The organism is Flavobacterium sp., assembly GCF_044341185.1.
Classification (GTDB): Bacteria; Bacteroidota; Bacteroidia; order Flavobacteriales; family Flavobacteriaceae; genus Flavobacterium.
Map to the genome: position 1 here is coordinate 1 of NZ_JBIISE010000002.1, position 57,671 is coordinate 57,671.

52 protein-coding genes and 2 tRNA genes (1 of these 54 running past the window's edge) are annotated in these 57,671 nt (G+C 31.7%); 24 read left to right on the forward strand and 30 right to left on the reverse strand.

The annotated features are described in order from the left end of the window. Nucleotides 1–171 precede the first annotated feature (171 nt). From lptC to ACIQZ1_RS00555, 3 genes are read right to left on the reverse strand one after another with little or no spacing between them, the layout of a single operon-like run. Nucleotides 172–714, reverse strand: coding sequence for an LPS export ABC transporter periplasmic protein LptC (gene lptC / locus ACIQZ1_RS00545; RefSeq protein ID WP_396158042.1), 543 nt, complete (start codon nucleotides 712–714; stop codon nucleotides 172–174). A 4-nt stretch (nucleotides 715–718) separates the two neighbouring features. Further along, a complete protein-coding gene (locus ACIQZ1_RS00550) occupies nucleotides 719–1,972 on the reverse strand; it encodes a hypothetical protein (protein ID WP_396158044.1) in 1,254 nt (417 codons plus the stop codon). After that, nucleotides 1,965–2,699, reverse strand: a complete 735-nt coding sequence (locus ACIQZ1_RS00555; RefSeq protein WP_396158046.1) for a type III pantothenate kinase — start codon at nucleotides 2,697–2,699, stop codon at nucleotides 1,965–1,967. The genes ACIQZ1_RS00550 and ACIQZ1_RS00555 overlap by 8 nt, the downstream gene beginning before the upstream one ends. A 121-nt stretch (nucleotides 2,700–2,820) precedes the next feature. On the opposite strand from ACIQZ1_RS00555, the gene ACIQZ1_RS00560 reads away from it, so the two are divergent. Together ACIQZ1_RS00560 and ACIQZ1_RS00565 are read left to right on the forward strand one after the other, a co-directional pair. Next, nucleotides 2,821–2,893: transfer RNA gene (locus tag ACIQZ1_RS00560), tRNA-Phe, on the forward strand. A 135-nt stretch (nucleotides 2,894–3,028) separates the two neighbouring features. Further along, entirely contained in the window at nucleotides 3,029–4,456 is a 1,428-nt protein-coding gene (locus tag ACIQZ1_RS00565; RefSeq protein ID WP_396158048.1) for a CotH kinase family protein, read from the forward strand. Between the two features lie 25 nt (nucleotides 4,457–4,481). On the opposite strand, the gene ACIQZ1_RS00570 is transcribed toward ACIQZ1_RS00565, so the two are convergent. The 7 genes from ACIQZ1_RS00570 to ACIQZ1_RS00600 form a co-directional block, all read right to left on the reverse strand. Then, nucleotides 4,482–6,428 (reverse strand): OmpA family protein, encoded by a 1,947-nt coding sequence (locus ACIQZ1_RS00570; protein WP_396158050.1) that lies wholly within the window; start codon nucleotides 6,426–6,428, stop codon nucleotides 4,482–4,484. 13 nt (nucleotides 6,429–6,441) lie between these two features. Next, on the reverse strand, nucleotides 6,442–7,395 hold the full coding sequence (locus tag ACIQZ1_RS00575; protein WP_396158052.1) for a type IX secretion system membrane protein PorP/SprF: 954 nt from the start codon (nucleotides 7,393–7,395) through the stop codon (nucleotides 6,442–6,444). Nucleotides 7,396–7,480: 85 nt separating this feature from the next. Then, a complete protein-coding gene (locus tag ACIQZ1_RS00580; RefSeq protein ID WP_396158054.1) occupies nucleotides 7,481–7,888 on the reverse strand; it encodes a T9SS type A sorting domain-containing protein in 408 nt (135 codons plus the stop codon). 264 nt (nucleotides 7,889–8,152) lie between these two features. After that, nucleotides 8,153–8,710: a hypothetical protein gene (locus tag ACIQZ1_RS00585; RefSeq protein ID WP_396158056.1), complete on the reverse strand. Its 558-nt coding sequence runs from the start codon at nucleotides 8,708–8,710 to the stop codon at nucleotides 8,153–8,155. Between the two features lie 11 nt (nucleotides 8,711–8,721). Next, nucleotides 8,722–10,524, reverse strand: coding sequence for a T9SS type A sorting domain-containing protein (locus tag ACIQZ1_RS00590; RefSeq protein WP_396158058.1), 1,803 nt, complete (start codon nucleotides 10,522–10,524; stop codon nucleotides 8,722–8,724). 115 nt (nucleotides 10,525–10,639) lie between these two features. Next, nucleotides 10,640–11,308, reverse strand: coding sequence for a PH domain-containing protein (locus ACIQZ1_RS00595; RefSeq protein ID WP_396158060.1), 669 nt, complete (start codon nucleotides 11,306–11,308; stop codon nucleotides 10,640–10,642). Between the two features lie 59 nt (nucleotides 11,309–11,367). Next, entirely contained in the window at nucleotides 11,368–11,739 is a 372-nt protein-coding gene (locus tag ACIQZ1_RS00600; protein WP_396158062.1) for an MmcQ/YjbR family DNA-binding protein, read from the reverse strand. A 95-nt stretch (nucleotides 11,740–11,834) separates the two neighbouring features. On the opposite strand from ACIQZ1_RS00600, the gene ACIQZ1_RS00605 reads away from it, so the two are divergent. Beyond that, complete coding sequence (locus ACIQZ1_RS00605; protein ID WP_396158064.1) at nucleotides 11,835–13,457, forward strand: NADP-dependent glyceraldehyde-3-phosphate dehydrogenase; 1,623 nt, start codon at nucleotides 11,835–11,837, stop codon at nucleotides 13,455–13,457. Between the two features lie 31 nt (nucleotides 13,458–13,488). Here the strand turns inward: ACIQZ1_RS00605 and ACIQZ1_RS00610 are convergent, their stop codons facing one another. From ACIQZ1_RS00610 to ruvC, 3 genes are all read right to left on the reverse strand, one after another. Continuing rightward, nucleotides 13,489–14,241 (reverse strand): cyclase family protein, encoded by a 753-nt coding sequence (locus ACIQZ1_RS00610; RefSeq protein WP_396158066.1) that lies wholly within the window; start codon nucleotides 14,239–14,241, stop codon nucleotides 13,489–13,491. A gap of 71 nt (nucleotides 14,242–14,312) precedes the next feature. Next, on the reverse strand, nucleotides 14,313–15,446 hold the full coding sequence (gene hemW, locus ACIQZ1_RS00615) for a radical SAM family heme chaperone HemW (RefSeq protein ID WP_396158068.1): 1,134 nt from the start codon (nucleotides 15,444–15,446) through the stop codon (nucleotides 14,313–14,315). A gap of 13 nt (nucleotides 15,447–15,459) precedes the next feature. Continuing rightward, nucleotides 15,460–16,014: a crossover junction endodeoxyribonuclease RuvC gene (ruvC, locus tag ACIQZ1_RS00620; protein WP_396158070.1), complete on the reverse strand. Its 555-nt coding sequence runs from the start codon at nucleotides 16,012–16,014 to the stop codon at nucleotides 15,460–15,462. Nucleotides 16,015–16,067: 53 nt separating this feature from the next. Here ruvC and ACIQZ1_RS00625 point away from each other — a divergent pair, with 53 nt between their 5' ends. Beyond that, a complete protein-coding gene (locus tag ACIQZ1_RS00625) occupies nucleotides 16,068–16,985 on the forward strand; it encodes a hypothetical protein (protein WP_396158072.1) in 918 nt (305 codons plus the stop codon). 2 nt (nucleotides 16,986–16,987) lie between these two features. On the opposite strand, the gene ACIQZ1_RS00630 is transcribed toward ACIQZ1_RS00625, so the two are convergent. The 11 genes from ACIQZ1_RS00630 to mvaD all read right to left on the reverse strand — a co-directional run bounded on the left by ACIQZ1_RS00630 (nucleotide 16,988) and on the right by mvaD (nucleotide 31,815). Beyond that, the gene (locus ACIQZ1_RS00630; RefSeq protein WP_396158074.1) at nucleotides 16,988–17,464 is read right to left on the reverse strand and encodes a hypothetical protein; all 477 of its coding nucleotides are present in this window, start codon (nucleotides 17,462–17,464) and stop codon (nucleotides 16,988–16,990) included. Nucleotides 17,465–17,613: 149 nt separating this feature from the next. After that, nucleotides 17,614–20,322, reverse strand: coding sequence for a T9SS type A sorting domain-containing protein (locus ACIQZ1_RS00635; RefSeq protein ID WP_396158076.1), 2,709 nt, complete (start codon nucleotides 20,320–20,322; stop codon nucleotides 17,614–17,616). Between the two features lie 326 nt (nucleotides 20,323–20,648). Beyond that, nucleotides 20,649–20,722, reverse strand: a tRNA-Asp gene (locus tag ACIQZ1_RS00640). 86 nt (nucleotides 20,723–20,808) lie between these two features. Then, nucleotides 20,809–21,735: a DUF58 domain-containing protein gene (locus ACIQZ1_RS00645; RefSeq protein ID WP_396158078.1), complete on the reverse strand. Its 927-nt coding sequence runs from the start codon at nucleotides 21,733–21,735 to the stop codon at nucleotides 20,809–20,811. Between the two features lie 102 nt (nucleotides 21,736–21,837). Then, nucleotides 21,838–22,155 carry a thioredoxin gene (gene trxA / locus ACIQZ1_RS00650; protein WP_166125498.1) on the reverse strand — a complete coding sequence of 106 codons (318 nt, stop codon included), beginning with the start codon at nucleotides 22,153–22,155 and terminating at the stop codon, nucleotides 21,838–21,840. A 144-nt stretch (nucleotides 22,156–22,299) separates the two neighbouring features. After that, nucleotides 22,300–26,823 carry a DNA polymerase III subunit alpha gene (gene dnaE, locus ACIQZ1_RS00655; protein WP_396158081.1) on the reverse strand — a complete coding sequence of 1,508 codons (4,524 nt, stop codon included), beginning with the start codon at nucleotides 26,821–26,823 and terminating at the stop codon, nucleotides 22,300–22,302. Nucleotides 26,824–26,996: 173 nt separating this feature from the next. Beyond that, a complete protein-coding gene (locus ACIQZ1_RS00660; protein ID WP_396158083.1) occupies nucleotides 26,997–27,689 on the reverse strand; it encodes a DUF6252 family protein in 693 nt (230 codons plus the stop codon). Between the two features lie 96 nt (nucleotides 27,690–27,785). Beyond that, entirely contained in the window at nucleotides 27,786–28,661 is an 876-nt protein-coding gene (locus ACIQZ1_RS00665; protein WP_396158085.1) for a pseudouridine synthase, read from the reverse strand. 69 nt (nucleotides 28,662–28,730) lie between these two features. Further along, the gene (locus tag ACIQZ1_RS00670) at nucleotides 28,731–29,651 is read right to left on the reverse strand and encodes a geranylgeranylglycerol-phosphate geranylgeranyltransferase (RefSeq protein WP_396158087.1); all 921 of its coding nucleotides are present in this window, start codon (nucleotides 29,649–29,651) and stop codon (nucleotides 28,731–28,733) included. Between the two features lie 81 nt (nucleotides 29,652–29,732). After that, a complete protein-coding gene (locus ACIQZ1_RS00675; protein WP_396158089.1) occupies nucleotides 29,733–30,671 on the reverse strand; it encodes a mevalonate kinase in 939 nt (312 codons plus the stop codon). A gap of 58 nt (nucleotides 30,672–30,729) precedes the next feature. Then, entirely contained in the window at nucleotides 30,730–31,815 is a 1,086-nt protein-coding gene (mvaD, locus tag ACIQZ1_RS00680; RefSeq protein ID WP_396158091.1) for a diphosphomevalonate decarboxylase, read from the reverse strand. A 91-nt stretch (nucleotides 31,816–31,906) separates the two neighbouring features. Between mvaD and ACIQZ1_RS00685 the strand changes: the two genes are divergently transcribed. After that, nucleotides 31,907–32,380: a TspO/MBR family protein gene (locus ACIQZ1_RS00685; RefSeq protein ID WP_396158093.1), complete on the forward strand. Its 474-nt coding sequence runs from the start codon at nucleotides 31,907–31,909 to the stop codon at nucleotides 32,378–32,380. Here the strand turns inward: ACIQZ1_RS00685 and ACIQZ1_RS00690 are convergent. Both ACIQZ1_RS00690 and ACIQZ1_RS00695 read right to left on the reverse strand, forming a co-directional pair. Continuing rightward, on the reverse strand, nucleotides 32,377–33,585 hold the full coding sequence (locus tag ACIQZ1_RS00690; protein WP_396158095.1) for an NAD(P)/FAD-dependent oxidoreductase: 1,209 nt from the start codon (nucleotides 33,583–33,585) through the stop codon (nucleotides 32,377–32,379). The two genes, ACIQZ1_RS00685 and ACIQZ1_RS00690, sit on opposite strands and share 4 nt — an antisense overlap. 104 nt (nucleotides 33,586–33,689) lie before the next feature. Next, entirely contained in the window at nucleotides 33,690–35,603 is a 1,914-nt protein-coding gene (locus tag ACIQZ1_RS00695) for a S9 family peptidase (protein ID WP_396158097.1), read from the reverse strand. Nucleotides 35,604–35,687: 84 nt separating this feature from the next. Between ACIQZ1_RS00695 and ACIQZ1_RS00700 the strand changes: the two genes are divergently transcribed. From ACIQZ1_RS00700 to ACIQZ1_RS00720, 5 genes are all read left to right on the forward strand, one after another. Continuing rightward, on the forward strand, nucleotides 35,688–36,935 hold the full coding sequence (locus tag ACIQZ1_RS00700) for a dicarboxylate/amino acid:cation symporter (protein ID WP_396158099.1): 1,248 nt from the start codon (nucleotides 35,688–35,690) through the stop codon (nucleotides 36,933–36,935). A gap of 34 nt (nucleotides 36,936–36,969) precedes the next feature. After that, nucleotides 36,970–37,737: a DedA family protein gene (locus ACIQZ1_RS00705; RefSeq protein WP_396158101.1), complete on the forward strand. Its 768-nt coding sequence runs from the start codon at nucleotides 36,970–36,972 to the stop codon at nucleotides 37,735–37,737. Nucleotides 37,738–38,353: 616 nt separating this feature from the next. Beyond that, complete coding sequence (locus ACIQZ1_RS00710; RefSeq protein WP_396158103.1) at nucleotides 38,354–39,466, forward strand: NAD(P)/FAD-dependent oxidoreductase; 1,113 nt, start codon at nucleotides 38,354–38,356, stop codon at nucleotides 39,464–39,466. Nucleotide 39,467: 1 nt separating this feature from the next. Next, nucleotides 39,468–40,193, forward strand: coding sequence for a monofunctional biosynthetic peptidoglycan transglycosylase (gene mtgA / locus ACIQZ1_RS00715; RefSeq protein ID WP_396158105.1), 726 nt, complete (start codon nucleotides 39,468–39,470; stop codon nucleotides 40,191–40,193). Between the two features lie 12 nt (nucleotides 40,194–40,205). After that, a complete protein-coding gene (locus ACIQZ1_RS00720; protein ID WP_396158107.1) occupies nucleotides 40,206–41,024 on the forward strand; it encodes an SDR family NAD(P)-dependent oxidoreductase in 819 nt (272 codons plus the stop codon). A 47-nt stretch (nucleotides 41,025–41,071) separates the two neighbouring features. Here the strand turns inward: ACIQZ1_RS00720 and ACIQZ1_RS00725 are convergent, their stop codons facing one another. The 4 genes from ACIQZ1_RS00725 to ACIQZ1_RS00740 form a co-directional block, all read right to left on the reverse strand. Continuing rightward, nucleotides 41,072–43,282: a TonB-dependent receptor domain-containing protein gene (locus ACIQZ1_RS00725; protein ID WP_396158109.1), complete on the reverse strand. Its 2,211-nt coding sequence runs from the start codon at nucleotides 43,280–43,282 to the stop codon at nucleotides 41,072–41,074. Nucleotides 43,283–43,471: 189 nt separating this feature from the next. Next, nucleotides 43,472–43,804, reverse strand: a complete 333-nt coding sequence (locus ACIQZ1_RS00730) for a hypothetical protein (protein WP_396158111.1) — start codon at nucleotides 43,802–43,804, stop codon at nucleotides 43,472–43,474. Then, nucleotides 43,804–44,793 (reverse strand): aspartate-semialdehyde dehydrogenase, encoded by a 990-nt coding sequence (locus ACIQZ1_RS00735; RefSeq protein ID WP_396158113.1) that lies wholly within the window; start codon nucleotides 44,791–44,793, stop codon nucleotides 43,804–43,806. Before ACIQZ1_RS00735 ends, ACIQZ1_RS00730 begins: the two co-directional genes overlap by 1 nt. 134 nt (nucleotides 44,794–44,927) lie before the next feature. After that, the gene (locus ACIQZ1_RS00740; RefSeq protein WP_396158115.1) at nucleotides 44,928–45,923 is read right to left on the reverse strand and encodes a TlpA family protein disulfide reductase; all 996 of its coding nucleotides are present in this window, start codon (nucleotides 45,921–45,923) and stop codon (nucleotides 44,928–44,930) included. 134 nt (nucleotides 45,924–46,057) lie between these two features. Between ACIQZ1_RS00740 and aspS the strand changes: the two genes are divergently transcribed. From aspS to nuoL, 14 genes are all read left to right on the forward strand, one after another. After that, on the forward strand, nucleotides 46,058–47,812 hold the full coding sequence (gene aspS / locus ACIQZ1_RS00745) for an aspartate--tRNA ligase (RefSeq protein WP_396158117.1): 1,755 nt from the start codon (nucleotides 46,058–46,060) through the stop codon (nucleotides 47,810–47,812). Between the two features lie 72 nt (nucleotides 47,813–47,884). Further along, nucleotides 47,885–48,085 carry a cold-shock protein gene (locus ACIQZ1_RS00750; protein WP_091310371.1) on the forward strand — a complete coding sequence of 67 codons (201 nt, stop codon included), beginning with the start codon at nucleotides 47,885–47,887 and terminating at the stop codon, nucleotides 48,083–48,085. Between the two features lie 177 nt (nucleotides 48,086–48,262). Continuing rightward, nucleotides 48,263–48,628: an NADH-quinone oxidoreductase subunit A gene (locus tag ACIQZ1_RS00755; RefSeq protein WP_396158119.1), complete on the forward strand. Its 366-nt coding sequence runs from the start codon at nucleotides 48,263–48,265 to the stop codon at nucleotides 48,626–48,628. Between the two features lie 13 nt (nucleotides 48,629–48,641). Next, the gene (locus ACIQZ1_RS00760; RefSeq protein WP_353077809.1) at nucleotides 48,642–49,190 is read left to right on the forward strand and encodes an NADH-quinone oxidoreductase subunit B; all 549 of its coding nucleotides are present in this window, start codon (nucleotides 48,642–48,644) and stop codon (nucleotides 49,188–49,190) included. A 2-nt stretch (nucleotides 49,191–49,192) separates the two neighbouring features. Then, on the forward strand, nucleotides 49,193–49,720 hold the full coding sequence (locus ACIQZ1_RS00765) for an NADH-quinone oxidoreductase subunit C (protein WP_396158121.1): 528 nt from the start codon (nucleotides 49,193–49,195) through the stop codon (nucleotides 49,718–49,720). 1 nt (nucleotide 49,721) lies between these two features. After that, the gene (locus ACIQZ1_RS00770; RefSeq protein ID WP_396158123.1) at nucleotides 49,722–50,960 is read left to right on the forward strand and encodes an NADH-quinone oxidoreductase subunit D; all 1,239 of its coding nucleotides are present in this window, start codon (nucleotides 49,722–49,724) and stop codon (nucleotides 50,958–50,960) included. An 81-nt stretch (nucleotides 50,961–51,041) separates the two neighbouring features. After that, the gene (gene nuoE, locus ACIQZ1_RS00775) at nucleotides 51,042–51,572 is read left to right on the forward strand and encodes an NADH-quinone oxidoreductase subunit NuoE (protein ID WP_396158125.1); all 531 of its coding nucleotides are present in this window, start codon (nucleotides 51,042–51,044) and stop codon (nucleotides 51,570–51,572) included. Between the two features lie 4 nt (nucleotides 51,573–51,576). Beyond that, nucleotides 51,577–52,941: an NADH-quinone oxidoreductase subunit NuoF gene (gene nuoF / locus ACIQZ1_RS00780; RefSeq protein ID WP_396158127.1), complete on the forward strand. Its 1,365-nt coding sequence runs from the start codon at nucleotides 51,577–51,579 to the stop codon at nucleotides 52,939–52,941. 45 nt (nucleotides 52,942–52,986) lie between these two features. Then, on the forward strand, nucleotides 52,987–54,006 hold the full coding sequence (locus ACIQZ1_RS00785; RefSeq protein WP_396158129.1) for a 2Fe-2S iron-sulfur cluster-binding protein: 1,020 nt from the start codon (nucleotides 52,987–52,989) through the stop codon (nucleotides 54,004–54,006). Continuing rightward, on the forward strand, nucleotides 54,006–55,037 hold the full coding sequence (gene nuoH / locus ACIQZ1_RS00790) for an NADH-quinone oxidoreductase subunit NuoH (protein WP_396158131.1): 1,032 nt from the start codon (nucleotides 54,006–54,008) through the stop codon (nucleotides 55,035–55,037). Before ACIQZ1_RS00785 ends, nuoH begins: the two co-directional genes overlap by 1 nt. A 7-nt stretch (nucleotides 55,038–55,044) precedes the next feature. Beyond that, nucleotides 55,045–55,590 (forward strand): NuoI/complex I 23 kDa subunit family protein, encoded by a 546-nt coding sequence (locus ACIQZ1_RS00795; protein WP_396158133.1) that lies wholly within the window; start codon nucleotides 55,045–55,047, stop codon nucleotides 55,588–55,590. A gap of 2 nt (nucleotides 55,591–55,592) precedes the next feature. Then, nucleotides 55,593–56,096 (forward strand): NADH-quinone oxidoreductase subunit J, encoded by a 504-nt coding sequence (locus ACIQZ1_RS00800; RefSeq protein ID WP_396158135.1) that lies wholly within the window; start codon nucleotides 55,593–55,595, stop codon nucleotides 56,094–56,096. Then, on the forward strand, nucleotides 56,096–56,416 hold the full coding sequence (nuoK, locus tag ACIQZ1_RS00805) for an NADH-quinone oxidoreductase subunit NuoK (RefSeq protein ID WP_291241457.1): 321 nt from the start codon (nucleotides 56,096–56,098) through the stop codon (nucleotides 56,414–56,416). The genes ACIQZ1_RS00800 and nuoK overlap by 1 nt, the downstream gene beginning before the upstream one ends. Nucleotides 56,417–56,422: 6 nt before the next feature. After that, on the forward strand, nucleotides 56,423–57,671 hold the 5' portion of the coding sequence (gene nuoL, locus ACIQZ1_RS00810; protein WP_396158137.1) for an NADH-quinone oxidoreductase subunit L. Its footprint extends 656 nt past the window's final position; only the first 1,249 of its 1,905 coding nucleotides appear in the window; its start codon is at nucleotides 56,423–56,425; its stop codon lies off the right edge, out of view.

The following is a 57,671-nucleotide window of genomic DNA, read 5'->3' on the forward strand; positions in this document are numbered from 1 at the left end:
TTAACAAAACTGCGTCGTACAAAAAACATGATAGCGAATCCTACAGCAATAATTGCTTGCAAACTAAAATCTTGATTACTATCAACTTTATAGATTACAGATATCAAAAAAAGTAGTGATGCTATTAAATATAAGTATTGCGTGTATTTAAAATATTTCATAGTTTTTGTATTACATGTTATTGACTTCTCCGTTGTTGTTTTGCATATTAAAAATTTTAAAGTCTTTGCTAAAATCAATTCCCAGTCCTTCTAAGAAGCTCCCGTCAGCATCTCTAAAAGTAAATGCTTCTTCTGTAAAAAACCATTCGTTTTTTTGATCAAAATACAACTGATTGGTTTCTAAAATTTTACCATCGTATGTTTGAATTTTTACATTTCCAATCAAATCGATTACTTCTGTTTTTTTATATGAAATAGCTTTGTCGGCTATTACTGTAGTTTTATTTCCATTTGCATCAATAAGCGTTACTAAAACAGATTTTGGAAATTCAACAAACGGATTTTTTGCAGTTGAATAATCAATCATTTTTAAACTCTGTAAGATGGATTTTACTCTTCCAGAATCGGTATATTTTAAATTAATTGAATCTGCTTCGCCTGTTGGAACAAATGATGTTTTATAAATGCGTTGAACATCTTTTAGATTACTTTCGCAACTTTGCAGAAACAAAATCGCTAAAAGAAAAGCAATATATCCAACCCCTTTTCTCATTATTTTAATTATATAATGTTTTTCTGAACCATTTATCATTAAATAACAAGCCAATATTTATTGAAAAATAATCTTCTTTAATTAAGTTATTTCTTGTTGTTCCTCTTGAACCATATTCGATACCTAAATTCATACTTGAAAAAGTACCAGAAATAGGCAATCCAAATCCTAAAGTAACTGATTTGTCTTTTATAGCCGTATTATTAATTACTAGACCTGTATTTTCATACTTGAAACCACCTCGGTAAGTAACTCTTTGAAAATAATTATTAAATGAATCAAATTTTGGTATAAAAAATCCTCCAATTGCTACTTTTACTGCATTTTCGTACGATACGTTTGAGTAATTTTCAAAACGATTGACTTGGTTCCCTGATCCAGAAAATGCAACATCTCCACCTAAAAACCATTTTCTGTTTCCTAAACCAGCGCCTAATACAAATTTAGAAGGTACTATCAATTTGGAATCGGCAACATTTACTTCGGTATCTGCTGAAGCCGCAACTATAGATCCGTTTGCCAAAGCAGATACTAAAGAAACATTTCTTGTATTAATTGAATTCAATTTAGCTTCAGGAGCGTAGGTTACACTTGAAAAGAAATTTAACTTACTATTAAACTTAGTTTTAAAATTTAACCCAGTATTTACTGCAAAACCAGAGACAGTTGACTCATTGATCTCTCTAGAACCGTAAATAATATTCTGATTTAATACATCGGATTGCGTATTTAATATTCCAAATAAATATTGAAAATCCATTCCGATACTAAATTTTGGAGTAATTTGATACCCTGCACCAAAAAAAACTTTATTTACACCGCCTTTTCCTTTATATTGTTTTACAAATCCATCTACTGATCTAGTATCTGAATTTAATCTATATCCAATCGCACTATGAGGTAAAAGCCCAAGAGAAACACCTATCTTTTTTGACAGTGGAAAACCCATTACCATATAATCAAATGTGGTTTTTTTTGCTTTTTCTGAAGCTGAAGCCGTATTTAAATTATAAAAACTAGACGTCAAACCTACTTGAAAAGTAGTAACTAATTGATTAGAATAAGATGCTGGATTTAATACATTAATATGAATACTATCAGAATACACAGAAATTCCACCCATATTAACAATGTCGTTAGTTCCTTTAAATCTTGCGCTTCCTATTCCGTAAAAAGAATAAGGTGAAGCAGTGTTTTCTTGAGCAAAACCAAAGGTTGCTAGCAATATCGAAATAAATAAGACAATTTTTTTAATCATTTTGTAAACTATAAGTGTATAATTGATGTAAACTTTTTAATAAGAAATTTTCATCGGCAAATATGGTACTTTTTAATCGATTCGCCAAAAAAATAGCGTCGCCGCCTGTTAAAATTATTGTAAATTGTTCTTTTTTAACAGAAAATTCTGAAATAAAGCCTTCAATTTCAAAACATAATCCGTTTACAACACCAGAATGAATAGATTCATCAGTACTGTTACCAATAAAATTATCTGGCGAATTATTTTCTAATAAAGGTAACTTAGCTGTATAATCATTAAGCGCTTGATAACGCAAACGAAGTCCGGGAGAAATGGCGCCGCCTAAATATTCATTTTTATTAGTAATGAAATCGTAGGTTACACAAGTTCCTGCATCAATAATTAAAACATCTTGGCTTGGATATTGTAATACGGCACCAGAGGCTAAAACCCTTCTATCTATCCCTAAAGTAGTTGGAGTAATGTATTTGTTTTTAAATGGGAAATTCGAATCTGCAGTTATTTCAACTACTTCAATATGATTTTTCAACCATATACTATCCATTTCATCCAGCATTGAAACGGAAGCTAGTATTGCTTTTGTATGATTTGGATGTTTTTTAAATATTATTTGAAAATTATTTTGAAAATTATTTTTTTGGAAAACAAAGGTATCAATAATGTTAAACTGCTTAAAAACAGCAACTTTAACATTTGTATTGCCCACATCAATTGTAAGTATCATATTTAATAATTAGAAATGCAAATGTACGAAATTGATTTTTTTTAATAATTGTTTTGGAAAATATAAAATAGGTTCTATATTTGCACCCGCAATGAAAAGGTAGCAATACCCAAAATCGCAAGGTACCTTAGCTCAGATGGTAGAGCAACGGACTGAAAATCCGTGTGTCCCTGGTTCGATCCCTGGAGGTACCACTTAAACCCGAATAGCAATATTCGGGTTTTTTGTTTCTAAAGCACATTACATTCGGAAATCGCAACAGCATCAATTAATAAAATTTTATCATTTATTTTTTGATTATATTGCAATAAATCTTTTACTCAAAAACAATGAAAAAAGTTTATAAATATTTATTCCTAATTATTGCATTTACTTCTTGTACTGATGATTTTGATGATTCCCTATCAGATAATGATAGTAACAATACAAACAATACCACTCAGGGTGCTGCTGTAGTATATGACTTAGAGAAAGTTCCTAAAATCACCTTAGAATTTAAATTAGCAGATTGGAATAAATTACTTCTAAATTATGATTTAAATAGTAAGAATGAGAAAAAAGTAGTTAGTAAATTCTCATATGAAATCAACAGTGAAACAATAATATTAGATAGTATCGGACTTAAATTACGAGGAAATACAAGTAGAAGAAGACCTGAAGGTGCAAATGGTGAATTACATAATCCAAATAATCCGGATTGGCATCATTGTCATTTTGGATTGGACTTTTCTAAATACAAACCAACTCAAAAATTTAAGGGTTTAAATAAAATGGTATTGAAATGGTTTAAAGACGATGCTGCTTATACTCGTGAGATTTATTGTTACAATTTATTTAGAAAATACAATGTTTGGACCGCCCCAAGAGCTTCTTATTGCCGAATAAATATAAAAGTAGATGGAGATAATTTACCCGCAAATTACGGAGTATATGCCATGATTGAAAGTGTTGATGAAGATTATATTGCAGACAGAAGTAGCCAATGGGGTAATAGTGTTGGTTTTTTATGGAAATGTGGATGGGCTGGATGGAATAATGCAAATTTTGTTTCGACTCAAAGTATAGGAATTGAAAATGTAACCTTAAACCCTGCCACATCGGTTTATTATGCCTATGATCTAAAAACACGGGATTTGGAATTAGGCACAGGTTCTGCAGAACTAATCTCATTTATAAATGATTTAAATACAAAAACTGGAACGGAGTTTAAAAATTGGATTTCCCAAAAAATGGATATTGATCTTTTTCTTAAAACTTATGCGGTGAATGTTCTTGTAGGAATGTGGGATGATTATTGGGTAAATGCAAATAATTTTTATTTTTATTTTGCTCCTAATGGTAAAGCTTACTTTATTCCATATGATTATGATAATACCCTAGGAACCTCTTTACTGATGGCTAATAGTGGGACACAAAATCCATTAAATTGGGGTACTAATTCTGGTGAAAGACCATTGATTTCAAAAATACTTGCAATTCCGGAATTTCAAACAAAATACAAATCTTATATCACCGAACTAACTAGTAGCCAAAATGATCTTTTTTATACCACCCATAGTATTAATAGAATTAATGCTTGGCAGGCAATAATTGCACCTTATATTTATAATGACACTGGAGAAGATATGATATTAAATGATGTTCCAGCTTCCTGGGGAAATTGTTCTTTTTATAGATTACTATCTGGAAATAATCAGGGTGGCAATAATGGTGATGCTAATTATTTTAGCTCAAGAATCCTATCAATTCCATTTTAAAAAAATATTTTTAAACGATCGTAAATTACAGCTTCACAATAATAAATTCGCTTCGCCTATTAGCTTGATGTTCTTGTTCTGTACAGGGTATATCGTCAGCGCATTTATTTACTAGTTGGGACTCGCCATAACCTTTACCTGTAAGTCGTTTGGCCTCAATACCATTAGCAACTAACCATTTTATAGTAGCTTTTACTCTCTTGTCTGATAATACTAAATTATATATTTTAGTTTGACGACTGTCTGTATGCGAACGAACATCGATTTCCATAGCTGGATACTGCTTCATTACTTCTAAAATTTTAGCTAAATCTACTTCAGCATCTTTACGAATTATGGCTTTATCTAAATCAAAATATATAATATCAATTCCTAATGTTTTCCTTAGATCTCTTCCTACTTCTAACGGCTGTAATTTTGGAGTCATCAAGATTTTTAAATCTTTCATATCAGACCCTTTAGTAATAATAATCATGTTCTCTACCGTGGCATAATCCTTTTGCTCAGGTACAATTCGGAATTTATTTCCACAATCTACAGCACCAAAATCAAACTTCCCCTCTGCGTCAGATATTTCTTCATCTAGTTTTACATAATTTATATCAAACATGACCACTTTTACTCCATGAATTGGTTCTTGAGTGTAAGAGTCGACAATTACGCCATTTAAATTTTGCTGACAATCTTTTGGAACAGGAATGATTTCGGTACATTTATAAATATCATCAAATCCTAGATTATTTTTTTCTCTATTTGAACTAAAAAAACCATTTTTAGAAGCGGTATCTATAATAAAACCAAAATCATCAAGATTAGAATTTACTGGCTCACCAACATTCTTAACTTTTCCATGTGTCCCATCTTCTTTCAATTGAGTAATAAAAACATCTAATCCGCCTAAACCTGGATGACCATCTGAGGCAAAATATAGTTCGTTATTATTTGAGATAAACGGAAATGTTTCTCTAGCTTCAGTGTTTATTTTATAACCTAAATTTATAGGTGTACCAAAATTTCCATCGGGAAGAATGGCCACTTTATAAATATCAGACTTACCCTTTGAACCTGGCATATTTGAAGAAAAATATAATGTTTTTTCATCTGGAGATAATGCAGGATGAGCGCAACTATATTCGTTACTATTAAATGGTAATTCCGAAACAGCATCCCATTCTTCTCCATTCTTAGTTGCTTTATATAGTTTAAGCAAAACACCTTTTTCGCTATCTCTACCTTTTTTACCATTTAGAAAATTATTTCTTGTAAAATACATGGTCATTCCATCATTTGTAAAAACGGGAGTAGACTCATGATACTTTGAATTAATTTTTTTTGAAAATTTTTCTGGTTCAGACAAGTTACCGTTATCAGTAATTAAAGAGCCATATAAATTTGTATAAGATTGATTTGTCCAACTGTGCTTTTTTACAAAAACACCACCTGTATCTCTTGCAGAGGTAAAAACCAACGTATTTTTATAAAACGAAGTACCATAATCTGAAAATTCTGAATTTATTCCCGCATTTTCAATATTATATCTTCCAGAATTATTTTTTATTTCTTCCAAATAATCAAATTGTTCTTTTGATAATATTGCTCGCAAATCTGAAGTGTTTGCCTGATAGAAAACATCCATCATGTCGTCAGCTTTTTTATAATTGCCAACCGCTTTTAATGTTTGTGCATATCTAAAATAATACTCCGAATTTAATTTTTCATTTAATAAAAATAATTCATTATACCAATTGTTAGCTTCTTTTAATTTAGATTGAAAGTAATAGGAATCGCCCAGTTTACTATACAATTCAACAGATTTATAGCCTTTGTTTGCTACTTTTTCATACGTTTTAATTGCATCAACATATTGAAAATTTTCGTAATTTGAATTGGCTTTTTTTAGTTTAATTTCTTGAGTATAACCAAAAAAAGTAAAGACCAATAAACAAACTTGAAAACTATTTTTTATTTTCATACTATTTATCATGTTAGAAAAATCTAGGTGAAATAATTTTTTCTTGTTTTCCTCTAAACTCGTATCGCAAAAAGATTTCATGTGATCCAGAGTTATAATTAGCTAGTTTTGTACTGTCAGAATCATACGTATAACCGACGAACCAATTACTGTTTATTTGAAAACCAGCTAATGCACTTGCAGCTGCACTCCATCTCCAGGCGGCACCAAGTACAAATTTATCAAAAAACATAAAATTAGCAGTTACATCTGCTTGAAGCGGAGCTCCTTTCACGGATTTAATTAAAAATGCGGGTTTAAATTTTGTAGTTTCTGAGACATAAAAAACATAACCTCCTATAAAATAATAATGCAATGCATCTTTAGCTATAGAAGAAGTATTGTCATCATAATGTTTTGTTTCTAAAATAAATGGTACAGAAACACCCGCGTATAATTTATCAGAATGATAGTAAACACCCGCTCCAATATTTGGTGAAAATTGATTGTCTATATTATTCTGGAACTTTGGATCGTTTTTATCATACTTATTTAGTTTGGTATAATCTACATTCAACAAACTTGCAGAACCTTTAATACCAAAAGATAACTTATAATCTTCTGAAGTATTTACAGTATATGAAAAATCTGTAGAAACTGTTTTTCTATCTGAAATTCCAATTTCATCTTTTGAAAGTGAAATCCCTAATCCAACTCTGGAATTATTTATTGGAGAATGTAGTGATGATGCTGTAGTAGTAGGAGCGCCTTCTAGCCCTACCCACTGAGCTCTATATACCCCAAAAACGCTAAGAACACCTCTTGAACCAGCGTATGCAGGATTTACATTTAAAGTATTATACATATATTGTGTGAACTGTGCATCTTGCTGAGCTACTGAATTAGTAGTGTTTAGCAATATTAAAATAAGCATAAAAAAGAACTTCGTAAATGCTAATTTAATTTTTTTGTTAGTTTTAAATATCATTCAATAGAAATTTTTAATGTAAAACAAATATAGTTTTATATAATTAAAATATACATTAAAAAAAATGATGAATAAAAAGAGTTTATTATTTTTTTATAATTTTAGCAGAATGAACAAACTTATCAGAGGAAAGTTTAACTAAATATTCTGCTGTAGAAAGATGTACTAAATTTAATTTGATTGAATTATTTTCATTTTTAACGTCTTCAGAATAGACTAAACGTCCTAAAACATCAAAAACAAATGCTGAAATTTTTTCACCTGGAGAAATCGAAAATGAAAAATTAATTTCATTTACAAATGGATTTGGATACACCGTTGTGGTAATAGATATTGTATTTTGCTCTAATATTTTACCCCAATTACTTTGTTGAAAACCTTGCTGCACAACATAACCATTTGAAGAAGTACCCGTTACGGATTGTTGACCAACAGTATATCTTACTTGTTGACCATTTTGAGTAATTACAGAACCGCCTTGTGCACTTATCATTTCGTGATGAAGTTGTTGTGCGACTAGAAATTTACTAATAAAAACTAAAAATAGTGTAAAGAAAACTCGCATTGTTATATAGATTAAATAAAATTAACCGCAAAGATAAAAAGTATTCTTTATATAATTAATAAATAAAAGTTGTTTTTTATGTAGAAATTGTTCTACACAAAACATAATTAATTGAATTACAATAATTTAAAATAAATTATAAAAAAAGTGAGTCCGATGGACTCACTTTTTTAAATAAATACTTAATGTATTTTATTGCTGATATTTGTAAGTAAATCTTACTTTATTTCCAACTTCATTTCCATTAACATCTTGTTGAAAAGCTTCTATTACGTATGATACTGAAGTTGCTGGAGTAACGGGAGCAGATGAATTTTGAAATTTATTTGCACCACCAGTTCCGGCTGTACCATTTGCAGGAATAATAATTTGAGCATCATTATTTCTAGGATACAAACTCCCAATTGTTATAGCTGAACCTTGTAAACAAACACCATCATTAACATTAGGACCATAACAAAAGGAAATGCCATTTGTATTTGGCACACCTGTTATTGATATTAATCTCATTCTTACTTTCATTTCAGATGAGGAGGTATTTTTAAAATAAAACTTTAATGCATTTGTAGGATCTACTAAACCTGCTGAGCCAGAAAACAATATAGTACTGCCATCTAAAATTTCTGAATTTGATGGATAATTAAATACTTTTAAAGTATTGGTATCTATAACATCAGGTGTTCCAACTTCATCTTTTGAACAGCCAATTGTAGCAAATCCAACCAATAATGCCATTATTAATTTTTTCATATGATTTGTAATTATTTGATTATTATTTTTTCAGTTTGTTCTCCTAATTCATTTTTCATTTTTAACAAGTAAACGCCTTGTTGTAAGTTGGAAACGTTTATAGATGATTGATTTGTTATATTTGAAGCAGAATAAACTTCTTTCCCTGTAATATCAACAATTTTAATTTCTGTTGTTAAAGCAGTATCAATTGTGAATACTCCGTTTGAAGGGTTAGGGAAAACCTTAATTTTAGCTACTTCAAAAGAATTGTTAGATAATTGCTGTGTAGCTACTGCTGAATTCATGATTTCTTTAGTGTCGTAATCTTGTACAAAAACAATCACATCTAAATCAGTATATTCTTCAATATTAGTTGAAGATAAATTAACTGATAATCCAGTAGAAATAGGAGTATCTGCCGTGCAATTTAATATCGTACCATTTGCATCCGGCATCATTTTCATAAATACATTCTTAAAAGATGTTTCTCCATTAGTTGCAACGTTTCCAGTAGTTATTTTTTCAACTACAGCAACATATAATCTATAATTTCCAGTTAAATATGGTGTTGTATTAACAGTAACATTCATTATACTACCAACTAAATTTTTTGTTGCAGAAACAAGAAAATATCCTGGAATTGCTGCGTATCCATTTACTTCAGCCTGAAGAGCAGCTGTAGAACCGCTTCCAGAAGCTTTAGAGTCTATAAATAATGTTGGGGCTGCTGAAACATCATAAAATGTTCTTCTAACTCCAACTTCTGCAGTATAATATGGATCACCAGTTCCAGGCCAATTAACTTGATAATTAATTAACGAAACATTTGTTGAGTTAGTATTGTAATATGGGGAAAACATATTGGTGTTAAATGAGGCGCAAGGTCCACATGTTGAACTTGTAAATTTTTCTAATAATGGTTTTCTAATTGTTGAATTACTTGCAACTCTAATTATTTTAATTGCTTCATTATCAAGTGTGTTATCTACTGAACCATTTGGATTAGTTACCCATACTTTTAATGAATAATTTCCAGGAGTTGGTGTCCATGTTGTTGCATGTGAAAAATTATAGGTAGCACCTGCTGCTAAATTTAAACCAGTTAAATTTTGAGTATAAATTGTACCATTATTCACTTGCCAATTTAATGTTGCCGTATTTACAACACTGAATCCGTTATTTCTAAAAGAACCTGTAATTGAAGAAGGTGTATTTCCAATAATTGTAGCACCTAATGCAATATTTTCCATGCCTAAATCATTAGAACCCAATTGTTGAACTGAAACAGCATCTACGTATGTATTATTACCATATTGCGATGTTGCCACTAATCTAATAAATCTTGCGCCAGCTGTTGCCGCAGGAATATTAAATTGATATATATACCAACCCTCTGCTGATACAACTGGTGAAAGTGCCATAGATCTATGAACAGTACCTAAAAGTGTTGTAGTTGAAGGCACAGTAGTTGCCGTTGGCACAATGTGAACTTCCACTTTATCTGCATCAGTGTTATAACCATTATCTCGGTACATAGCAAACTTTACAGAATAGTAGTTAGAGCCAGATAAGGTAAATGAAGGTGATGTTAATGCGAACACATTACCAGCTGCCACATCATATGAAGCGAATTTTGCCATACCAGCACCAACATATGGAGAACAATCAGGATTCGTCCCAACTTGAACATTGGTCCATCCAGCATTTGTAGATGTACCTGATAATCTAACAACCGACCAGTTTAAAGCTGCATCAAAGTTTTCAGACATTACTACTTGCGCATTCATTTGAAAAGCTGCAAACAATAATGCAATTAAAGTAATTTTTTTCATATTTTTAGTTTTTGTAATTCATTACAATACTAATAAAATAATTTTGAAAATCAATGAAATATGTCAAAATAATTCTAAAAATAGTAAAAAATTAATTATTTAGGTCCGAAAAAAATTACAAAAATGGTAAAATTTCATTTTTTAATCTATCGTATTCTCCTTGAAGGATTAAACCGTTGTCTAACAGTTTTTTATAATTATTTAGCTTATCAAATAATTCCTCTTTTGATAACTCTGAAAGTTTTTTTTCGTGCGATACAATAGGCTCTTCTAATTCTGTGTCCTGAACTACCGGCATGATTTCTGCATAAAAAGTTACTTCTTCTGCTGGAATCTCTTCAATTTCAACTGATGTATTTGCTACTGAATTTGAGCTTGTCGAAAACCCACTTTTAAAAATATCCAATTGTTCTTTAGCATAGGTATATAATTTACGTGCTTGGTTTTTTGGCAAATATTCTACCGTATGTGTTAAATCGGTTTTCGTTGAAAAAGAAAAATCGGAACCTAGAAAGCCTTCTTTTACAAATGTTCCAGCAATATCATCCCAATCGTAATCCATAAATTCCATAGATAATCCTAAATTTTTAGGTTTACATAAAATAATGCGTTTATTAGTTACCACAATACTATCTGGAAAAACGGTAATTGCAGGTTTTTTTTGTACCGCAATGTATCCTACTTCTTCATTAGACATTAATAAATTTTCCAATTTATTCGTAATTTTTTCAATCGCTTTAGGGTCTTGGTCTTCGTTTAATATTTTTTTTAAATTGTCAATCATTTTGATTAGTTTATTAGTTGAGAGGTTAAAAGTTTTAAAGATAGTATCAAAAGTAATGCCTAATTTTCAGATTCTTTAATTTCTGATTGAATTTTTTTAGTTAAACTCTTAAAAACCAAATCGAACGAGTCATTAATTAATTGACACATCATTTTATCATTCACATCAGAATGAAACTCTATCGTATTCCAATGTTTTTTACTCATATGATATCCTGGATGTATTGCGTCATATTCCGCCCGAAGTACTTCTGCTGCATCTGGATCGCATTTTAAATTTAAACTTGGTTCGTTACTTTCCCATTGTTTTAAAGACGTAAGACAAAACATTTTTCCACCTACCTTAAACACCAAAGTATCTTCATCGAACGGAAAATGTTCGGTTACTCCTTTTTTAGACAGGCAAAATTCATATAGTTGTTGGATGTTCATGTTATCAAAAATAAATAAAATTTATGAATTGTTGAACCTTTATTTATTTTAAATAAGTTAATTTTATTAAATATTCAACTTTTTTCACTAAAAAAATGAAAAACTATATTACTAAAAATCAGATTTTTAACGTTTTTTCAACTGCAAGTTCTAAAGAAATTCCATTTATTAATCAAAAAGAATATTTGGTCAACGGGACATTCAAATCTTGGAATGGTCCATTCAATGAAATTCATGGAGCGATTTGCAAACCAACTTCCGATGATAAATTAGAACGTATTTTAATTGGAAAAATACCGAAAACAGGTTTGCCAGAAGCCATTGAATGTTTAGAAAGTGCTGAACTAGCTTATGATAATGGTTTTGGAGAATGGCCAATGCTTTCTGTTGAAAAAAGGATTTCTCATGTAGAACATTTTGTAGGCGAAATGCTAAAATTGAGAACTGAAGTAGTAAATTTATTGATGTGGGAAATTGGAAAATCTGAAAAAGATTCTGAAAAAGAATTTGATAGGACTATAAAATACATATATGACACCATTGAATCCTTAAAAAAATTAGAACGAAAATCGGCAACTTTCACTATTGAAGAAGGGGTTGTTGGTCAAATTCGTCGTTCGCCTTTAGGAATAACTTTGTGTATTGGACCTTATAATTATCCTTTAAATGAAACATACACTTTGTTGATTCCTGCCTTAATTATGGGTAACGTCATTTTATTTAAACCACCAAAACATGGTTGTTTATTGCATTATTGTTTATCAAAAGCTATAGAAAAAAGTTTCCCAAAAGGTGTTGTAAATTATCTTTACGGAAAAGGAAGTGAAATTGTTGAACCCTTAATGAATACAGGTAAAATTAATGTTTTAACTTTAATTGGATCTAGTAAAGTTGCGTCTGACATTAAAAAAGCACATCCAAAAGTAAACCGATTACGAGCAATTTTAGGTTTGGATGCAAAAAATCCAGCCATAGTTTTAGAAAATGCCAATATAGAAAATGCTATAGAAGAATGTCTTTTAGGAAGTTTGTCTTTTAATGGACAACGCTGTACCGCATTAAAAATATTGTTTGTTCACGAAAATATTAAAGATGAATTTATAAAAAAATTCTGCGAAAAAGTGGATGCATTGAAATTTGGAATGCCTTGGGACGAAAAAGTGCAAATTACACCTTTGCCTGAGGAAAATAAATTTAATTATTTGAACAATTGCATAGCTGATGCCGAAAGTAAAGGGGCAAAAATTATGAATGAGAATGGCGCCATTCAAAACGGCACTCTGTTTTTCCCAGCAGTACTATATCCTGTTATTGAAGGGATGAAACTGTATCGCGAGGAACAATTTGGACCAATAGTACCTATTGTTTCATTTAAAGAATTACAAGAACCGATTGATTATATGATTACATCAAATTTCGGACAACAAGTGAGTATTTTTGGAACGGATACCCACGAAATTTCGCATTTAATTGATGGGTTAGTCAATCAAGTTTCTCGTGTAAATCTTAATGTACAGTGTCAACGTGGACCTGACACTTTCCCGTTTACCGGTCGTAAAGATTCTGCAGAAGGTACACTTTCGGTTTATGATGCACTTCGATCTTTTTCGATACGAACTGTTGTTGCCACTAAAGAAAATAAGGACAATAAAGCTATTATTAACAAAATTGTAACTGAAGGAGAGTCGAACTTTTTATCTACGAAGTTTATTTTTTAAGTTTTAGATAAATTTCTAATATTATTGAAAATTAATCAATTGCATATAAAACTGGCTTGCTCGGACTTGCATCATTTTCAAAAGAGGCAATTTGTAAATTCAATAAATAAGTGCCGTTAGAAACGGAATCTTCTACAAAAATTAGTTCTGTAATTGTACAATTTAAACGCGCATCCTCGTTTAAAATTGCGGTGTTTTTTACATTCCAAAACGCTTTGTGCGCCAATAATTTGCCTTCATCTTCTTCTCTGTCTAAACTTGGCAAATCAATTAGCAGATGATTAATTCCGATTTCACGAATATAATTTGCCGCTTCTTCCAACAAATAAGGTGGATTAGTGTGCGAATAGTTTTTTGATTTTTTATCCGATTTATTTGGAAGGGTACGAATGATTATGGCCTCTGGCATTTTTCCATTTAAAGAATTTTCAATTTGACTTTTCGTAATTACGAAATCGTCATTTCTTTCTTCTGGTGAAATAGAAACTAGTTCTGCTATGAAAAAAAACTGCTTTAAACACTGATTGATAGAATAAAAATCATTAGTTATATGTCCTAAACATTCGGTGTGAGTTCCGTGTCCGTGTGGATTAAAAAATATATTGTTAAAATTTGTAGAACTTCCTTCCGATACTTTTCCTACCCAATTTTCAAAAGTTACGGGTTCAATTACCGGTTTTTGAATATACCAAGCAATTGGATTGGCATCTGTATTAGATATAGGTAAAGAAATATCAATAGGTTTTGATAAGTCGATGTTGAAGTTGTTTATTATTGCTTTCATTTTTAGCACATGGATTTAACGGATATTTTTAGCACAGATTTAATCAGATTTTTAATATCCGCGTACCAATATCAGTTCAAATTTAGCAAAAACAAATCACTTGCAATACCATCACTTAAAAATTTTCCTTTTTTAGTGGTTTTTAAAATATTATTTTCAACTTCTAACAAATTATCTGAAATATATTTTTCTGCTTGATGATGCAAATACTCTAAATAACTACTTCCAAATTCGGAATCAATTCTATCGAGGGAAATACCCCAAATGGTTCGTAAGCCCGTCATAATATATTCATTATACTGATCTGTTTTTGATAAAATTTCCGTTTCTGAAGGGAGCTTATTTTCTGCAATTGCTTTCAAATACAATGGATTATTTGAAACATTCCAACTTCTACTTTTTCCATTAAAACTATGCGCAGACGGACCAATTCCAATGTATTTTTTACCTAACCAATAAGCGGTGTTGTTTTTTGAAAAATAATTTGGTTTTCCAAAATTCGATAATTCATAATGTACAAACCCGTTTTCTTGCAATTTATCTATTAAAATATGAAAATGTTGTTGCGCTAAATCATCATCCAAGGTAGAAATGGTGCCCGATTTTATCATTTTATACAATGCCGTTTTTGGCTCTACCGTTAAGGCATAACAGGAAATATGTGAAATATTAAAACTTAGTGCTGTTTCAATATTTTTTAGCCATTTCTTATTACTCATATTTGGCATTCCGTAAATTAAATCGATGGAAATATTATCAAAATGTTGCGTAGCAACTGCTAAACATCTTTTAGCTTCTTCCGAATTGTGTGCACGATTCATAAGTTGTAAATCATCTTCAAAAAAGGACTGAACACCAATTGATAATCGGTTTATTGGCGAATTGGCATATTGAATAACTATTTCAGTATTTAAATCGTCAGGATTGGCTTCTAAAGTAATTTCTGGATGTTCAACTACTTGATAATTTTGGTAAACAGCGTCAACCAAAAATCGTAAATCGTCAATAGATAATACGCTTGGTGTTCCTCCTCCAAAATAAATGGTTTCTACTACTTCATTTTGAAATTCGTCTTTTCGAAATTCCAATTCTTTTACCAAAGCCAAGACCATTTCCTCTTTCTTCTTCATTGAAGTAGAAAAATGAAAATCGCAATAATGACACGCTTGCTTGCAAAAAGGTATGTGAATGTAGATGCCGCTCATTTAAAAGTGTTCACTATTTTCTAATTTTATCATCATTCTGTTTCACAAAAGCATCCCAACCAGAATAGCTTGTGGTTCCCACTACTTTTCCAGTATTGAAGAAATGACAAACCGCAGCTGCTAAACCATCAGTAGAATCTAAATTCTTTGGCAACGATTTAAGTCCTAATAATTGTTGTAACATTTTTGCTACTTGTTCTTTACTGGCATTTCCATTTCCTGTAATGGCCATCTTTATTTTCTTGGGTTCGTATTCAGTAATTGGTATTTCTCTTGATAAACCTGCTGCCATTGCTACACCTTGTGCCCTCCCTAATTTCAGCATCGATTGCACGTTTTTTCCAAAAAACGGCGCTTCAATGGCTATTTCATCTGGGTGATAGGTGTCAATTAATTCGATAGTTCGCTCAAAAATTCGTTTCAACTTCATATAATGATCATCCATTTTATTAAGTTGTAATTCGTTTAACTGAATAAACTCCATTTTTTTATTTACCACACGAATAAGTCCGAAACCCATAATAGTAGTTCCTGGATCGATACCGAGAATGATGCGTTCGTTTGACAAAATTATTGTTTCAGGATTAAGGATTCAAGTTCAAAGTTTTGTTTCTTTGCAAAATGATTTCAAACAAAATTAAACAATATCTTACACTTATAATCAAACTCACGATTGTTTTTGGTGCTTTTTATTTCATATATGAAAAATTAGCAAATGACGACAAATTAAGTTGGAATCAATTTTCTGAAATCATACAAGAAAAATTTACTATTACATGGTTGATTTTTATGTTAGGATTTAGTTTTCTTAATCGGTTTTTAGAAATTTTAAAATGGCAGAATTTGGTTGAAGTAGTTGAAAGAATTTCGCTTTACACGGCTACAAAACAAGTTTTAGCAGGTGTAACTGCAGGATTATTTACTCCAAACGGAATTGGTGAATATGCCGGAAAAGCACTTTATTTCCCAAAATCTGAAACCAAACGAATATTATTTTTAAATGTAATTTGTAATGGAATTCAATTAATTATTGCTATTTTTTTTGGGTTAGTTGGCCTTTTATACTTGGGTTATTTGTACTCTTTTTTAATTATTTTATTTATTTTATTACTACTAGTAAGCTTTTTATTTTTAACAAAAAACGCTACTATAAAAGGATATTCTGTTCAATTATTTATTGATAAAATTATAGAAATTCCAAAAAAAATTCATCGAAAAAATGCATTGTTAGCTATTGCTAGATATATTACCTTTTCGCATCAATATTATTTTTTGTTTTTGTTGTTTGGTGTGAAAATTGATTATTTTACTTTAATGGCTACAATAACTGCAGTATATTTTATTGCCAGTTCTTTACCGTCTTTTCAATTTTTAGATTTTGTTGTAAAAGGAAGTGTCGCCATTTGGTTTTTTAATAAATTACATATTGATGACTACGTTGTTTTGTTTATCAGTACTTTTATGTGGATGGCAAATGTAGTAATACCCGTACTAATTGGGAGTTATTTTGTATTGATTTTTAAACCAAAAAGAAATTAAGTTTATTTTTCTTTCTGTAAAACTACTGGTAATTGAAATTCAGATTTTACAGGAATACCTCTTTTTATTGCTGGATTAATTTTAGGAAAATCGGTTAATCGCAATTGAAAAATACTATCTAATTGAATTTTATTATAAGCAATTGAATCCGAAATAATGGCTTCAAAATTAACATCCGAATTTGAAGAAATAATTACTTTTACCTGAATGGTATCTAATTGCGGAAACAATTTAGCAATACTATCATCTTTTAATTTAGAATGCAATTGCGAAGAAAGTGTTTCATAAAAACAAGATTGTTTGCTATACGTATCTGACAAGGAATCACAAGCTGTGAATGATGGAAATTCATCTACTTGTTCCCAATTTATTTTTTTGAGTTCTTGTTCTAATAATACTTTTTCATCCGGCACTTTCTTATCGAAAAACTGGCACGATTGTAGTAAAAATATTAAAAAAAAAGCAATTACTTTATTCATTTTGATTTTCAACTATTTAGTTTTCAAAAATACAATTTTATGGAATATGTTTTATTGATTTTTATATTTTTATTCGAACTAGTACAAATCCTTATTTTTAGACATAAAAAAATCCCGAATAATCGGGATTTTTTATTATTTTATTAAGATTATTTTTTTACAATCTTATGAATACTTCTTTGATTATCAGTTGAAATAACTTCTAAAACATATAATCCTGGAGTATAATTAGTTAAATCAAGTTCTGTGGTAGAAACAGTTACTTTTTTATTGATAAGTTTTTTACCTAATAAATCGTAAATATTTACTTCAGAAATAGTTTGATTGTTTTTAGATTGAATATTCAAAATTGAATTCGTTGGGTTTGGATATACCATAAACTCATTAGTATTGAATGATTCTGATTCTAAAAGTGCCACAAATTCAGTTGTAAACGTATTCGTTACAATAGCTGGGTTGTAGTCAAAATAAATAGATGCCGCATTTGGAATAATATCACCAACGGCATAACCTGCTTTTGGCTTGATTTTGAAGGTTACATATCCTTTACCAATGGTAGAATTGGCAACTGAAACGGGTAATTGAATATTGTTAAATTTCCAATTTAATTCTGTACCTACTCTGTCTAATTCATAAGCATGACTAGAACTAATCATTGATAATGTACTTTCATCTAATTTACTATTTAATACATCATTGATTCTTACATTAATAGCACTAGCGTTACCCGTGTTTTCAAAACGAATAGTGTAGTATAAATAATCGTTAGAAGTGAAACTAGAATGTAATATTTGAGGGCCACGTGCTTCCATTTTATCATTTGGATCGTATGCATTTACTACCATTTGAGTTAATGTATTACTGTTGTTCTCAAGAACCACATCACCAGTAGTTGGTACGATTGAAGCTTGACTTACCAAATAATCACCTGCATTTACTGTTGGAATAGTTGGTACTAACATAATTACATCAACTGTTCTTACTTCAAAAGGTAATAAGTTAGTGAAATTATAAGTAAATCCTGTTGTTGTACTAGTAGTCGCTGGATTAGTAGATACAATTGATACTGCACTAGGCTTTGTAAATGTTAACGTTCCAGAAGGAATAATTTGATTTCCTAAATTAGCATACACAATTCGGTTTATATAATTAAATCCTGGTCTTGGTGCATTAAATGGGACAACAGCAACTCCTAAATCGTTATAATTTTGAAGCGATGTTACTGGAAAATTATAAGTTGTCATTCCAGCTCCTGTTGGTGTTAAATTTAAAAACTGAGAAGGATTTACATTATACATTGTTGTATATGCTGGGTTTACTACAAAAGAAACATCATATGAATTAGTAGTAACCATATCATAAATACTAAATGATCCTGTTGGAGCTATTACATTATGAACCACGCCATTATCATTTTTCTCATGTGTAAACTTTCCTAATGGAAAATTCACTTCGCCAGTATCTTTTGTACCATTATTATTTGCATCTAAAAAGGCATTAAATGTAAAACCTGTACAGTTTATTACTCCAGTAGAAGTTGACATATTATTAATGGTTACAAATCCATTTTGATTAGAGAAATTAGTAACCATCATTAAATAGTATTGTCCAGCTTGTGCATTTTGAATTACAGGATACTCTGTAGGAGAAGCCGAATAACTACAACTAACAATATTGTTTGGTCCTACTAAGTTACAACTTGATGTACCACTAGTAAACGGACCATAAATAATATAATCTACATCTTGATTATTATAACTAGGCGCATTATTTCCTTGTGTAATTACTAAATTAATATTTCCAGAAGTGCTAATAGGTAAATAGAACCAGTTAGGATTTGGTGTGGTATTTAAACATCCTGAAGCGCCAGTACTAGCAACACTTATAGTATTTGTAAATGGGACACCTAAAGAATTACATAATAAATTTGCGTTTGCACAAGATGAAGCTAAATTACAATTAGATTGCGCAAAAACAGTTCTTGGATAAATTTTGTCACATGCATCGCCAATAATTTCTCTAATAAAAATAGTACTACTCAATGCTGAAACAGGAACTACAAAATTAGTAGCCGGTGTTAATGGGTTTACTTGATTTTGTGCTGCAACTAATGTTGGGTAATAAACTAATGCGTTATTCGTATTAATTACTGCTTGTGAAGTAGTTAAATCAAACACCACTTGTTGGTCGTTATTATCATCACATTGCACCATAGGATTTAAGGCTGGCATAACTTGATAATCAACAGCATTTATTGTGAAACCACTAATTTGCATCATATTTCCAGAAGAAATTTCTGTAGCTCTAGAAAAAATAGTATAACTTCCTTGGTTTACACAATGTGGGCTTACTAGAGGATTAGCGCCAGAAACAGCATCCGCTTGAGAAGAATGATACGATACCGTATATAAATTCGCAGGTTGATTTGCTAAAATATTTGGTGTATTGCTAGCTAAATTAAAACATCCGAAACCATTTGTTACACATGCCGTCATGCTTTGTGGTTGACCAAACTGTGGTGGGCAAGGCAAAGTTGTAAAAGTAACTAAAACACTTGGCGGACTAATTACATTAGGAGAACAAACCGAAACAATTTGAGCCGTACAAGTCGTTCCACATGGTAAACCTGTTAATACATATGGACTTGTTTGTGCTGCAAAATTTCCAGCAACAGTTCCGTTCATAAACAACTGAATGTTGTAGGCATAAGTAGAAGTGGTATTCTGTACCCATGAAACCGTAGCGGAATTGTTTGTAATATTTGACACAAAAACATTCGTTGGTGGCAAACATTGAGCGCTAACAAAGTTAATGGCTACACTCAAAAGTACTAATAATACAAGTAGTTTTTTCTTCATTTTATAGATTTTAAGTATTAATTTTTATAATTTAAGTGGCTAAATATAAGTAAATTAAATATAAAAACAACAATTTGTGTAGAATAAATCAGACAAAAAGTAAAAACTCTATTAAAAGACGTATTTATTAATTATGTTTTTGGAGTAAAATGAAACTTGTGTAAATCAAAAAAGCCATCCACAAAAGTGGAAAGCTTTTCATCGGTCTAACTACTAAACCATCGTCCGCCAAGGCGAACTAAACAACACAACTACGTTTCTCTTGAAGACTCAAGATTTTTGGGCAAAAAAGCATTCTAATAAATTAGAATGCTTCCCAAAATTTGCGGTCTGGACGGGACTCGAACCCGCGACCCCCTGCGTGACAGGCAGGTATTCTAACCAACTGAACTACCAAACCGTTGCTGTAATGCGAGTGCAAATATACTACAGTTTTTGTAACTTACAAATATTTTAATGAAAAAAATCCGAAATAAGAATCATTACTTATCCAAACTTCTGTTTTTCAATTAAATATGTGGTTAGTATTTTTTCAAAATTTTCATTTACTGAAACTGGAACGTACTTAATTTTATAGGACGCACACGTATTAGCTATGCTTTCAAAATAAGTATTTACAACTTTTTCGTAACTTACTTTCATGTTTTCGGCAAATAAATTTACTTCTTCACCTGTTTCCATATCAATAAACTTTCTTGGTGTGTTATCGAAATCAAAATTCAACTCTGTTTTTTTATCAAAAACATGGAACAAAACCACCTTATGTTTGTTATGCTTTAAATGCTGCAAAGCACTAAATAGTTTTTCATTGTCTTGATCGATAAACATATCTGTAAACAAAATAATCATCGAACGACGGTGAACTTTTTCAGCAATTTGATGAAGAAATGTAATCGTATCGGTTTTTTTTGATTCTTTTGAGTCGTTTAATATGTTTTCAAACTGATTTAAAATCATTCTGTGATGGCGTTCACTTCCTTTTTCTGAAGCGTAATATTCATAGGTATCAGAGTAAACGGAAACGCCAACCGCATCGCGCTGTTTCTTCAATAAATTCATCAAAACAGCAGCTGCTAAAACAGAAAATCCAATTTTATTTTCGGAAAAATTTTGATTAGATTTTAATTTTGGATAATGCATCGATGAAGAATTGTCTATAATTAGATGACAACGTAAATTAGTTTCTTCTTCGAACTTTTTCGAATATAATCTGTCTGTTTTAGCAAATAACTTCCAATCTATATGCTTGGTGCTTTCGCCCTGATTATAAATTTTATGCTCGGCAAATTCGGCAGAAAACCCGTGAAACGGACTTTTATGCATACCAGAAATAAATCCTTCAACTATTTGATTAGCCAAAAGTTCTAAATTCTTAAATTGGGATATTTTTTCGAGTTGCGATTCTAAATTCATATCGTAAATATATAAAAAGATTTTAAATCCTATATGGAAATTTATGAGTAAAAAAAAGGCTCAACTTACGTTGAACCTTTTGTAATATATATTTCCTATTGATTATAGTAATGCGTCGATTGCGTCAGTATAGGTTTTTTTAGGAGCTACTCCTACTTGTCTTCCAACTACTTCTCCGTTTTGAAACACTAAAACTGTTGGAATATTTCTTACACCGTATTTTGCAGCAAATTCTTGATTTGCATCAACATCTACTTTACCAACAACTGCTTTTCCTTCGTATTCTGTAGCTACTTCATCAATAACTGGACCAACCATTCTGCAAGGTCCACACCAAGCTGCCCAAAAATCTACTACTACTGGTTTGTCTGATTTTAATACTACTTCCTCAAAAGTAGCGTCTGTAATTGCTAATGCCATATTTTTATATTTATTTTTTTATACTATAAATTATTATACTGCGAAAGTAGAAAATATATTTAAGCTGTGAAAAAAATTATGATTTCTTTTACCTATTTAAGAATTAGAAAAATCAATTTATAAGTTTTTCAAGAGTTGATTTCATTAATTCAATTTAAAATTAATTTGCATTCTTTCCAATCCTTCCAACAAATCTTTTGAAATATTAATTTTTAGTTTTCTACTAGGCATTTCTAACTTGTTTTTTATAATAGTTTCTTCAATTTCTTCCATTTGATTTTCTATTATTATTTCCGCATTATTTTCTGCCTCATCCTCTATTTCTATAAGATTTTCATCTTGAATTTCGTCATCAATTTCAATCTCTCGTTTTACAAATCGTTTCACTTTTTCTAATTCTAACAATTCGAATGTTACATTAAAATCCCCTTGATGATATGAGAAAAGTTCATTTAATTTTGAAATTAATTGTTCTTTTAACTCTTCAACAGGTAACTGAATGGTTAATTTTTTTGCAAAATCTGGCAAAACATCTTGTAAACTCTGAAGATGTGTAAAATTAATTCTTGGTTCTGATTTTTTTCCGGTTTCTTTATTTGCCCAACCTTCTTTCACGAAAATTTTAACAAATACAAACTGATTTGCAACCAAATAATGACGGAATTTCAAATATTCTTCATTAAAAATTCGGAATTCAAAACTTTCTTCGTATCCTTCAATATTAAACGTTGCCCAACCTTTATTTTGTTGCGTAGTGCGATGTTGTACATTGGATACAATTCCTCCAAATGATAGATTTTTACCAACTAAAAGCTCCAAATTATGTAATGCTTGCAACTTAGTATTGCAGAAATATTTCATTTCAAATTTATAATCGTCTAGCGGATGCCCTGAAATGTAAATTCCAACTACTTCTTTTTCTCGAGATAATTTTTCTAAGGTATTCCATTCTTCACAAGGCGGCACAATTGGTTCGGCAATTTGTACGTCAGATGCATCACCAAATAAGCTTACTTGAGAAGAGTTTTCGTTTTCTTGAAATTTCGCACCAAAACGAATGGCTTTTTCCAAAAAGGTACTATTATCGCCATCCGTATGAAAATATTGTGCACGATGTGTGTCCCCAAATTCATCAAAACCACCAGCTAATGCTAAATTTTCGAAAGCTTTTTTATTGGCTGCACGCAAATCTATTCGTTTTGCTAAATCGAAAATAGACTTGTAACGGCCTTCTCTTCGTACTTCGACTATTGTTTTTACTGCGTTTTCTCCAACTCCTTTAATTGCTCCCATTCCGAATCGAATAGCATTATTATCATTTACGGTAAACTTATAGAATGATTCATTGACATCTGGACCTAAAACTTCTAAGCCCATTCGCTTGCATTCTTCCATAAAAAAAGAAACCGATTTGATGTCATTCATATTATTAGAAAGCACCGCCGCCATATATTCTGCAGGATAATGTGCTTTTAAATAGGCGGTTTGATAAGCAATCCAAGCATAACAAGTAGAATGCGATTTGTTGAATGCATAACTTGCAAACGCTTCCCAGTCTTTCCAAATTTTTTCTAATATTTTAGCGTCGTGTCCTTTTTCTTCAGCTTGCGCGATGAATTTAGGCTTCATTTTATCCAAGACCGGCTTGTCTTTTTTACCCATTGCTTTACGAAGCACGTCGGCATCACCTTTTGTAAAACCTGCTAATGATTGTGACAAAAGCATTACTTGCTCTTGATATACAGTAATTCCGTAGGTTTCTGCTAAATATTCTTCACAGGCATCTAAGTCATATGCAATGGGTTCTAACCCGTTTTTTCTTCGAACGAAAGAAGGAATATATTCTAACGGACCTGGTCGATATAATGCATTCATGGCAATTAAATCTCCAAAAACCGTTGGTTTTAAATCTTTCAAATACTTTTGCATTCCTGGCGATTCGTACTGAAATATTCCTACCGTTTCACCACGTTGGAATAATTCGTATGTTTTTTTATCGTCAATAGGAAATGCATCGGGATCTAAATCGATATTTCGCTTATATTTCACGAGTTTAACCGTGTCTTTAATAAGTGTTAACGTTTTTAAACCTAAAAAGTCCATTTTTAATAAACCCGCACTTTCAGCTACGGCGTTATCAAACTGGGTAACATATAAATCTGAATCTTTTGCTGTAGTTACGGGAACGAAATTGGTAATATCATCTGGCGTAATAATTACACCACAAGCGTGAATTCCTGTATTTCGAAGCGACCCTTCTAATATTTTTGCTTGTTGAATCGTCTCTCCAGAAAGTTCGCCTTGATTGGCTATCTCGATTAATTCTTTTACGCGGTCAAATTCATCTGAACGAACGGCTTTTTTAACCTCTTCTTCTTTTTCGGATAAAAATCGTGCTAAATTCCATTTTCCAGGCATCATAGCTGGAATTAATTTTGCAATTCTATCCGCTTCGAATAAAGGCAAATCTAAAACTCGAGCGGTATCTCGAATAGCGGATTTCGTAGCCATTTTTCCATACGTGATAATTTGTGCCACTTGATTGGAACCATATTTTTTTATTACGTAATCCATTACTCGACCTCTTCCTTCATCGTCAAAATCAATATCAATATCGGGCATCGACACACGGTCTGGATTTAAAAAACGCTCAAAAAGCAGGTTGTACAACAACGGATCAATATTCGTAATCCACAAACAGTAAGCTACCACTGAACCCGCAGCAGAACCCCTACCTGGACCAACCGAAACATCCATTTTTCGGGCTTCGGCGATAAAATCTTGTACAATTAAAAAATAGCCAGGATAACCTGAATTACTAATTGTTAAGAGTTCGAAATCAATACGTTCTTTAATTGCATCTGTGATTTCACCATAACGTTTTTTAGCGCCTTCGTAAGTTAAATGTCTTAAATATGCATTTTCACCTCGAACACCTTTATCTTCCAAATCTTCTGGAACTTGAAATTGTTCTGGAATATCAAATTTCGGAAGTAAGACATCTCGCGAAAGCGAATATATTTCAATTTTATCTACAATTTCTTGAACATTACTAATAGCTTCCGGAGTTTGCGGAAATAATTTTTTCATTTCATTTGTTGACTTGAAATAATATTCCTGATTGGGTAATCCAAAACGATATCCACGTCCCCGTCCAATTGGTGTAGCTTGCTTTTCACCCTCTTTTACACATAATAAAATATCGTGTGCGTTGGCGTCTTCTTTATTAATGTAAAAGGTATTGTTTGTTGCAATTAGCTTTACATTATGTTTTTTTGAAAACTGAATTAAGGTAGTATTTACCGCTTTTTCATCCTCTTGATTGTGATTCATTAATTCGATGTACAAATCGTCACCAAATTGGTCTTTCCACCACAATAACGCTTCTTCTGCTTGATTTTCTCCGAGATTCAGAATTTTATTTGGCACTTCACCATATAAACTTCCAGTTAAAACAATAATATCTTCTTTATATTGTTTGATTAATTCTTTATCGATTCGAGGCACATAGTAAAACCCATCTGTATAGGCTTTTGATGACAACTTCGCTAAATTATGATATCCTTTTTTATTCTTAGCTAAGAAAACAACTTGATATCCGTTGTCTTTATTTGATTTGTCTTTATGATTGTTACACACAAAAAACTCGCAACCTACAATTGGTTTAATGATGGTTTCTGTTGGTTGTTCACCAGCCTCAACTAGTTCTTTGTTTTTGGCTTCCGCCGATTTATTATGATTTAGAATTCCACTTACAAATTGAAAAGCACCCATCATATTTCCAATATCTGTAAGGGCAACAGCTGGCATTTTTTGCTTTACTGTATTTTCTATCAATTTAGGGATCGATATGGTAGATTGCAAAACCGAAAACTGCGAATGATTGTGCAAATGCGCAAAGGCAACATCTGAAACATCTTCCAAATTTTCAGGTAAAATTTCAATATCTTTAGGCAGTTGTTGTAACTTTTCTCTTAAAGTAGCTGAAGCCTGTTTTAAATTAACATGTTTTAATCCGATTGGTTTAACAACTGGATTATTAGTTTTGAAAGCTGTATAATATTCTTCAGAAACGGGTAATTCGTTGGAATTAAAATTTCCGCGTTTTACTAATTCTAAAAAACAACGCGTTGTGGCTTCTACATCGGCGGTTGCATTATGAGCTTCTGCAAATTTTTCTTGAAATAAATATTCGTGTAATTCTGTTAATGTAGGCAGCTTAAATTTTCCACCACGACCTCCAGGTAATTTTAATAGTAATGCAGTAGTTTCTGTACAGGTATCTAAAATGGGCATTTTAGTTAAATCGGTAGGTATTCCAAATCGATGAAATTCGCAACCCATAATATTCACATCAAAACCTATATTTTGCCCTACAATATATTTTGATTTTGATAAAGCAATATTAAATTTCTCAAGGATTTCACTTAAACCAAAACCTTCTTGATTAGCTAATTCAGTGGATATTCCGTGAATTCTTTCTGCATCAAATGGAATGTTATATCCTTCTGGTTTTATTATATAATCTTGATGCTCGATAAGATTTCCCATATCGTCATGTAATTGCCAAGCAATTTGCACACAACGAGGCCAGTTGTTAGTGTCTGTTATTGGAGCAGACCAACTTTTAGGTAATCCTGTGGTTTCGGTATCGAAGATTAAATACATAAATTATAAATTCCAAATTAATAAATTCCAAATCTCAAAACTATACTACATTTTAAAAAAGTGAAAGATTTCAAAAATACAATTTATCTTTTTTTAAGGCAATTTTAGTTATTAACAAAAACAAAAAACCACTCCTAAATGAAGTGGTAATTAGAAGTATATGTTAAAAGATTTTATAAAATAGGTACTTTATAAAAAATCCCTTTATTAAAATTCACAACTGTTCCTTGTTCGTCAACTGCATTAAATTTAAACGTTCCTGAATACAAGTTGCCTTCAATTTTTTCAATTTCAACTTCTCCATTACTTTTTGACACATTTAAAACAGTAACTTTAGCATTGCCATTACCACCATTAATAGTTATCAAATCTCCTGGTTCATATCCTACTCCTCTACTTGCAATAGTTGCTCCGGTTACGGCACCTGAACTATTGGTTTGAATTTTTAAGGTTAAACCGTTTCCTGAGCCCCCAGTTGTAGTTACATTGTTACCGTTTAATGCCGCATAACCTGTACCTGGAACAGTTACTCCTTGTAATTTAAAAACAGGCCCTTCAATTAATGCTGTTTCAAAGTATAATAATGATTGCTGATTGCTATATGAATACGTTGCATTTACACCTTGATTGGTTGTTCCTAAATAATGTGTACCAACTGCATTGGGCACCGTTATTGTAACCATCTCATTATCTTTATATGCATTTATTGTAATCGTTCCACCTGGATTTGTAGTGATTTTTGTATCCGAAGCACGCCATGCAATATTATCTTTTTCACCTAAAAATGCTGGTAAATTAGTTTTAATATCATTTTCACACGACACTAGTAGAATGACAAGGGCAACAATTTGAACTATTTTTTTCATTATACGTTTATTAAATAAGGAATTACAAATATATATTTTATTTTAATATTATTGATATTTGAAACAAAAAATCCGCCTTTAAAAAGACGGATTTTTTTAATTATTTTTTAAATTAACAACTTCTTGTTCCGTTAATACTCTCCAATTTCCTCTTGGTAAATTCTTTTTAGTTAATCCTGCAAACACTACTCGATCTAATTTAATTACGTTATATTTTAAGTGTTCAAAAATATTTCGAACCACTTTAACATTAGATGTTTTCATTTTTACACCAATTTCACTTTTAGCTTCTCCGTCAATATAAGTTACTTCTTCTACATATACTTTATGTCCTTCAATAGTAATACCGCTTTGAATTTTTTCTAAATCTTCGTATTTTAAATTCTTATCTAAAGAAACTTGATAAATTTTAGAAGAACGTTGATTTGGTGTTGTAAATTTTCTAACCATATCTGGATCATTAGTAAACAATAATAATCCTGTTGTAGTTTTATCCATTCTTCCGACTGGCTCTAATCGAACATTTGAAGGCGACTTGATTAACTGTAACACGTTGTTTGCGCCTTGGTCGTTCTTTTCAGTAGAAAAATTCTTAGGTTTGTTTAAAAGTATGTATTCTTTTTTCTCAGGTGTAATGTTCACGCCGTCAAAATTAACGACATCGGTTAGTTTTACTTTATGTCCCATTTCTGTTACCACTTCACCGTTTACTTTTACGTTTCCGCTTTGAATATAAATGTCCGCATCTCTACGACTACAAACTCCTGAATTTGCTACATATTTATTTAATCTGATTTCATCTTTATCAGATTTAATTTTAACCACTTGTTGTTTTGGCTTGTCTGTTCTATTGAACTTTGGAGCAGGTTTGTTTTCTGAATAAAAAGATTTTCCTGATTCGTTTTTCTTAAAATCTGGTTTTTTACTTTCCGAAACTTTACCGCTTCTTTTGGCTCCTGACGATTTTCTCATGCTTTTATTTTTTGCAAAGATAGTCAATTTAAGTGAGAAGTACGAAATTGGCAGTTAGAAGCCGATAAGCTATGGAATTAATAGTAATTTTTGACCGTTTTCAATAACATCTGGCTTAATTAATATGATACAAATTACACCAGCTAATAAAATTATTTTCAGTAAAAAATGAAGTTTAATATAATCCACTTTTCCTTCCGACTTCCATAATTTTATTATAAAAATTAGTAGCAAAATATAACTTGAGTAAAAGTAAATGTCCATATAGCCTACATCGAAAACATTAATTAGAAAATATACAGGAACGATTGTACAAAATAGTAATAATGAAATAATTTTTTTAGCAAAATTTTCCCCGAAATTAACGGGTATGGTTTGATAATTATTAGATAAATCGCCTTCAATGTTTTCTAAATCTTTAATCATTTCACGAATTAATATGATTAGAAATAAAAATGTTGCGTGGGCAAAAATTACTTGATAAAAGTTTTTGAAATACAATAAAATTCCGAAAAAGGGCAAAACAGCTAATAAAGATGCTGAAATATTACCAATTAATAGTATTTTTTTTAGCTTATGCGAATAAAGAAAAATAATAAAAATATAAACCGAAAAAAATAAAGCCGCTCGCCAAGAAACAATAAAACCAAATAAAGCAGAGAAGAAATTTAAAGTAAAATAAACTTGTAGTTGGGTTTTCTGACTGACTAATCTATCTAAATACGATTTTTTGGGACGATTGATGATGTCCTTTTTGGCATCGTAAAAATTATTAATAATATACCCCGAAGCAATAGCAAAAGTAGACGCCATCACTAATAAAAATAATCTCCAATCTAAAATAATGTCTAACGCTCTTCTTTCTGGAGCTAAAATAAAAATAGCAGATAAATATTGTGCTAAAGCGATTACAAATACATTGTACCCACGAGCCACAGAAAAGAAACTGAAGATTTTAGTAAGTACTAATTTAGAGTTGCGACTTAGCATTTGGGTAAAAGGTGTTGGGTGTTGGGTGTTGGGTGTTGGGTTTTTCTACTTAAACCTTATACCCTAATCCTCATACCTATTTTAAAACTGATAAACCATTTCTAATTTATAATCTTTTAAAGACTTTTTAGCTTTTTCAAAATCTTGCGTGAAACCTAAAATATAGCCGCCACCACCAGAACCACACAATTTTAAATAGTAATCGTTAGTTTCAATTCCGTTTTGCCAAATTTGGTGAAATTGTTCCGGAATCATTGGTTTAAAATTACTTAAAACTACTTTAGATAATTCTTTTGTGTTTTTAAATAACGATTTCATATCGCCTTGTAAGAAGTTTTCCACACAAGAATCGGTATATTTTATAAACTGAGATTTTAGCATGTTTCTAAAACCTTGGTCTTTTAAATTTTCCATAAATATATTTACCATCGGAGCCGTTTCTCCAACAATTCCTGAATCTAATAAGAAAACTGCGCCTTTTCCTGTAGCCGATTGACTTGGAATTCCAGCTGCTTCAATATTATCTTTTGAATTGATAAGGATTGGCAAACTTAAGTAACTATTTAATGGATCTAAACCAGAGCTTTTTCCGTGAAAAAAAGACTCCATATTAGAAAAAATTGATTTTAATTGTAATAATTTTTCTCTAGTTAGGTTTTCTAAAACGGTAATTTTATTTGCAGCGTATTTATCGTAAATAGCGGCTACTAAGGCGCCACTACTTCCTACTCCATACCCTTGAGGGATACTAGAATCAAAATACATTCCGTTATTTACATCGTTTTGCAACAACTCAATATTAAACGTTACTAAATCTGGTTGTTCCGATTGTAATTGCTTTAAATAAGTTACGAATTTAACCAAACTTTGATTTGATTTTTTTGCTTCATTTGTCGGATTTTCATCTGACTTCAGCGCACCTTTGTAAAAATTATATGGTATAGAAAGTCCTTTGGAATCTTGGATAATTCCATATTCTCCGAAAAGTAATATTTTTGAGTAAAAAAGTGGTCCTTTCATAATTTATTGTTCAGTTTACAATATTTAGTAATCAGATGTTTGAGTAAAGATATAAAAATTATTTCAAATCTTGTGCACCATTCCCAATTTCATCACAAATATACTGACCATTTTGACAATAGCCAACTAATTCGTCCTGAATAAATTGCAATACTTTTTCTTTTACATTTTTAGGATACAAAACGTGCACATTGGCACCTGCATCTAACGTAAAACAAACCGGAGTTTGCGTATCGCTTCTAAACTTCCAAATTTTATTAATAATTTCTAATGTATTGGGTTTCATTAAAATAAAATAAGGCATCGAAGTCATCATCATAGCGTGTAACGTCAGTGCTTCGCTTTCTACCAAACTCATAAATTCGGTTACATTTCCTGTTTCTAATAACGTAACAATTTTAGCAATATTATGATGTGCTTGTTCGAAACGCTGTTCGGCAAAAGGATGGTTGTGCATTAAATTATGTCCAACTGTACTTGAAACTTGTTTTTCGCCTTTATCTACTAATAAAATGGTGTCTTGAAAATTATGAAAATTCGGATGAATATTTTCAAATGCAACTCCAAATAAGTCGGAGCTATTTTTTATGGTTTCGTTTTTTCCCCACCCAACTACTTTGCCAATTATACTTCTGCAAGCACTTCCTGAGCCTAATCGGGCTAAAAAAGAAGCTTTTGCATAAAAATAATCATCGGAAATTTCAGGTTTTAACGCCTTTTCTAAACTCATAATATTCATGGCAAGCGCTGCCATTCCTGAAGCAGAAGACGCTATTCCTGAACTATGCGGAAAAGTATTTTGGGTATTAATTGTAAAATGATATTCTTTTAAATACGGGCAATATTTATAAATTCTTTCGAAAAAATTTTGAATTTTAGGTTTAAAATCTTCTTTTGACTTTCCTTCAAATAACAAATCGAATGAAAAATTAACTTTTTCAACTTTAGAAGAAATCGTAACCGATGTAATGGTTTTGCAATTTTTCAGCGTAAAACTAATCGACGGATTGGCTGGGATTTGATCACCGTTTTCTTTTTTTCCCCAATATTTCACCAAAGCAATATTACTTGGCGCACTCCACGAAAAAGATGCCGCTTCTATTGAATTATAATTTGAAATAATGAAGTCTAAATCAGAATACATAAAAAATATTTTTTACAAAGATAGAAAAGGAAGTTAAAACTTAGTTGTCAGATGTCAGAAGTTTTAAATATATTTGAATAAAATTATGAAAATGAAAAAGTATTTAAGAATATCGTATTGCATAATTATTTGTTTGACTGTAGGCTTTTTCTCAGGAAAAATTACACAATCGTCTATAACCACTTGGTATCCTACTCTAATAAAACCTATATTTAATCCTCCAAATTGGGTTTTTGCCCCTGTTTGGACTTTGTTATACATTTTTATGGGAATTGCTGCAGGATTAGTTTGGAATGAAATTGAAAATAAACCTAAAGAAGTTAAAATAGCGTTACAATATTTTATTTTTCAATTGGGGTTAAATGCGTTATGGTCTTACCTATTTTTTGGGTTGCAAAATCTACTATTAGCCTCAATTGAAATTATTTTATTGCTTTTGGTTATGTTAGAATGTTACAAATTATTTAAGCCGATAAACGTAACTGCAGCAAAATTATTCATTCCTTATATTGTTTGGGTTTCTTTTGCAACACTATTGACTTTTAGTATTTTTTATTTAAATTAAATATTTTCGGCAACGATAAAACCGCTTGTCCAAGCATTTTGAAAATTGAAGCCACCAGTTATAGCATCAATATTTACCACTTCGCCAGCAAAATAGACTTTTGGTAAAATTTTACTTTGCATCGTTTTAAAATTAATTTCTTTTAAATCGATACCGCCAGCGGTTACAAATTCTTCTTTAAAAGTGCTTTTACCGTTAACCTGAAATTCAGCTTGGGTTAACTGATTGGCTAAGCTATTAATTTGCTTATTGGTTACCTCAGCCCATTTATAATCTAAAGCAATATCTGAAGCGGTTACGATATTTTCCCACAATCGTTTTGGAAAATCAAACGGACAAAATTTGCCAATTAGTTTTTTATTATTTTCTTCTTTAATTTCTTTTAATTGTTCGATGGCTTCCTCAAAAGACATCTCATCTAACCAATTTACAAGCAGGGCAAAACAATATTTTTTATCAAACAATTCTCGTGCACCCCAGGCGGAAAGTCTCAATATTCCAGGTCCTGAAAGTCCCCAATGTGTAATTAATAATGGCCCCGAAGATGCTAATTTTGAGTTTTTTATTTTAATGCTGGCTTGCGCCGAAAGCCCCATTAAATCTTTAATTCTTTTATCGGTAATATTGAATGTAAATAAGGAAGGAATGGGTTCGACAATTTGATGGCCCATTTGATGCATCATTTCCCAAATTTTAGGATTACTTCCTGTTGCGACTACAATTTTATCTGCAACAAAAACATCGTGTTGGGTTTCAATTTTCCATTGTTCGCCCTTATTAAAATATAAAGACTGCACACTTTGTGAGGTAAAAACTTTAATGCCTAATTTCTTTACTTCTTTTTCAAAACAGTCAATTATGGTTTGAGAATCATCTGTAATTGGGAACATTCTTCCGTCTTCTTCAATTTTTAATTCGACACCTCTTTTTTCGAACCAATCTATCGTATCACCAGAACAAAATTGCGAAAAAGGCCCTTTTAATTCTTTTTCACCACGCGGATAAAATTTGACCAAATCGTTCGGTACAAAACACGCGTGCGTGACATTACAACGTCCACCACCAGAAATTTTAACCTTAGTTAAGCATTCCTTCCCTCTTTCCAGAATGGCTACACTAAGTTGCGGATGTTTCTCTGCAATATTAATAGCTGCGAAGAAACCGGCTGCGCCACCGCCTATAATTATGATGTTGTATGATTGCATTTGAAGTTATCTTTATTTTCCTATTAAAGGTAAGAATAATTACTTGTTAATTTTAGATTTTTCAGACCTGACAGGTTTTTAAAACCTGTCAGGTCTGAAAATAGTTACAACGTCTCTTTCAACCATTTAAAAAATTCACTTTGCCAAACTAAAGCATTTTGAGGTTGTAACACCCAATGATTTTCATCTGGAAATAGTAAAAATTTACTTTTTATTCCTTTTAATTGTGCCGCTTGAAAAGCTTCTTGTCCTTGACCTATTGGCACACGGTAATCTTTTCCACCTTGAATAATTAAAATCGGGGTATTCCAATTGTTTACCAACTTAATTGGATTGAATTCGTTATATGTTTTCTGTGCGATTTTATTGTCTTTTTCCCAATAGGCGCCGCCCGAATCCCAATTCGTAAAGAACACTTCTTCTGTAGTTCCGTACATACTTTCTGTATTGAAAATGCCGCAATGCGAAATAAATGTTTTGAAACGATTTTTATGAATTCCAGCTAATTGAAATACCGAATAGCCGCCATAACTCGCGCCAACAGCACCAATTCTGGTTTTATCTACATACGATTCTTTTGAAATATCATCAATGGCTGATAAATAATCGTCCATTACTTGTCCGCCCCAATCTCCTGAAATTTGTTCGTTCCATTGAACACCATGACCTGGCATACCTCTTCTATTTGGCGCCACTACAATATATCCTTGTGAGGCCATAAGTTGAAAATTCCAACGGAAAGAATAATATTGCGTTAAAGCACTTTGTGGACCGCCTTGACAGTATAAAAGTGTTGGATATTTTTTTGTTTTATCAAAATTTGGAGGTAAAATTACCCAAACCAACATTTTTTTGCCATCAGTTGTGTTAACCCATCGTTTTTCGGAAGTGCAGGTTGCAATTTTCGAATAAAATTCGTCATTTACATGTGTAATTTGTTTCCAAGATTTCTTTTTTAAATCGTACGAAAACACTTCTGTTGCACTATTATGCGTGGTTTTTGTAACTAAAACAGAATTTCCTGAAAATCCAATGATGCTATTTACATCAAAATCGCCATCAGTAAGTTGTGTTACAACAGGAAACATTTTAGTTAACCCAACATGATTTACTTCAAAAAGTTGTTTTGTTCCTAACACAGGTGCAATAAAATAGACTTTATTTCCTTCTTTTGCCCATACAAAACTATCAACAGTTCCGTCCCAATTAGCAGTTAAATTGACATCAAATCCTTGAACTCTTACGATAATGTCATTTTTATCTGCTTCAAAACCATCGCGTTTCATTTGCAACCAACTTAGTTCGCCTCGAGGTGAAAAGGTTGGATGTGTATCATAACCTAAATTTTTCTCCGTAAGATTTTTTGTGGTTTTTGTTGCTACATCGTACTCGTATAAATCGGTATTTGTACTTGTTGCGTAGGCTGTTCCTGCTTTTTTCTTACATACATAAATGATTTTATTTCCATCTGGTGACCAAACATAATCTTCATCACCACCAAAAGGTTTTTGAGGTGCATCATAAGGTTCATTTGGCATAATATCAATAGGCCCAAGTATTTTTTCGTTTGGTTTACCAAGTAATCCTACAAACAAATGATTGTGCGTGCCATTATTCCAAGTATCCCAATGACGATAATCTAAACCTTCATACACTTGTGCTGATGTTTTTGTCAAACTTGGATATATATCAGATCCTAAAATTTTTTCAACTTTTACTTGTTGCACACTTATGTATTCTTGTCCGTTTGGCGAAATACTTTTATCTGCAACTAAGCCATCAATTTTATCTAAAGTAACCGGATTTCCTCCTCCAACAGGAACAGAATAATATTTAGAAACTAGTTTATTTTCTTGAATATTTGGTGTGCCCACTTTGTAAATTAGCGACTTTCCGTCTTTAGAAATCCCTATTGGTGTGACTCTGCCTAATTGCCATAACTTTTCTGGCGTCATTATTTGTTGCGCATTTGAACTCATACTTAGTACACTGAAAATGAGAAAAATATATTTTTTCATACTGTTAAAATTTAAAACGAGGTTAAAAGTAGCACTTTTTTGAAAAAATATAACTATTTTCACGGTCTAAAATAAAAATGAAAAATGAAAAACAATAAACTCTTTATATTAATTATCATTTCGCTTATTATTGGAGTTGGCTTAGGTGGAATTGTGCATTATCAGTTTCCTGAAGCCATTGACACCTTCTCAAAAAATATAAAATTACTTGGAACCATTTTCATACGATTGGTTCAAATGATAATTGCACCCTTAGTTTTTTCTACTTTAGTAGTTGGAATTGCCAAAATGGGCGACATGAAAATGGTTGGCCGCGTGGGTGGAAAAGCGATGGCTTGGTTTATTTCTGCTTCCTTAATTTCCTTGTTATTAGGAATGGTTTTAGTGAATTTTTTCGAACCAGGAAAAGGAACAACAATTAAATTAGATGACGCTTCCAGTGCTTCTGAATTGTTAGAAAACTCAAAAGGATTTTCATTAGAAGAATTTGTAAAACATGTTATTCCAAAAAGTTTATTTGAAGCTTTAGCTACTAACGAAATCTTACAAATTGTAATTTTTTCTATTTTATTTGGTGTGGCTTTAGCGGCATTTAGTAAAAAAGAAGCGAAACCCATTCTTAAATTATTAGATTCGGTTTCGCATGTGATTTTAAAAATGGTTTCTTTTATTATGTGGACGGCGCCATTAGGCGTTTTAGGTGCTGTGGCAAGTGCGATTGCGAAACATGGTTTTGAAGTATTTACACTTTACGCCAAGTATTTAGGCGCTTTTTTAGTGGGTATCGTTTCACTTTGGGTGATATTATTACTAGTTGGCTATCTTATTCTAGGAAAACGTTTATTTGTATTGTTACAACGTATTAAAAGTCCTTTATTAATTGCCTTTTCTACCACAAGTTCTGAAGCTGTTTTTCCAAAAATGGTAGAAGAGTTAGAACGTTTTGGATGCCAACCAAAAATTGTATCCTTCACTTTGCCGCTAGGGTATTCTTTTAACCTTGATGGAAGTATGATGTACATGACATTTGCCAGTATTTTTATTGCGCAAGTATATGGTATAGAAATGAGTTTACCTGAACAACTTACCATGCTTTTAGTTTTAATGCTAACAAGTAAAGGCGTAGCGGGTGTGCCAAGAGCCTCGTTAATTGTAGTAGTGGCTACTTGTGCTATGTTTGGCATACCACCAGAAGGAATTGCTTTGATTTTGCCAATTGACCATTTTTGCGATATGGCAAGAAGTATGACGAACGTGTTAGGAAACGCGCTTTCTACAGCGGCAATTGACAAATGGGAATCTAAACACGAAGCCTCAGAAATCGAGAGTTAATACTAATTCTTGCTAAAAAATAAAATTGAAACCCATGAAAATCATCATAGACCTACTTGAAAAATTAAAATTAAACGTAGTATTACAAGCCCAAGAAATTGATAAAGAATTTACATGGACCCAGCTTTTTAATCCCGAATTTTACATTAACTTAGAATTAGGTGGCGTTCCTATTGGAATTTATATGGTTTTGTTTATTGTATTTGCCGAAACCGGTTTGTTTATAGGATTTTTTCTTCCTGGAGATAGTTTATTGTTTTTATCTGGAATTTATTGTGAAGCATTGGCGCAACCTTTAACTTTTTTACCTCAAGGCTACTCGCCTGTTTTTGTGATTGCCACATTAATTGCACTTTCTGGAATAATTGGTAATGTTTTTGGCTATTGGTTTGGTTCGGTGTACGGAAAAAATTTATATCAAAAAAAGGATGGTTTTTTCTTTAAGAAAAAGTATTTAGAACACTCCGAAAGCTTCTTTCAAAAGCATGGTGGAATTGCTATAGTTTTTGCAAGATTTTTACCCATTGTAAGAACTTTTGTACCTATTATTGCTGGAATTGTACACATGAAAAAAAGCAAATTTATGTTGTATAATATTTTAAGTTCTATTTTATGGTCGTTTATTTTGGTGTATGCAGGCCATTATTTATACGGCTTGTTTTTAGAAAAATTTGATATTGATTTAAAACATCATATCGAAAAAATTATTCTAATTTTAGTAGCCGTTACCACATTTCCTTTAGTAATGAAAGCCATTAAAGCAAGAAAATTAGGGAAAGTAGATGGGTCTGGTGATGAGTAAATGATAAATCATACTAAAATAAGTTTCCGTGTTATTAGAATTTTAAGCAAAACTGTTAGCGCTATTCGAGTTTTATAAAAGGTTTTCAAAATCAGCGATATACTTCTTCGACAGTCTTTTACACCAATGTACTAATTTGATGCATTACCATAAATATCATTATAGAAAACTAAAACCTTCCTTAAAACAAATACTGAAACAAGAATAGAACAAGCGACAACCATCATTAAAAGTCTAAAGTTTCTTGAATTTTGGTAAAAATTATAAATCGAATCATTTGATAATGCTTTATTTTTCTTAATTTCTTTAACAGAAAAGAACAAAAGAATAATTAAAATTACAATATAAAAATAATCCATAATTTAAAGTTTATCTATTATATATCCGATAGTATAGATTTGCTATTCGTACATATATTATAACTCACAAATTTAATCAAAAAACTAAGACTTTTTATATTTTTTGTTTTTTTACTCAATATTTTAATTATAAGCACAAATGTTAAATCCTTACTACCCATTACTTCGACAGGAATCGATTAGAACATCTTTTTTATTCTCAATATTTTCAATACTTTTACAACAAATACCTGTATTACTAACAATTGAAATATAATATGCAACTGAGCTATTGGGAAATAAAAAATTGGTTCTCCAACGTGGATTTCACCATAGTAGGTAGCGGAATTGTAGGGTTACATACCGCGATTCGGTTAAGAGAACGGTTTCCAAAAGCCAAAATTATACTTTTAGAAAAAGGGGCTTTACCTCAAGGTGCCAGTACTAAAAATGCTGGTTTTGCTTGTTTTGGAAGTGTTTCCGAAATTATTGACGATTTAAAAACACATACCGAAGAAGAAGTTATACAATTGATTCAAAAAAGATATGCTGGTTTACAACTGCTTCGTAACAACTTAGGTGATGCAGCCATTGATTATCAACCTTTAGGCGGTTACGAATTGTTTCTGAAAGAAGACGAAGCGTTTTATAGTGATTGCGTTTCCAAAATTCCTTTTATAAACGACATTGTTAGTCCATTATTCAAATCCGATGTGTATACTAAAGTAAATGATAGTTTTAAATTTAAAAATACGTTTGAACATTTGATTTTTAATGCTTTTGAAGGTCAAATTGACACTGGAAATATGATGCAAACCTTATTAAAAAAAGCCGCATTACACGATATTTTAATTCTAAACCATCAAACGGTTTCTGATTATCAAGAAACAAATAATAATGTGGAGGTGGTTACCAATGAAGTTACTTTTAAAACCAAAAAACTGATTTTCACTACAAATGGTTTTGCTTCCGAATTAACCAAAAACGAAGTCAAACCTGCAAGAGCGCAAGTTTTAATTACAAAACCAATTGAGAATTTACACATCAAAGGTACTTTTCATTTAGACCAAGGCTATTATTACTTCCGAAATATAAATAATAGAGTACTTTTTGGCGGTGGGAGAAACTTAGATTTTGAAGGAGAAACCACTACTTCATTAGAAACTACTGAAAAAATTCAAAATCGCTTGGAAGATTTGTTAAAAAATGTAATTTTGCCTGATACCCCTTTTGAAATTGAGCATAGTTGGAGTGGTATTATGGGTATCGGAAATTCTAAAAACCCAATTATAAAACAACTAAGCAACCATATCTATTGCGGCGTTAGAATGGGCGGAATGGGCGTTGCTATAGGAAGTTTAATTGGAAAAGAAGTAGCAGATTTAGTATAAAATGGCGGCAATAAAAGCAACAATAAAACCAAAAAGCACTGGAAAAAAAGGATTTTTCAGCCATATAATGCGTTTCTTTTGGAAACTAGTTATTTGGTTCAATATTATTAGTTTGTTTTTTGTGGTACTTTATAAATTTGTACCCGTGCCTTACACGCCACTTATGGTAATTCGATATTTTGAAAATAAATCTGCAGGGAAAAACATTGAAACCAAACATCATTGGGTACCCATAGAAGACATTTCTAAAAACCTACAAAAAGCGGTTATTGCCAGTGAAGACGGTAGGTTTTTTGAACACAATGGCCTGGATTTTTCTGCGATGCGAAAAGCTGCAGTAGGAAATTTTAAAGGCAAAAAACTAAAAGGTGGAAGTACTATAACACAACAAACTGCAAAAAATGTTTTCCTTTGGCAAGGAAGAAGTTATTTCCGAAAAGCATTAGAAGCTTATTACACCGTATTAATTGAATTAGTTTGGGGCAAGCAACGCATACTTGAAGTCTACCTAAACAGTATTGAAATGGGCGATGGTATTTATGGTGCTGAAGCCGCTACACAACATTGGTACAAAAGAGATTGCAAAAGTTTAACACGAATGCAAGCCGCCGGAATTGCAGCAATTTTACCAAACCCAAGAAGATTTAGTCCAAATGGTTCTGCCTACATTAGTCGAAAACAAAGCAAAATTGCCCGCTATATTTTAATGACAAAATTAAAATATTAATAAAAAACTAATATGAAAACAGTCTTAATAACTGGTGCTGGTGGAGGAATTGGCAAACAAACTGCATTATATTTCGCTAAAAATAACTGGACCGTTATTGCTACGTTACTTCATCCTTCTGAAGGCGAAGATTTTAAAGATATTTCTACTATTTTTTGTTATGAAATGGATGTAACATCCACTGAAAGCATTGCATCGGCTACTAAAATTATTTTAGATAATCATCCGAAAATTGATACGATTATTAATAATGCAGGAATGGGCTACAGAAGTTTTGTAGAACTATCAGAAGACAAAAAAATTGATACGATTGTAAATGTAAATTGGCTAGGGGTTGTAAAAGTATGTAGGGCATTTATTCCAACATTTAGACAACAAAAATATGGACAATTTATAAATATTACTTCTGTTGCTGGATTAGTAAATTTGCCACTTGGAAACTTTTATCATTCGACCAAACAAGCAGTAGAAAGTTTTTCCGAATGTATGGCATATGAACTGGTAGATTTTAATATAAGTGTAGCAACGGTACAATTTGGTAATGCACCAACTTCGTTTCAAAAGAACGTGACCAAATGTGAAGCAACAGAAATTTTTTCTTACAATAAATTAATGGATAAAATTTCGAAATTGCTTTTGGATAAATCAGGTAAAAACGAAGATTTACCCCAACAAATTGTTGAAAAATTATTTAAAATTGCCGAAAAACCAAATAAAAATTTCAGAAGATACACCATAGGTTTTGATGCCAATATAATGCGGATTTTAAGACGTGTATTTGGCTATAAAATATTTAACTATATCATTAGAAAATTTACTTTAAATAAATAAAAAAGCGACTTTCAAAACCATAAAAATCGCCTTTTTGATATTTTAAATTACAAATTAAAATTTACACCTAAAACTATATTTCTTCCCATATTATAAATTCCATCTGTTTTTAAACGAGACAAATGGGCTACATATTGTTTATTTAATAAATTGGTAGCTGTTAGATACAAATTAAATGTAGCTTTTTTCAACTGGATATCAGTTCCAATTCCTGATGAAAGCAATAGATAATCGTTGGTTTTAGTTTCAAAATTTCCAATTCTATTTTGATTGAAAGTATAATTCGCTTGCAAGAAAACAAAACTATTTTTAATATTTTTAGTTATATCAAAATTCGCTCTAAAATTATTTTTCCATTGATTTGCAGGGATTAAAGGCAAATTCAAATTGTTTTCTAATTCGCCAATTACCATTTCGTAGCTACTGGTCATATGCAACCAATCTATTTCGTGTAAATGGAAATGAATTCCTGTTTCTCCACCATATAATACGGCGTTATTTTGCAAATAATCATATACGAAATTAGTATCAATAGTACTTCCGTTTGGTGAAATATAAATATAGTTATTAATGTTGTTATAAAATCCATTCACAAAAAAATCAAAGTGTTCCGAGTTATAATCGACATTTAAATCGACTTGAAAATTTTGTTCGTTTTTTAAGTTTGAATTACCAATTTCGTATCGATTACTTCCTTCGTGTACTCCATTTGATGAAAGTTCGGATAAGTTAGGTGCTCTAAAACCTGTTGAGAAATTTACTCTTGAAGTAATATTATCCGTAACATTTGTTTTAAAACCTAAAGACGCATTGATGCTTTCATAATTTTTATCTAATTTTTGAAAAGCGCCTTCTGTTCCATTTTCTCCAAATTCTTCAATATTTACTTTTCTGAAATCATAACGAACACCAAATTGTAAGAGATTCTTATTGAATTTATATTGCGAAGTTCCAAAGAAACCAATATCAGCAATTTTTGCATTTGGAATCAATCGTTTTTCTCCAAAATTTCTGTTTTCTTGATTCATTCCTTGAAAACCAATTATCGATTCAAATTTTCCGAAATCAGGTAAATAATAACGAACATTGTAATTAAAAGTCTTCAATTTCATAAAAAGTGCCGTTTCGTCTTCACTTTCCAATTCTTTTCTATCATTAAACACGTAACCAGCCGTTGCTTCTAATTTTGAATTTTTAAAATATAATTTCTGGTTAAAACTCAACAAATGATTTTCAATTTTCTGACTTGGAAATAAAGGCGTTCTAAAACCAATACTTTCTAAATTTTCTTCGGGTAAACCCAAATTCAAATCGTTATAATTATATCTTAAATCGGCAACATAACGAGAGGTTACATAGGACGTTCCTAATTTAAAGTCCTTTTCAATAAATCGCGTATTCAAAACCCTTTCACCATTTGGAAGTTTGTAATCGGCGTGTGCAGAATAATTATTTTGAACTAAAAACTTAAATTTATCTACAGAATTTTTAAAGGTTACCGAACTATTTATGCCTTGTGTGTTACTATTTACAACTTGATTTACAGCAAATTCTGTTTTGTTATTGGCAGCATATTTTTCTGGATTAAAATACAAAACACCGCCCATAGCATCTGAACCATATAATAAAGAAGCGGGTCCTTTTATAATTTCTACACTTTCTTGTCCGTTTGCATTTAAACCTAAACCGTGTTCTTCACCAAATTGTTGATTTTCTAATCGGATACCTTGTGCATATGTCAAAACTCGGTTTCCACTTAACCCTCTAATTACAGGTTTTCCTATTGAAATTCCAGTTGAAACAACATTTACTCCTGGGTTAGTAGCCAATGCATCCGATAAATTTATGACACCCATATTTTGTATTTGTTTTAAATTAATATGGTCAATTTTTACCGCATTTTCGTTTTGTGTGGTATTAAAAACAGAAGAAATTAAAATTTCATCGATATGATGGACTTCTTTTTCTAAAACAATATCTAAATTTATTTGCGCTAATTTTTCGATTAAAATTGTTTGCGATTTAATTTCGAATTTTTCTTTTTTGAAAATTAAAGTCCTTTTTCCGATAGGCAAATTTTTTATTTCAAATTGTCCGTATTCATTAGATTTTGTTTGAATTGTAGCATCTAAAATTGAAATTTCAACATTAGATATAGGTTCGTTATTTTGGTTTTTAATTGTTCCTGAAATAGCATTTTGGGCAAAGCCCAAAGAGGTAAAGCCCATCAATATGATGAGAAAAATATATTTTTTCATTTGTATACGTTTAAATTTTATTAAAATAAAAGCTGTGAGAGATATATAACATTCTTACCACAGATTTAAATGATTAAAAAGATTTTGAAAAATCCGTGTTAATCAGTGGAATCAGTGGCAGCTATATTTATTCGATTCTGACCCGAGCTTGCGAATTGACGAAGTAAACAAGTTCAGAATGACAAAAACTTAAACTAAAGGCGGACCTCGATAGGAAAAATATAAAAATCCATTTTCTTTTACGAAGGATTCGTAAACAAAAGAATAGTGAAAGGTATGATTGGGATTAATAAAATCAAAAGTAAAAACAGCTTCTGCTAAAAAGGCTGCAAATTCAAAATCACAAACCGGACAATCGTTATGGTTTCCTTTTGAAAAATGAATTTTAGAAGAGCTTTCTTGAGTAATCTCATTTTGAAAATGATGCGCTTCATCTGTAAAAATATGTAACGACTGATAGCATATGGCAAAAAGTATTGCCAATGCCATCAGTACGTTATATTTTACATATTTTTTTTGCATTACACCAATTTATTCGCCACTAAATATTCGGCTATTTGTACGGTATTTGTTGCGGCACCTTTTCGTAAATTATCAGCAACAATCCACATATTCAATGTGTTTGGTTGGCTTTCATCTCTACGAATACGACCTACAAATACATCATCTTTACCTTCAGCGTAAAACGGCATTGGATACGTAAATGTATCTAAATTATCTTGAACCGTAATTCCTGGTGTATTGTGTAAAAGGGTACGAACTTCATTTACATCAAAATCTGAATAAAATTCCACGTTAACCGCTTCACTATGTCCGCCAACTACTGGAATTCTTACCGCAGTAGCCGTAACACCAATTGTTTTATCGTTTAAGATTTTTTGTGTTTCACGAACCAATTTCATTTCTTCTTTCGTGTAATCGTTCTCTTCAAACAGATCACATTGAGGAATCGCATTTCTATGAATTTGGTATTTATAAGCCATTTCGCCTTTAACACCAGCATATTCATTTTCTAATTGTTGCACACCTTTTACTCCTGTTCCAGTAATAGATTGATAAGTAGAAACAATAATTCGTTTGATTTTATATTTTTTATGTAAAGGTGCTAAAGCCATTACCAATTGAATCGTAGAACAATTTGCATTTGGAATAATCTTGTCGGCTGCAGTTAAAATATCCGCATTAATTTCTGGAACAACTAACTTCTTAGTTTCATCCATTCTCCAAGCCGAAGAATTATCAATAACTGTTGTACCGGCAGCAGCAAATTTTGGCGCCCAAGCTAAAGAAGTTTCTCCACCAGCAGAAAACAAAGCAATATCAGCTTTCATATCTACTGCAGTTTGTAAACTGACAACTTTATATGTTTTCCCGTTAAATTCAATTTCTTTACCTACAGATTTTTCTGAGGCAACAGGAATTAATTCCGTTACCGGAAAATTTCTTTCTTTTAATATTTGAAGCATTACTTCTCCCACCATTCCAGTGGCTCCAACTACGGCTACTTTCATTTATTTACATTTATTTACATTTATTTACATTTATTTTTTTAACACTGCAAAAGTATAAAACTTATTGCAAATAATTTTTATATAAAAAGGTATTAATCATAAAAAAAACTGCCCGTAAGCAGTTTTTAAAAATTTTATTTTACTAACGAATCTAATAACGTTACTAATTCAGGTGACGAAGGCCTTGGTGCATCTGCATTTACAATTTTTCCTTCTGGACTAATGATAATAAATCTTGGAATTCCATTGATTTTATAGCCTTGTACGAAATCAGATTTCCAATCTTTATCAGCTAATAATTGAATACCTCCTAAGTTTTTTTCAGTAACAAACTTGCTCCATTTGTCGTGATTTTTTTGCTCATCAACTGAAATACTTACAAATTCGATATTTTTACCGTGATAAGCCGCTTCTGTTTTTTGTAAAAAAGGAATTTCTTGACGACAAGGTCCGCACCAAGTTGCCCATACATCTACATATACATATTTTCCTTTTAAATCTTCTAAAGACGTAAAACCACCTTTATGATTTTCATATTTAAAAGTTGGTGAAGCCGTTCCGTTTAATTTTTTTAATTCAAAACCTGCAGAAAGATAATCAATCATACCTTTCATACCTTTTTCAACATCTCCTTTATATTTAGCTACAAAACCAGCGTCTAAATCTTTAGGTAATGCTGCAAAAACAGTTTCTTTATATTTGGCCACTTCCGCAGTTAAAGTTTCTAAATTTTCTGCTTTCATCATAGGTTCAAAAGCAGTTTGATCTGCTTGTTTTAGCATTTCAGCAGCTAAAAACGAGTTTTCTTTTGCTCCTTTTCCTTTAAAAGAAATGGTATTGTCAAAATCTTTATAATCTAAAGAAACTTGTATATCTGAAGAATTTGTTAAATATAAATCTGCATATTGCTCATCAACTTCAAGTTTAAACATCCCATCTGTTACTTTGAAAGTTGCATTAAAATCGCCTTTTTTATCTGCCACAATCATTTGGCTAAAACCTCTTGATTTTACATATATGGTATCTGTTGGTTTATTTACAATTTTAGCTGAAAATTTAACTTGAGCACTGGCTGTTAAAGAAAAAAAACCTGCTACTACGCTTAATAAAAATGTTTTGTGGTTTGTCATTTTGAAAAATTTAATTTATAAAGTGTAAATATAACAGAATAAAAAAAATAAAATACAAAAATTTGTTAAGATTATTAATTGTTAAACTAAAATAAAATTTAAAATTATTATACTTTTGCAAAAAACAAATAACAATGTATAGAAGTCATAATTGTGGTGAACTTAATGCTACACATATTAATCAAGAAGTTACCTTAGCGGGTTGGGTTCAAAAAACACGTGATAAAGGTTTTATGATTTGGATTGATTTGCGTGATCGATATGGAATTACGCAATTAATTTTAGACGAAACCAGAACGAATAAAGCCATTTTTGAAGCTGCAAAATCTTTAGGTCGTGAATTTGTGATTCAAGTAAAAGGAACTGTAATTGAAAGAGAATCTAAAAATAAAAATATTCCAACGGGTGACATTGAAATTTTAGTTTCTGAAATGACTATCTTGAATGAATCATTAACACCTCCATTTACCATTGAAGATGAAACGGACGGTGGTGAAGATATTCGAATGAAATACCGTTATTTAGATATTCGTAGAAATCCTGTAAAAAACAGTTTATTATTCCGTCATAAAGTAGCGCAAGAAGTAAGAAATTATTTATCTAATCAAGGATTTTGTGAAGTAGAAACACCTTATTTAATAAAATCTACTCCAGAAGGCGCTCGAGATTTCGTAGTACCAAGTAGAATGAATGAAGGTCAATTTTATGCCCTGCCACAATCGCCACAAACCTTCAAACAGTTATTGATGGTAGGTGGAATGGATAAATATTTTCAAATAGTAAAATGTTTCCGTGATGAAGATTTACGTGCTGATAGACAACCTGAATTTACACAAATTGACTGCGAAATGGCCTTCGTAGAACAAGAAGATATTTTAAATCAATTTGAAGGATTAACCCGTCATTTACTTAAAGAAGTAAAAGGTGTTGAAATAGATAAATTCCCTCGTATTACTTACGATTATGCTATGAAAACGTATGGAAATGACAAACCAGATATTCGTTTTGGAATGGAATTTGGCGAGTTAAACGAAGTAACCAAACATAAAGATTTTCCTGTATTTAATGCCGCAGAATTTGTAGTTGGTATCGCCGCACCAGGTTGTGCAGCTTTCACCAGAAAAGAAATCGACGCCCTAATTGATTGGGTAAAACGCCCTCAAATTGGGGCAACAGGAATGATTTACTGTAAATATGAATTAGACGGAAGCTTAAAATCATCTGTAGATAAGTTTTTTGATCAAGATGATTTAAAAAAATGGGCAGACATTACGGGAGCGAAACCTGGAGATATGATTTTTGTTTTATGTGGAAATACGGATAAAACAAGAACGCAACTTTCTGCTTTGCGTATGGAATTAGCGACACGTTTAGGTTTAAGAAATCCGGATGAATTTGCGCCGCTTTGGGTATTAGATTTTCCATTATTAGAATGGGATGAAGAATCTGAAAGATACCACGCGATGCACCATCCATTTACTTCTCCAAAACCAGAAGATATGCATTTAATCACAACCGAACCTGGTAAAATTAGAGCCAATGCGTATGATATGGTTTTAAACGGAAACGAAATTGGTGGCGGTTCTATTCGTATACACGATAGAAATTTACAAGAACGAATGTTTGAATTATTAGGATTTACTAAAGAAGAAGCAGAAAATCAATTTGGATTTCTAATGAACGCCTTTCAATTTGGCGCACCACCGCACGGCGGATTGGCTTTTGGATTAGACAGATTGGTAGCTATACTTGGCGGTCAAGAAACTATTAGAGATTTTATTGCCTTCCCAAAAAATAATTCTGGAAGAGATGTGATGATTGACGCACCTTCATTAATTGACGAAAAACAATTGGAAGAGTTACAAATAAAATTAAATATTACAAAATAAAAACACAATTTTCTTGCTTGTGTAAAATAAATGTATATATTTGCTCATTATTAATAATTAAATACGCATATAATGCAAACAGGAACAGTAAAATTCTTCAATGAAACTAAAGGTTTTGGTTTCATCACTAACGAAGATACAGGTAAGGACATTTTTGTTCACGCTACAGGAATCAAGGTTGAAAACTTAAACGAAGGAGACCGTGTTAGTTATGAAGAAGAAGAAGGAAGAAAAGGAATTGTAGCAACAAACGTTGTAATATTAAACGATTAATTTATTACCCTCTAAAACGCTCCCGAAAACGGAGCGTTTTTTTTATGTTTTAGTTTTTTATTTAGAATGATTATAAATACATTATTTTTGATAAAATTACTATTCTTATTGTAGTTTAAATTTTGATAATCCCTCAATACAAATTAATTTTGTGGCTATTTTAAAAAAAACATTAAAATGCAAAATTCTCAAATAGATTTTATACCTATTCTAATGCAAGTACTTCTTGCTGTAGGGTTTGTTGCTTTAACAATTTTTGGCTCAAGTTTATTAGGCCCAAAAAGATCATCTGTAAACAAAGATAAAAGTTTCGAATGTGGAATTGAATCTGTTGGAAACGCACGTATTCCATTTTCTGTTAAATATTTCTTAGTCGCTATTTTATTCGTTTTGTTTGACGTGGAAGTAATTTTCATGTACCCTTGGGCAGTAAATTTTAAAGAATTAGGCACTGAGGGACTAATTAAGATGATTGTTTTTATGACTTTATTACTAATCGGTTTCTTCTATGTAATTAAGAAGAAAGCATTAGTTTGGGAATAACAAATTAAAATGTATGGAAAAGAATAAAGTTAATATGGTTGATGCTCCAGAAGGACATGCAGGTGAAGGTTTCTTCGCAACGAAATTAGACCAAGTTGTTGGTTTGGCTCGTGCCAATTCATTATGGCCATTACCATTTGCTACTTCATGTTGTGGTATCGAATTTATGGCAACAATGGCATCGCATTATGATTTGGCTCGTTTTGGATCGGAACGTGTGAGTTTTTCTCCTCGTCAGGCAGATATGCTTCTTGTAATGGGAACCATTTCAAAAAAAATGGCACCAATTTTACGTCAAGTTTATGAACAAATGTCAGAACCGCGTTGGGTTATTGCTGTGGGAGCTTGTGCTTCATCGGGTGGTATTTTTGACACCTATTCTGTTTTACAAGGTATTGATAAAGTAATTCCTGTAGACGTTTATGTACCCGGTTGTCCTCCACGTCCAGAACAAATAGTAGACGGCGTAATGCAACTACAAGAACTAGTAAAAAGTGAATCTCAAAGAAGAAGACATTCTGCAGAATATAAAGAATTGTTAGCTTCCTATAACATAGAATAATAATGGCTTTAGAATCAGTAGATATACAAAGTAAACTTCAAGAAACTTTTGGAGACCACGTAAAGTATTTTAGAACAGAATACGATATGTTTGTTTTGGAAGCCGATGTAGATGTTGTATACAACGTAATAAAATTCTTAAAAGAAGAACCTTCTTTAAACTTTAGTTTTCTAACCGATCTTTGCGGTGTGCATTATCCAGATAATGATGTAAACGAGCAATTTTGTGTGGTATATCATTTACATAATTGGTACGAAAACAAAAGAATACGAGTAAAAACATTTTTAAACGGAACAAATCTTGAAGTTAAATCGGTTGTTTCATTATTTAATTGTGCCAATTGGATGGAACGTGAAACTTATGATTTCTATGGAATTAATTTTAACGGACACCCAAATTTAGTACGAATTTTAAATATGGATGAAATGACTTCTTTTCCAATGAGAAAAGAATTTCCAATGGAAGATTCAGGAAGAACAGACAAAGATGACCGTTTCTTTGGTAGAACCATTAATAATTCAACAATTTAAGATGGGAAAAGTAACATTACCTGCGGATCACAGATATTATAAATACATTGAGGAGCGTCATAACGAAGACGGTAGCGAATTAGCTATCTTAAACTTAGGACCTACTCACCCTGCTACTCACGGAATTTTTCAAAACATCTTATTGATGGATGGTGAACGAATTTTAGACGCAGAACCAACGATAGGATATATTCATAGAGCATTTGAAAAAATTGCTGAAAATCGTCCGTTTTATCAAATAACACCACTTACAGACCGAATGAATTATTGTTCATCGCCAATTAACAATATGGCTTGGTGGATGACTTTAGAAAAATTATTAGATATAGAAGTTCCAAAACGTGCACAATATTTACGTGTAATCGTAATGGAATTGGCGCGTATAACAGACCATTTAATTTGTAACTCCATTTTAGGTGTAGATACAGGTGCATATACCGGATTTCTTTATGTATTTCAATTCCGCGAAAAGGTATATGAAATTTACGAAGAAATTTGCGGCGCCCGTTTAACTACAAATATGGGAAGAATTGGTGGATTTGAAAGAGATTGGTCGCCAAAAGCATTTGAATTACTAGATACTTTCTTAAAAGATTTCCCAGTAGCTTGGAAAGAATTTGAAGATTTATTTACAAGAAATAGAATTTTTATTGACAGAACGGTAAACGTAGGTGCAATAACTCCAGAAATGGCAATGGATTACGGATTTACAGGTCCTAATTTAAGAGCCGCTGGTGTAGATTATGATGTTCGTGTTGCACAACCATATTCTTCATATGAAGATTTCGAATTTAATGTTCCTGTTGGAAAATCAGGTGATACTTACGATAGATTTTGCGTAAGAAACGCCGAAGTTTGGGAAAGTTTAAGCATTATCCGTCAGGCTTTAGATAAAATGCCCGAAGGAAATGTATTCCACGCGGATGTTCCAGATTATTACCTTCCTCCAAAAGAAGACGTATACCATAATATGGAAGCCTTAATTTATCACTTTAAAATTGTAATGGGTGAAGTACCTGTTCCTGTTGCCGAAGTATACCAGCCTGTTGAAGGTGGTAATGGTGAGTTAGGTTTTTATTTAATTACAGATGGAAGTAGAACACCATATAGATTGCATTTCAGAAGACCAAGTTTTATATATTATCAAGCTTACCCTGAAATGATTAAAGGAGCCATGTTGTCGGATGCCATTGTAATCTTATCAAGTTTAAATGTAATTGCTGGAGAATTAGACGCGTAATAAAATTATAAATGATGAATTTTAAATTATAAATCAGTACAAACATTTAAAATTTCTAATTCAAAATTTAAAATAAAAAAAATGGAAATATCAAATATCAAACAAGAGATTCATATAACTGAAGCGTTAATGACTCGTATTAACGAACTAATCAGTCATTATCCTGCAGATAAAAAGAAATCGGCATTAATACCCGTTTTACATGAAGTACAAGATGCTCATGACAATTGGTTAAGTGTAGAATTGCAACAAAAAGTAGCTGAAATTTTGGAAATTCTTCCAATTGAAGTGTACGAAGTAGTGACTTTCTATACGATGTTTAACACAAAACCAGTAGCAAAATACATGTTCGAATTTTGTAGAACATCTTGTTGCGCTACTCGCGGTGTTGAGGATTTAATGGATTACGCTTGTTCTAAATTAGGCGTGAAAGAAGGAGAAATTACTTCAGACGGTTTATTTCAAGTAGTTGGTGTAGAATGTTTAGGCGCTTGTGGATATGCTCCAATGTTGCAATTAGGCGATTTTTATCACGAAAAACTATCAAAGGAATCCTTCGATACTTTAATTGAAGATTGCAAAGCAGAAAAAATAACTTTACACGATAAATAATATCATGGGAAGAAAAATATTATTAGACAAAATAAATATTCCAGGAATTAAAACCTATGAGGTTTACCGTGAAAATGGCGGGTATAAATCAGTGGAAAAAGCATTAACCATGCAACCAGACGATATTACTGAAGAAGTAAAAGCTTCAGGACTTCGTGGTCGAGGTGGTGCCGGTTTCCCAGTAGGGATGAAATGGAGTTTTATCGATAAAAAATCAGGAAAACCACGTCATTTAGTTTGCAATGCAGACGAATCAGAACCAGGTACTTTTAAAGACCGTTTCTTAATGGAATATATTCCTCACCTTTTAATAGAAGGAATGATTACTTCAAGTTTTGCTCTTGGTGCTAATCTTTCTTACATATATATTAGAGGAGAATATATGTGGGTTTTCAAAATTTTAGAAAAAGCTATCAAAGAAGCTTACGCTGCAGGTTGGTTAGGAAAAAATATTAAAGGTTCTGGTTACGATTTAGATTTATATGTTCATGTTGGTGCAGGAGCATATATTTGTGGAGAAGAAACCGCATTAATCGAATCCTTAGAAGGAAAAAGAGGAAATCCTCGTATTAAGCCACCATTTCCTGCAATTTCAGGTTTATGGGCGAACCCAACTGTGGTAAATAATGTAGAATCAATTGCTGCTGTGCCATGGATTGTAATGAATTCAGGTGCTGAATATGCAAAAATTGGTTTAGAACGTTCTACGGGTACCAAATTAATTTCTGCTTCTGGACATATTAAAAATCCAGGCGTGTACGAAATTGAAATGGGTATTACAGTAGAAGAATTTATGAATTCAGACGAATACTGTGGTGGTATGATTGATGACAGACCTTTAAAGGCTTTAGTTCCTGGAGGTTCTTCTGTGCCAATTTTACCAGCACATTTAATATACAAAACTGCCGCAGGAACAGACCGATTAATGACCTACGAATCCTTATCAGATGGAGGTTTCGCAACAGGTTCAATGTTAGGTTCTGGAGGTTTTATTGTTTATAATGACACGACTTGTATTGTTAGAAATACATGGAATTTCTCTCGTTTCTATCACCATGAAAGTTGCGGACAATGTACGCCTTGTAGAGAAGGAACAGGTTGGTTAGAAAAAATATTATGGAGAATTGAAAATGGTCAAGGTCGTGAAGAAGATATCGATTTACTTTGGAATATTCAATCAAAAATTGAAGGAAACACCATTTGCCCATTAGGCGATGCGGCTTCTTGGCCAGTAGCGGCAGCTATTCGTCATTTCAGAGAAGAATTTGAATACCATGTAAGATTCCCAGAAAAAATTAAAGATAGAAATCATTTTGTAAATGAGCCTTTTTCGAAAGTGCAACATTTAGTAAGCAAACAAACTGTTTAATAAAAAATTAAAAAATGATTCTATTAAGGATCAAACAATTATAACATGAAAGTAACCATAGACGGACAAAGCGTTGAAGTAGAACCAGGAACAACTATCCTGCAAGCTGCACGTATGATTGGAGGCGATTTAGTGCCACCAGCCATGTGTTATTATTCTAAATTAAAAGGAAGCGGTGGAAAATGTCGTTGCTGTTTAGTAGAAGTGGCAAAAGGTAGCGAAGCTGATCCAAGACCTATGCCAAAATTAATGGCATCTTGTGTTACAGGATGTATGGATGGTATGGAAGTGAATAGCAAAAATTCAGATAGAGTAACAGAAGCAAGAAAATCTGTAACCGAATTTTTATTAATTAATCACCCTTTAGATTGCCCTGTTTGTGACCAAGCCGGAGAATGTAATTTACAAGATTTAAGTTTCGAACACGGTAAATCAGAAACACGTTTCATTGAAGAAAAAAGAACTTTTGAACCAGAAAACATAGGCGATAAAATTCAATTACACATGAACCGTTGTATTCTATGTCAACGTTGTACGACTTTAGCGGATCAATTAACAGATAAAAGAGTTCACGGTGTTTTAAATCGTGGAGACCATGCACAAATTTCAACTTGTGTTTCTGCTGCGATTGATAATGAATTTTCTGGTAACATGATTGATGTTTGTCCTGTTGGCGCTTTAACAGACAAAACATTCCGTTTCAAAAGTAGAGTTTGGTTTAACAAGCCTTTCAATGCGCACAGAGAATGTACTACTTGTTGCGGAAAAACTACAGTTTGGATGTTTGGAAACGAAATTCAAAGAATTACGGGTAGAAAAGACCAATATGGTGAAGTAGAAGAATTTATTTGTAACACCTGTCGTTTCGATAAAAAAGAAGTGTCAGATTGGACAATTGAAGGTCCGAAAAAATTTGCAAAAGATTCTGTTATCAACCAAAATAATTATACACGTACTTTGGAAAAAGTAAATATAGATACAGAAAAAAACATATTATTAGGCCGCGATGAAGATCGTACTAAAATTAGTATGTCAGGTGTTCCATTAAAAAATACAAATAACTAATGGATAGTGCATTTATCATAGAAAAAAGTGTCATCATAGTTGTTGTTTTTGCATTAACTATGCTAATGGCTATGTATTCCACTTGGGCAGAACGTAAAGTAGCTGCTTTTTTACAAGACCGTGTGGGTCCAAACCGTGCAGGTTGGGGTGGATTATTACAACCGCTTGCCGATGGTGCCAAATTATTTACCAAAGAAGAATTTTTTCCAAACACACCAAATAGATTTTTATTTATTTTAGGACCTGCAATAGCAATGAGTACGGCATTAATTACAAGTGCAGTTATTCCATGGGGAGATAAAATTCACGTTTTTGGAAGAGATGTTATTCTTCAAGCTACAGATATTGATGTCTCGATTTTGTATGTTTTTGGTGTATTGTCAATTGGTGTATATGGAATAATGATTGGTGCTTGGGCATCAAACAACAAATACTCATTAATGTCTGCCGTTCGTGCTTCTTCACAAATGATTTCTTACGAAGTGGCGATGGGATTAGCTATAATTTCCATATTAATGATGTCAGGTTCTTTATCTCTGAAAGCTATTACAGAAATGCAAACAACGGGTGGTTGGAATGTAATTTATCAACCTGTAGCATTCTTAATTTTCTTAATTTGTTCGTTTGCAGAAACAAACAGAACACCTTTTGATTTGGCAGAATGTGAATCGGAATTAATTGGAGGATATCATACCGAATATTCATCAATGAAAATGGGATTTTATTTATTTGCTGAATATGCAAATATGTTTATTTCAGCAACAATTATTTCAGTTATTTTCTTTGGTGGCTATCATTTTCCATTCATGGCAGAATGTAAAGAAGCAATTGGAATAAATTTAACAGCACTTATCGGTTTTATAGCATTATTCGCAAAAATATGTTTCTTCATCTTTTTCTACATGTGGGTAAGATGGACGATTCCACGTTTCAGATACGATCAATTGATGCATTTGGGTTGGAAAATATTAATACCATTAGCGGTTATTAATATTATTATTACAGGAATTGTAATGGTTTTATTTAATTAGTAAGAAAATGTCAATACAACAAATATCATTATCAGGAAGAAAAATGGAAGTTTCCAATAAGGAAATGACATTCTTAGAACGAATTTACGTTTGGACAATTCTGAAAGGATTATGGACTACTCTTAAACATTTGTTTAGAAGAAAAGTAACCATAAAATATCCTGAAGAAGTTCGCGAAATGAGTCCAGTAGCTCGTTTACAACATATGCTAATGCGTGACGACCAAGGTAGAGAAAGATGTACCGCTTGCGGATTATGTGCCTTATCTTGTCCTGCAGAAGCCATCACAATGAAAGCTGCAGAAAGAAAAGTAGAAGAAAAGCATTTGTATAGAGAAGAAAAATATGCCGAAATATATGAAATAAATATGTTGCGTTGTATTTTCTGTGGTTTATGTGAAGAAGCGTGTCCTAAAGAAGCCATTTACTTAACAAAATCTAAAAAAATTGTCAATTCTGGTTACGAAAGAGAAGATTTCATCTACGGAAAAGACAAACTGGTGATGCCTTTAGAAATGGCTATCAAAAACACGCAAACTAATACCGTAAATTAATTATGTTAGAAATAGTTTTTTATATATTATCAGCCGTAACATTAGGAACTGCTTTCTTAACAGTTTTTAGTAAAAACGCTATTCATAGTGCTATTTATTTAGTAATATGCTTTTTCTCATTAGCAGGACATTACTTACTTTTTAATGCGCAATTTTTGGCTATCGTACATATTATAGTGTATGCAGGAGCTATTATGGTATTATTGTTATTTACCTTAATGCTTATGAATTTAGACAAAGAAGACGAAACATCTAAACCACTTTATGCAAAACTTGCAGCCGTTTTTTCAGCTGGAATTTTAGGATTGGTTTTAATTGCAGCACTTCGTAAAGCACAACCAGAAAATATAGAATATGTAAATTCTGGTGTAGATTACCAATCTATTAAAGTTTTAGGTAATGTATTATTAAACGAATACCAAGTTCCATTCGAATTTGCATCTGTTTTATTACTTGTATCTATGATTGGTGCCGTTTTAATTTCTAAAAAAGAAGAAAAAATTTAATTATGAACATATTAGAACACGTTGGTATTGGAAACTACATTACACTTTCAGCATTGCTGTTTTGTATTGGTGCGTTTGGACTTCTATACAGAAGAAATGCCATAATCATGTTTATGTCAATTGAAATTATGTTAAATGCTGTCAACTTACTTTTGGTTGCTTTTTCTTCGTATCATGAAGATCCATCTGGGCAAGTATTTGTGTTTTTCACTATGGCCGTTGCCGCAGCTGAAGTTGCTGTAGGATTAGCCATATTAGTTTCAGTATTCAGAAATATTGGAAATATTGACATCGATAATTTAAAAAATCTAAAAGGATAATTCTAAATGAATACTACAATATTACTCTTATTATTTGCACCGTTAGTTGGTTTTTTAATCAACACATTCTTTGGTAAATCATTAGGAAAAACAATTTCTGGTGTACTAGGAACAACAGCAATTGTTGTGTCTTTTTTATGTGCGATTTGTTTATTCTCTCAAATTAATGCTAATGGGAAATCATTTACTTTTCATTTGGCAGATTGGTTTTCAATTGGAAACATTAAAATAAATTTTTCTTTCTTATTCGATCAATTATCTGTTTTATGGTTATTGTTTGTAACAGGAATTGGATCATTAATTCATTTATATTCAATCAGCTATATGCATGAAGATGAAAATATGCATAAATTTTTCTCCTATTTAAATTTGTTTGTATTTTTCATGATTGCTTTAGTGGCTGGAAGTAACTTATTAATTATGTTCATTGGTTGGGAAGGCGTAGGTTTATGTTCGTACTTACTAATCGGATTTTGGTATAAAAACCAAGATTATAATGATGCAGCGAAAAAAGCGTTCATTATGAACCGTATTGGAGATTTAGGTTTCTTAATTGGAATATTTATTTTAGGTAAATGGTTTAATACATTAGATTTTGTAGAATTAAAAGAGGCCATTACACATCTTTTAGATATGCCATTTACGACAGAAACGGAATTGACTTTATCAATCGCAGCTTTATGTTTATTCATTGGAGCTTGTGGAAAATCGGCACAATTACCTTTAGCTACGTGGTTACCAGATGCTATGGCTGGACCAACACCTGTTTCTGCATTAATTCACGCAGCAACGATGGTAACAGCAGGTATCTTTATGATTACCAGAATGAATTTCTTATTCGATTTAACACCAGAAATTCAAAACGTAATTGCAATCGTTGGTGCTATCACTGCAATTGTAGCTGCATCAATTGGTTTGGTTCAAAACGATATTAAAAAAGTATTAGCTTATTCTACCGTTTCGCAATTAGGATTAATGTTTTTAGCATTAGGTTTAGGCGCGTATGAAGTAGCGGTTTTTCACGTAATTACGCACGCTTTCTTTAAAGCTTGTTTGTTCTTAGGTTCAGGTTCTGTAATTCACGCGTTACAGGGAGAACAAGATATGAGAAATATGGGTGGTTTAAGAAAAGTGATGCCGATTACGTTCTGGACGATGATGATATCAACTTTAGCTATTTCAGGTATTTTTCCTTTCTCTGGTTTCTGGTCTAAAGACGAAATTTTAATGACAGCTTTTCATAGTAACATTCCTT

What these genes read in the sequence shown, in the direction of transcription:
- ACIQZ1_RS00630 (WP_396158074.1), bottom strand. Translation starts at nt 17,464, where the DNA reads ATGAATAAAGTAATTGCTTTTTTTTTAATATTTTTACTACAATCGTGC.
- ACIQZ1_RS00700 (WP_396158099.1), top strand. Translation starts at nt 35,688, where the DNA reads ATGAAAAACAATAAACTCTTTATATTAATTATCATTTCGCTTATTATT.
- ACIQZ1_RS00605 (WP_396158064.1), top strand. Translation starts at nt 11,835, where the DNA reads ATGAAAAACTATATTACTAAAAATCAGATTTTTAACGTTTTTTCAACT.
- ACIQZ1_RS00660 (WP_396158083.1), bottom strand. Translation starts at nt 27,689, where the DNA reads ATGAAAAAAATAGTTCAAATTGTTGCCCTTGTCATTCTACTAGTGTCG.
- dnaE (WP_396158081.1), bottom strand. Translation starts at nt 26,823, where the DNA reads ATGTATTTAATCTTCGATACCGAAACCACAGGATTACCTAAAAGTTGG.
- ACIQZ1_RS00740 (WP_396158115.1), bottom strand. Translation starts at nt 45,923, where the DNA reads ATGACAAACCACAAAACATTTTTATTAAGCGTAGTAGCAGGTTTTTTT.
- ACIQZ1_RS00595 (WP_396158060.1), bottom strand. Translation starts at nt 11,308, where the DNA reads ATGATTGACAATTTAAAAAAAATATTAAACGAAGACCAAGACCCTAAA.
- ACIQZ1_RS00550 (WP_396158044.1), bottom strand. Translation starts at nt 1,972, where the DNA reads ATGATTAAAAAAATTGTCTTATTTATTTCGATATTGCTAGCAACCTTT.
- ACIQZ1_RS00585 (WP_396158056.1), bottom strand. Translation starts at nt 8,710, where the DNA reads ATGAAAAAATTAATAATGGCATTATTGGTTGGATTTGCTACAATTGGC.
- ACIQZ1_RS00565 (WP_396158048.1), top strand. Translation starts at nt 3,029, where the DNA reads ATGAAAAAAGTTTATAAATATTTATTCCTAATTATTGCATTTACTTCT.
- ACIQZ1_RS00750 (WP_091310371.1), top strand. Translation starts at nt 47,885, where the DNA reads ATGCAAACAGGAACAGTAAAATTCTTCAATGAAACTAAAGGTTTTGGT.
- lptC (WP_396158042.1), bottom strand. Translation starts at nt 714, where the DNA reads ATGAGAAAAGGGGTTGGATATATTGCTTTTCTTTTAGCGATTTTGTTT.
- nuoE (WP_396158125.1), top strand. Translation starts at nt 51,042, where the DNA reads ATGGAAATATCAAATATCAAACAAGAGATTCATATAACTGAAGCGTTA.
- ACIQZ1_RS00570 (WP_396158050.1), bottom strand. Translation starts at nt 6,428, where the DNA reads ATGAAAATAAAAAATAGTTTTCAAGTTTGTTTATTGGTCTTTACTTTT.
- ACIQZ1_RS00555 (WP_396158046.1), bottom strand. Translation starts at nt 2,699, where the DNA reads ATGATACTTACAATTGATGTGGGCAATACAAATGTTAAAGTTGCTGTT.
- ACIQZ1_RS00725 (WP_396158109.1), bottom strand. Translation starts at nt 43,282, where the DNA reads ATGAAAAAATATATTTTTCTCATCATATTGATGGGCTTTACCTCTTTG.
- mvaD (WP_396158091.1), bottom strand. Translation starts at nt 31,815, where the DNA reads ATGTATTCTGATTTAGACTTCATTATTTCAAATTATAATTCAATAGAA.
- ACIQZ1_RS00800 (WP_396158135.1), top strand. Translation starts at nt 55,593, where the DNA reads ATGTTAGAAATAGTTTTTTATATATTATCAGCCGTAACATTAGGAACT.
- ACIQZ1_RS00675 (WP_396158089.1), bottom strand. Translation starts at nt 30,671, where the DNA reads ATGAAAGGACCACTTTTTTACTCAAAAATATTACTTTTCGGAGAATAT.
- mtgA (WP_396158105.1), top strand. Translation starts at nt 39,468, where the DNA reads ATGGCGGCAATAAAAGCAACAATAAAACCAAAAAGCACTGGAAAAAAA.
- ACIQZ1_RS00685 (WP_396158093.1), top strand. Translation starts at nt 31,907, where the DNA reads ATGAAAAAGTATTTAAGAATATCGTATTGCATAATTATTTGTTTGACT.
- aspS (WP_396158117.1), top strand. Translation starts at nt 46,058, where the DNA reads ATGTATAGAAGTCATAATTGTGGTGAACTTAATGCTACACATATTAAT.
- ACIQZ1_RS00665 (WP_396158085.1), bottom strand. Translation starts at nt 28,661, where the DNA reads ATGAGAAAATCGTCAGGAGCCAAAAGAAGCGGTAAAGTTTCGGAAAGT.
- ACIQZ1_RS00695 (WP_396158097.1), bottom strand. Translation starts at nt 35,603, where the DNA reads ATGAAAAAATATATTTTTCTCATTTTCAGTGTACTAAGTATGAGTTCA.
- ACIQZ1_RS00635 (WP_396158076.1), bottom strand. Translation starts at nt 20,322, where the DNA reads ATGAAGAAAAAACTACTTGTATTATTAGTACTTTTGAGTGTAGCCATT.
- ACIQZ1_RS00575 (WP_396158052.1), bottom strand. Translation starts at nt 7,395, where the DNA reads ATGATATTTAAAACTAACAAAAAAATTAAATTAGCATTTACGAAGTTC.
- ACIQZ1_RS00735 (WP_396158113.1), bottom strand. Translation starts at nt 44,793, where the DNA reads ATGAAAGTAGCCGTAGTTGGAGCCACTGGAATGGTGGGAGAAGTAATG.
- ACIQZ1_RS00600 (WP_396158062.1), bottom strand. Translation starts at nt 11,739, where the DNA reads ATGAACATCCAACAACTATATGAATTTTGCCTGTCTAAAAAAGGAGTA.
- ACIQZ1_RS00770 (WP_396158123.1), top strand. Translation starts at nt 49,722, where the DNA reads ATGGGAAAAGTAACATTACCTGCGGATCACAGATATTATAAATACATT.
- ACIQZ1_RS00590 (WP_396158058.1), bottom strand. Translation starts at nt 10,524, where the DNA reads ATGAAAAAAATTACTTTAATTGCATTATTGTTTGCAGCTTTTCAAATG.
- ACIQZ1_RS00625 (WP_396158072.1), top strand. Translation starts at nt 16,068, where the DNA reads ATGATTTCAAACAAAATTAAACAATATCTTACACTTATAATCAAACTC.
- ACIQZ1_RS00720 (WP_396158107.1), top strand. Translation starts at nt 40,206, where the DNA reads ATGAAAACAGTCTTAATAACTGGTGCTGGTGGAGGAATTGGCAAACAA.
- ACIQZ1_RS00645 (WP_396158078.1), bottom strand. Translation starts at nt 21,735, where the DNA reads ATGAATTTAGAATCGCAACTCGAAAAAATATCCCAATTTAAGAATTTA.
- hemW (WP_396158068.1), bottom strand. Translation starts at nt 15,446, where the DNA reads ATGAGCGGCATCTACATTCACATACCTTTTTGCAAGCAAGCGTGTCAT.
- ACIQZ1_RS00610 (WP_396158066.1), bottom strand. Translation starts at nt 14,241, where the DNA reads ATGAAAGCAATAATAAACAACTTCAACATCGACTTATCAAAACCTATT.
- ACIQZ1_RS00730 (WP_396158111.1), bottom strand. Translation starts at nt 43,804, where the DNA reads ATGCAAAAAAAATATGTAAAATATAACGTACTGATGGCATTGGCAATA.
- ACIQZ1_RS00710 (WP_396158103.1), top strand. Translation starts at nt 38,354, where the DNA reads ATGCAACTGAGCTATTGGGAAATAAAAAATTGGTTCTCCAACGTGGAT.
- ACIQZ1_RS00705 (WP_396158101.1), top strand. Translation starts at nt 36,970, where the DNA reads ATGAAAATCATCATAGACCTACTTGAAAAATTAAAATTAAACGTAGTA.
- ACIQZ1_RS00760 (WP_353077809.1), top strand. Translation starts at nt 48,642, where the DNA reads ATGGAAAAGAATAAAGTTAATATGGTTGATGCTCCAGAAGGACATGCA.
- nuoH (WP_396158131.1), top strand. Translation starts at nt 54,006, where the DNA reads ATGGATAGTGCATTTATCATAGAAAAAAGTGTCATCATAGTTGTTGTT.
- ACIQZ1_RS00795 (WP_396158133.1), top strand. Translation starts at nt 55,045, where the DNA reads ATGTCAATACAACAAATATCATTATCAGGAAGAAAAATGGAAGTTTCC.
- ACIQZ1_RS00580 (WP_396158054.1), bottom strand. Translation starts at nt 7,888, where the DNA reads ATGATAAGTGCACAAGGCGGTTCTGTAATTACTCAAAATGGTCAACAA.
- ACIQZ1_RS00785 (WP_396158129.1), top strand. Translation starts at nt 52,987, where the DNA reads ATGAAAGTAACCATAGACGGACAAAGCGTTGAAGTAGAACCAGGAACA.
- ACIQZ1_RS00755 (WP_396158119.1), top strand. Translation starts at nt 48,263, where the DNA reads ATGCAAAATTCTCAAATAGATTTTATACCTATTCTAATGCAAGTACTT.
- ACIQZ1_RS00690 (WP_396158095.1), bottom strand. Translation starts at nt 33,585, where the DNA reads ATGCAATCATACAACATCATAATTATAGGCGGTGGCGCAGCCGGTTTC.
- ACIQZ1_RS00765 (WP_396158121.1), top strand. Translation starts at nt 49,193, where the DNA reads ATGGCTTTAGAATCAGTAGATATACAAAGTAAACTTCAAGAAACTTTT.
- trxA (WP_166125498.1), bottom strand. Translation starts at nt 22,155, where the DNA reads ATGGCATTAGCAATTACAGACGCTACTTTTGAGGAAGTAGTATTAAAA.
- nuoF (WP_396158127.1), top strand. Translation starts at nt 51,577, where the DNA reads ATGGGAAGAAAAATATTATTAGACAAAATAAATATTCCAGGAATTAAA.
- ACIQZ1_RS00670 (WP_396158087.1), bottom strand. Translation starts at nt 29,651, where the DNA reads ATGCTAAGTCGCAACTCTAAATTAGTACTTACTAAAATCTTCAGTTTC.